This window comes from Sporosarcina sp. ACRSM (assembly GCF_022346545.1).
GTDB lineage: Bacteria > Bacillota > Bacilli > Bacillales_A > Planococcaceae > Sporosarcina.
Map to the genome: position 1 here is coordinate 1 of NZ_JAKRNU010000014.1, position 57,671 is coordinate 57,671.

Here is a 57,671-nt window from a genome sequence, read left to right on the forward strand (position 1 = left end):
CCATTACGCAAGTAAGTAAGATCCCTCAAAGAAGATGAGGTTGATAGGTCTGGGGTGGAAGCGCGGCGACGTGTGGAGCTGACAGATACTAATCGATCGAGGACTTAACCTTGATTAAAAAAGGGCATGGTTGTCCCTGATTTTGTGAAACCGATGTTGGTTTTATCCGGTTTTGAGCGAACAAGCTCAAAGAGTCTGGTGCCGATGGCGAAGAGGTCACACCCGTTCCCATCCCGAACACGGAAGTTAAGCTCTTCAGCGCCGATGGTAGTCGGGGGTTTCCCCTGCGAGAGTAGGACGTCGCCAGGCTCATCTATATTTTATAGATTTTATTGGTCCCGTGGTGTAGCGGTTAACATGCCTGCCTGTCACGCAGGAGATCGCCGGTTCGATCCCGGTCGGGACCGCCATTTATCTAAATTTATAACCGATTCCGGGTAGTTCATCTGGAATCGGTTTTTTGTGTATTTTACATTCAAATGAAACAAACAATATTTCGATAAAAAAGAAAGCGATGTCCCGGAAAGATGAGGCAATGCTTTCTGACATCTGAAAATTCGGCTGTAAGTATCTATGCTTTCCGATAGCGTTTATTTTCGGTACACTAGAGCAAAGCAGTAGAAAGGAAATTCGATATGATAAAGGAATTTGAAGTCCATTCCGTTGAGGAAACAGAAAAGCTGGCTATAAAATTATCAACACTTCTAACACCGCCCGATGTCATTACGCTAGAGGGCGACCTTGGGGCGGGGAAGACGACGTTTACAAAGGCGCTTGCCAAAGGATTAGGTATTACACGAACAGTCAATAGTCCGACATTTACGATTGTGAAACAGTATGAAGGGACATACCCTTTTAACCATCTTGATGTGTACCGTTTAGCAGAAAGTGAGGAAGATCTTGGATGGGACGAGCTGTTTTACGGCGATGCGATATCTGTTATTGAATGGGCACATTTAATAGAAGAAGACTTACCTCCGGAACGTTTGGAAATCCGGATTGTTCATGAAGGTGATGATCGCCGAAAAATCACATTTAGACCATTCGGAAAGCGATATGAAATGATTTGTGAGGGGATAGACTTATGATCTGGCTTGGAATAGATACAGCCAATACGCCGCTTTCAGTGGCTATCGTGAAGGATGGGCAACTGTTAGCGGAAGAGAATGCTGCCATGGCCATCAATCACTCGTTACGCGCTATGCCGGCTATCGAGGAGCTGTTTAACAAAGTGGACATGAGCCCTGCTGATGTAGATGCGATTGCGGTTTCAGAAGGTCCAGGATCTTATACGGGTGTCCGAATTGGTGTAACGATAGCGAAGACGCTTGCATGGACGCTTCAAAAGCCGCTCTACGGCCTTTCAAGTTTACAGGTGCTCGCCGGCAATGCCATTTATTTTAATGGCTTAATTTGCCCAATCATGGATGCTAGAAGAGGAAATGTCTATAGCGCTGCGTATCGCTATCAAGACGGATTGTTAACTGCAGTCATTGAAGAAGGCCATTATGCGCTGGAAGAATTGATCCGTCTGTTGGAACAGGACGAACCCATCTTATTTATCGGAAAAGATACAGCGATACATGAAAAGCAACTAGTTGGGCAATTGGGCGATCGTGCGGTAATCGCACCGCTTCATCTGAACTTGCCCCGGGCATCTTCATTGATCCATCTGGTGCAGCAGAAGCAAGAATCGGATATCCATACGTTCGTTCCAGAGTACCGCCGACTTGCGGAAGCGGAAGCGAATTGGTTGAAAGAGCAGGGAAAGGAACAAGTGCGTGATTCAAATGATTGAATATCGAAAAATGGGAAGAGACGATATCACATCTGTTGTAGCCATTGAAGAGGAATCATTTGCCACGCCTTGGACCCATGACATTTTTGAGCATGAGATGACGGGAAATGCTTATGCCCATTATGTTGTTGCAGTTCAAGAGGGTGAAGTGATTGGCCATTGCGGAATGTGGATTGTGTTGGACGAATGCCATATTACGAACGTCGCGGTGCGTAAGCGATGGCGAGGCAATGGAATCGGGGAAGGTTTGATGAGGCAAGCGATTGCGCTTTGCAAAGAGATGAATGTTCGATTGATGACACTGGAAGTGCGGGTGACCAATCACACCGCACAAAATTTGTACCGTAAGCTAGGGTTTCAGGACGGTGGCATACGGAAAAACTATTATGCGGACGACCATGAAGATGCGCTCGTCATGTGGGTGGAATTGTAATGGAAAATGATATCTATATATTAGGAATTGAAACAAGCTGTGATGAAACAGCAGCATCCGTTGTGAAAAATGGTGAAGAAATTGTTTCCAATGTGGTAGCATCGCAAATTATGAGTCAAAAAAGATTCGGTGGCGTTGTGCCAGAGATTGCCTCAAGACATCATGTTGAACAAATTACAATCGTCATGGAAGAGGCACTTGCCGTTGCGGGCTTAACACCGAAGGACCTTGATGCAGTCGCGGTTACAGAGGGTCCTGGGCTTGTTGGAGCGCTCCTCATCGGCATCAATGCGGCGAAAGCATTTGCTTTTGCCAATGGCCTGCCGATTATTGGCGTGCATCACATTGCCGGGCATATTTATGCGAATACGTTAATGCAACCGATGGAGTTCCCCCTGCTGGCGCTTATCGTGTCAGGTGGGCATACAGAGCTTGTGTTGATGGAGAATCATGGCTCTTTCAGACTGATTGGAGAAACGCGCGATGACGCTGCTGGTGAGGCGTATGACAAAGTGGCTCGCGTCCTCGGTCTTCCATACCCAGGCGGTCCGCAAATCGATAAGTTGGCGGCTGAAAGTGATGGACATGTTGAATTCCCGAGGGCCTGGTTGGAACCCGACTCGTATGACTTCAGTTTTAGCGGTCTGAAATCCTCGGTCATTAACTACAAACATAATCTTGAACAGCGTGGCGGGAAAGTCAATCCCGCACATATCGCTGCCGGTTTTCAAGCCAGTGTCGTTGAAGTACTAACAACGAAGGCATTGAAAGCAGCCAAGGAATTTAAAGTGAAACAAGTGATTGCAGCAGGTGGAGTGGCTGCAAATAAGGGCCTTCGCGCATCACTTGAAGAAGCATTTCATCATGAAGAAATTCCTTTTTACGTACCGCCGATTTCACTTTGTACGGATAATGCGGCGATGATTGCGGCAGCTGGATCAGCGATGTTCTTGGACGGCATACGCGGAAATCTGGCGATGAACGGTAAACCCGGCATGCCGCTCGCTTCTTGGAAATCCGAAAAATGAAAAAGCACGAATGTTGTCAACAATCGACAGCGTTCGTCTTTTTTTGTCCTGAAAAAATTTTGTTTGTCAATAGAGAACGTTCGTACTTATGCACAATTTGTGGACAAGTTGTGCATAAGTACGCTGAATTGTAATTTAATAACAGCACATTTAGGATAACTATGTGGATATAAAAATGAATTTCTGTGGATAATGTGGAAAACTATGTTCATATGTGATTAAATCGGCATGTTTCATGTTGATAAGATTGTGGAAATGATGGCCTGTGTATAGTGTTGTAATTCACCAATAATATACGCCGTAGTCTTCGAAACGACAAAACGTCGCATTGAATAGTTTCTTTCCATTCAATGCGACGAATGTTTATCATATCCATTTATAAGGCTTCCAATTCCTCTTGTAAGGAAAGCCATTCATCGGACTTGTGATCGTGCTCTTCTTGCCGTTCGTCGATCTGCGCTTGCAGTTCCATTAACTTTACATGGTCATCTGCAAATTCAGGTAAGGATAATTCGGTTTGAAGTGCTGCGATTTCCTCTTCCAATTGGGACATCCTTTCCTCCAAGTCGGCAATGGCCCTTGTCAGTCTTCTTTCCTGCCTACGCAATTCTTTATCCTGATCATTCGAACGGTTGGATGAAGGCGGTCTTTCAGTCTTAACTGTAGGTGATTCCGCATTCAATTCCTCTTGTTCCAGCTTCTTCTCGACAAAATAGTCATAATCCCCGAGATATTCCATAGCTCCATTTGTACTGAGGTCAATCACTTTAGTTGCCAGACGATTAATGAAGTATCGGTCATGCGAGACGAAAAGCAGTGTACCTGGGAAATCATCGAGCGCATTTTCAAGGACTTCTTTGCTATCGAGGTCCAGATGGTTCGTCGGTTCGTCTAAAATGAGGGTATTCGATTTTTGCAGCATCAGTTTTGCGAGGGATAAACGTGCTTTTTCTCCTCCGGATAAAGACTGGACGGGCTTTTCGACATCTTCGCCTGTGAAGAGGAAACTTCCAAGTAATGAACGGACATCCTTCTCGTTCATCATAGGCCAGTCATCCCAAATTTCCTGCAGGACAGTTCCTGTTCCAATAAGCGTTGCTTGTTCCTGGTCATAGTAACCAAATTGGACGTTCGTCCCATACTTGATCGATCCTGCTATGGGTACTTCTTTTTTAACGATCGTTTTCAATAACGTTGATTTTCCGACGCCATTTGGTCCGATAATGGCAATACGGTCATGCTTGTACACCCGGAAATCGATGTTCGTGGAAAGGGGTGTTTCATTATAGCCAATTGCTAAATTCTCTACATTTAAGACATCATTACCACTTGGTCGATCGATTGAAAAAGAAAAGCTGGCGGATTTTTCGTTCCCATCAGGTGCATCCATCCATTCAGTCCGTTCCAACAGTTTGCGACGGCTCTTTGCCATTTTCGAAGTGGAGGCACGGGCGATATTCCGCTGGATGAAGTCTTCGAGTTTTGCTTTCTCCGATAAATCCTTTTCATATAGATTGCGATCCCGTTCATAGTTTTTGGCTTTTTCATCGAGATAAGCACTGTAGTTCCCTGTGTATTTCGTCACTTTTTTTCGGGATACTTCATAAACGATTGTTACGATTTCATCGAGGAAGTAGCGGTCATGGGAAACAATCAGAATGGCGCCTTCGTAGGAAACGAGGTATTTTTCCAGCCAGCCTAACGTTTCGATATCCAAGTGGTTGGTCGGTTCGTCCAAGATGAGAAGGTCAGGTTTACTCAAGAGCATTTTAGCGAGGGCCAGTCTCGTTTTCTGGCCTCCGGATAGAAGGTTTACGCTCTTATCGAAGTCTTCGGGAAAGAAGCGCATGCCATGTAACACGGAGCGCGTATCCGATTCGTATTGATAGCCACCGGAGTCTTTGAATTCGATTTGCAATGCGTCGTATTCTTTCATGACTTTATTGTACTCCAATGCGTTCTCATAGACGGCTGGGTCGGCCATCTGCCCTTCAAGTGTGCGCAATCGCCTTTCGATGGCATGGAGCGGTTCGAATACGGTCATCATTTCTTCCCAAATCGAGAGTGGGGAATCGATGCCGCTATGCTGTTCGAGATAGCCGATCCGAATGTCTTTTGGGACGATGATATCGCCCGAATCTGCTGTCATTTCACCCGCAATCACTTTGAGCAAGGTGGACTTGCCCGCACCGTTCCGGCCAACAAGGGCGACACGGTCACGATGTTGCACCTCGAGCCGTACATTGGTCAATATATCTGTTCCTGAAAATGATTTTGTCAATCCATTCACTTGTAAAACAATCATCGTAAGCACCTCAATTCTCCTTTAGTTTATCATAATTCGGGAGATATTCCCTACTGCTATCGGCAGAATCATCATGGCGAATCGGGGACGAAGAGAGGGCGTCTAGCGGTTGATGACCGACTTTACAACATCCGACTTCTACTGTACGATAGAATCGGCTAAAAGTACCGTACAGGAGGTCCCACATGAGAGAGGAAACGCCAAAAATTCCACAGGCGACATCAAAGCGATTGCCTCTTTACTATAGATTTCTTCAAAATATCGCTAATTCAGGGAAAAAGCGTGTATCGTCTAGTGAATTAAGTGAAGTGATGAAAATCGATGCAGCGACAATCCGTCGTGATTTTTCTCATTTCGGTGCGCTTGGTAGAAAAGGGTATGGTTATGATGTGCATTATCTTGTCGATTTTTTCCGAAAGACACTTGATGAGGACGCGGAGACCGATGTTGCATTAATTGGAGTTGGCAGTTTGGGGAATGCTTTTTTAAAATATAATTTCCAGAAAAACCATAATACACGTATCGTCGTCGCATTCGATCCAAAAGCGGCAATGGACGGTACAGAGATGAGTGGCATTCCGGTTTTCCATCCCGATACATTACAGGAAAAAATCAAGGAATTGAAAATTGAACATGTCATTTTGACAGTCCCTTCTCGGATTGCACAAGAAGTGACCGACCAACTTGTACAAGCGGGTGTCAAAGGTATTTTGAATTTCGCACCGGTTCGCTTATCCGTACCTGAAACAGTTCGTGTGCATACGATCGATTTATCCGTGGAATTGCAAACGCTCATATACTTTATAAAAAATGACGTAAAACAGTCACATCTGTGATGGTCCGTCAATGGTATTCCACGCGGTTTTCGTGTAAAATAGACATATTACGAGGGAGGTGTCCGGGATGCCAGGTCCAGGGAGTTTAATTATTATCGCAATTATTGCATTGCTCGTATTCGGTCCGAAGAAATTGCCGGAAATCGGGAAGGCGTTCGGTTCTTCATTGCGTGAATTCAAAAACGCCACAAAAGGTTTAGCGGATGACGATGACGTGAAAAAAGTGGAAGTTCAGAAAGTGGAAGACAAAAAAGAAGAAGTGAAGTAAGTTAGTTAGGATGTCTGTCCAATGAAAGAAAAAAATTTAACGATCGTTGAGCATATAGATGAGATTAGAAAACGGCTGATGGTAATCGTCGTTTTCTTTGTTATAGCGGTGGCAGGCAGCTTTTTTGTAGCAAAGCCGGTCATTCAGTTTTTACAGTTGCAGTATACGGGGGAAATTGAGCCGATGTTGTCGGGGGAAGTCGAAGAAAGCCCCTTGCATTCATTTGCTGTTTTAGATCCGATTATGATTTATATGAAAGTGATCATCTTCATTTCCTTCGTCGTCATCTCACCGGTTATTATGTATCAGCTATGGGCATTTATCACGCCAGGGTTACATGAGAAGGAGCGGCGCGCGACACGGAATTATATCCCGTTCACATTTCTTCTTTTTGTAGCAGGTGTATCGTTTTCTTATTTTGTCCTGTTGCCTTATGTCATGAAGTTCATGATTACTTTATCCGGAGAACTCGGGATTACACAAACCATTGGCATCAATGAGTACTTCACGTTTTTATTTCAAATTCTGATTCCATTTGGTGTTGTGTTCCAGTTGCCGGTCGTCTTGCTATTTCTGACAAGGCTCGGTCTCGTCAGTCCGACTAGGCTTGTGAAAATTAGAAAATATGCTTATTTTACGCTTTTTGTCATCGCGGCATTTATTACACCACCAGATTTGATGTCCCATTTACTTGTTACAGTTCCGATGTTCGCGCTTTATGAATTAAGTATTTTTATCTCGCGTTTCGGTTATCGGAAATATTTAAAAGCGGAGCAACAGCGTCAATTGGACGAGGTAAAGGCGGAGCAACAACGTCAAATTGACGAAGTGATGGGTCGCTAAATAGATTGAAAAAAGCCTTCCAATCGGTTAACTTAAATCGATTGGAAGGCTTTTTTTACGTCCAGACTCCGGGCGCCAGACGCTCGGGGTATAAGCCGTTTTGGCTGTGAGGAAAAAAACACCTCTTGGGCCCACAGGATGTGGGTCATGCAGTCGTTGCCAATCGAACAGCGGAGGGTTCGATTGGCCATATTTCTGCGTCCTTTGCAGAAATTAAGGCACTTTCTTTCAGGACGCGGCGAATTTAGACTGCCTTCCTAAGTCCGTCTTATGCCTGTCGCGTCTAAGCAGGCGCCCTGCGCTTTTGTTTATTGAATAAAAATAATCACCGCTTGTTTGACCTTTTCCATTTCTTCAATATACCTCTGAAGCTTATCATAGTTTAGCTGAACGACTACGACAAAGCCGTTCATCAGTCCATGGGCAATCATCGGTGTCAGGATGGATTTGGTTCGGTAATACAAATAAGCGAAGACCAATGCCGGCATCGTATAGATGAGTAGATGTTCAAGTTCATTGTGGACGGCGGCAAAGACCACTGCACTCACAAGAGTAGCAATCCAGAAATTTGTTTTCATATAAATTCCGCCGAAAATCACTCTTCTAAATACGAGTTCTTCCAATAAGGGTGCAAATAGCACCATTGAAATGATGACAATCGGTGAAGTTTTGGCAATATCTGTCAGTAACGCGGTATTGTCGGATCCTGGCGTAACACCGAACATCGACTCGATAGATGCAGCGAGCATTTGTCCACCCATTGCGAGGAAGAAACCGATAACCCCCCAAAGGATGATACTGCCGACAGAGGCTTTTTTCCCTTTGAAAACTTGCATGAATTTCTTATTTCGTGCGATCAATACGAGGAAAATGATCGCTGCAATCGTGTTGACAATAAAGAGTGACCAAGCGAATCCGTGATAAGTGGCTTGGAGCTCTTGCAAACCAGGTTTGCTTTTCATATAACCGATCAATAACTCAGCTAAATAGATACTCCCGACTTGCATAGCAATATACGTCAGTAGCAAATAGATATACATTTTCCAATTTTTCAACGTATCCACTCCTTCATATGTGGCTGACGTTCATTTTATCTTTTTCCAGTTCGATAAGCAAAGAGAAATGTCTAGAGTTTTTGCTTGCAATTAATTTGAATCTTCTTTATGATAGAAAATGTGTTAGCACTCCAGTAGGTCGAGTGCTAAAATCCAAGAAAATATTTTGAGGAGGTTGTTTCACTTGTTGAAACCATTAGGTGACCGTATCGTAATCGAACTAATCGAGGCAGAAGAAAAAACTTCAAGTGGTATTGTACTACCGGATTCTGCGAAAGAGAAACCGCAAGAAGGGAAAGTTGTAGCAGCAGGTACCGGACGCGTTCTAGAGAATGGCCAGCGCATCGAACTGGAAGTAAAAGAAGGCGATCGGATCATCTTCTCTAAATATTCCGGAACTGAAGTGAAATATGAAGGTAATGAATTTCTAATCCTGCGTGAAAGCGACATTTTAGCAATCATCGGCTAATGGGCCGTTTGAGAATTCATAAATGAAAACACGAAAATCAGGAGGGAACTTATAAATGGCTAAAGAAATTAAATTTAACGAAGATGCACGTGGTGCAATGCTCCGCGGTGTAGATACATTAGCAGATGCTGTAAAAGTAACGCTTGGACCAAAAGGACGCAACGTCGTTCTTGAGAAAAAATTTGGTTCACCGCTTATTACAAACGACGGTGTGACAATCGCTCGTGAAATCGAACTAGAAGATGCATTCGAAAACATGGGTGCAAAACTAGTAGCAGAAGTGGCTTCCAAAACAAACGAAATCGCTGGAGACGGTACGACAACTGCAACGGTTCTTGCGCAAGCGATGATCCGTGAAGGTTTGAAAAACGTTACAGCGGGTGCAAACCCAGTAGGTATCCGTAAAGGAATCGAACAAGCAGTTGCAACAGCTGTGGAAGGTTTACAGTCTATTTCCGATGAAATCGAAAGCAAACAAGAAATTGCACAAGTTGCTGCGATCTCTTCAGGAGATGAAGAAGTCGGCGAACTGATCGCTGAAGCGATGGAGCGCGTTGGTAACGATGGCGTTATCACAATCGAAGAGTCAAAAGGATTCACAACTGAACTTGACGTTGTAGAAGGTATGCAGTTCGACCGTGGTTATGCATCAGCTTACATGGCAACAGATACAGATAAAATGGAAGCGGTTCTTGACAACCCTTACATTCTGATCACAGATAAAAAGATTACAAACATCCAAGAAATCCTTCCTGTACTTGAGCAAGTCGTACAACAAGGTAAACCGCTTCTAATGATCGCTGAAGACGTAGAAGGTGAAGCACTTGCAACACTTGTTGTCAACAAACTTCGCGGCACATTCAACGCAGTTGCGGTTAAAGCACCAGGCTTCGGGGATCGACGTAAAGCAATGCTTGAAGACATCGCAACATTGACAGGCGGAGAAGTGATTACAGAAGATCTAGGTCTTGACTTGAAATCAGCGGACATCACGCAACTTGGACGGGCTGCAAAAGTCGTTGTGACAAAAGACAACACAACAATCGTTGAAGGAAGCGGCGACTCAGCTAAAATTGAAGGCCGTGTGAACCAAATCCGTGTTCAATTGGAAGAAACAACTTCTGAGTTCGATAAAGAAAAACTACAAGAGCGTCTTGCGAAATTGGCAGGCGGCGTAGCAGTTATCAAAGTCGGCGCAGCTACTGAAACAGAATTGAAAGAACGCAAACTTCGTATCGAAGACGCATTGAACTCAACGCGTGCAGCGGTTGAAGAAGGAATCGTTTCCGGTGGTGGAACAGCGCTCGTAAACGTCTATAACAAAGTGGAAACTCTACTAGAATCAACAGCAGGTGACGTTGCAACAGGCGTGAAAATCGTTCTTCGTGCACTGGAAGAGCCTGTACGTCAAATCGCAAACAACGCTGGCCTTGAAGGTTCAATCGTTGTCGATCGTCTAAAACGCGAAGAAGTCGGCACTGGCTTCAACGCAGCAGATGGCGAGTGGGTGAACATGATGCAAGCAGGTATCGTTGACCCGACTAAAGTTACTCGTTCAGCGCTACAAAACGCAGCATCCGTTGCAGCAATGTTCTTGACTACAGAAGCGGTTATCGCAGACAAGCCAGAACCAAACGCACCTGCAATGCCTGACATGGGCGGTATGGGTGGAATGGGCGGCATGATGTAATAAGTCAGCCCAAAAGGTTGATATATCTACGTTCAGCAGAAGACTCCCACCTCTATAGGTGGCGAGATGAATGTGGTTTTGTTTTCCTGTTTAGCGGGTGTCCAGACGCCCGCTGAACGAAGATAAAGCCTCCGGCGGATGTCACAGATTTTTTAGAGGAGCTTTTCGAGCGAGCTCGAAAAAAATCTGGACGCAATCACGCCGAGGCGCGATTGATCAAGGCTTTACCCACTACAACTTGTCTGAAACACCAAAAAATAACAGAAACATAACATTTGCATAAGAAATGTGAGCGAGTTATGTTTTCGGGGATGTGTCCGTAGAGATTATTGATCTTAACGGATGCATCCTTTTTCATTTTAATTGTAACGTGCGTGTAAACTTTCATCGTCGTTTCGATATCCTCGTGACCAACGCTCTCCATGATTGTTGCAATGTCCATTCCTGCTTCAGTCAGCATGCTAATGTGAGTGTGTCTAAAAATATGCGAAGTCGCCTTTTTCTTTATAGACGTTTTTTCCATTAGGCGATTCATTCTTTTCAAGATATTGCTCGGGACAAAAGGATATCTGTTAACTCGGCATGATGTGATCACCTCATACTGAATAAAAAAGAAACTTCTCACAAGTTCAATGAACTTTTGAGAAGCTTTTTGTGCATCTCTTACAAAACGTTAGCCAAAGTGAACAAGTTCTGCTATAATTACATAGCACTCAGAGCGGTTTAGAACGGCTTTTTCGGTGCATACTTTGGTTAGTAAATATTTATCAAGAAGGGAAATCGTATTATGAGCAACTATAACGCAGTATCAGCAAAAAATACGGAAAATGCTCCAAATGGTAACGGTCTATATTCACAATCTGTAGCTTTCTCTCATTACAATAATCTTTCAGCTCAATTACCTATCGATCCTAAAACGGGTAAATTGGTCGCTGGTGGTATAAAAGAGCAAGCCGAACAGTGTTTTAACAATATCAAGGCAATTGTAGACAGCATCGATCATGTGATGAGCGATATTGTTAGAATTACGGTATTTGTTAAGGACATCAAAGATGTTGACGCTGTAGACGAAGTTTATAAAACATTCTTCCCAACTTATGTTCCTTCACGGACAACAGTTGCAGTTGCAGCTTTGCCTATGGATGCTTTAGTGCAAGTTGAAGCACTTGTTTCACACGGTGAAGGTACAATTCCAAACGCTCCACAAGCAGGCGACCTCATCAAACTTACAAATAACACAGCAAATGCACCAACAAGCCCTCTATCTACACAAACTGTATCTTTCTCTCATTACAATAATCTTTCAGCTCAATTGCCGATCGATCCAAAAACGGGCAGATTGGTAACTGGCGGAGTAAAAGAGCAAGCTGGACAGTGCTTGAAAAATATCAAAGCAATTTTAGAAAGTATCGACGTTCCTTTTGACGATATTGTTAAAATCAATATCTTCCTTAAAGACCTCGCGGATACGGATGCTGTAAATGAAGTTTATTCAACATTCTTCCCAGACTCCGCTATTGCTAGAGCCGTAGCCTATGTTCCGGCACGGACGGTAGTCGCTGCTTCAGCTTTACCTATGGATGCTTCAGTACAAATCGAAGCAGTGGTATCACACGGAGATGGTACACCTCCACAGGCTATTGAAGACAGACATGGTATCGTTATCTGGGCAAACAACACTGAAAACGCGCCAAAGAGCTCTTTATCCACACAAACTGTAGCGTTCTCTCATTACAATCACCTTTCAGCTCAATTACCTTTAGATCCAAAAACAGGTCAATTGGTAGCTGGCGGCGTAAAAGAGCAAGCTGAACAGTGCTTGAAAAATATCAAGGCAATTGTAGAAAGTATCGACCATGTTATGGAAGATATCGTTAAAGTAAATATCTTCGTTAAAAATATCGCGGATATGGATGCTGTAGACGAAGCTTACAAAACATTCTTCCCAGGTGGTACTCCTGCACGAAGAACAGTTGGCGTATCAGCTTTACCTAATGATGCTTTAATCCAAATCGATGCAATTGTCTCAAATGCTGAAGGAACACCTCCAAAAGCATAACAGGCATTTGTTTGTAAAACAGGAATGATAGGCGTTACTTGTACATGTTGATGATGACATGTACAAGTCATAAGAGGCTGTCTCAAATGAAAATTGAGACAGCCTCCTTCTTACGGTACAAAGGGAATAGCATCGAGATTTTAGCTGATTATGGTTGAAATCTTAATGGTTAGATGGATAGAAAATTTCTTTCAAAATATACACTCTTCAATTTGTTTCAATAAGTCTCCAGCTCTCTCCTGACTGCCATCATCCGTTTTATACTCAACATTGGTTAGTATAATGATTGTATAATCCGTTTCTGGATAACGACTTAGCATGGTTGAATAGCCCGGCCAACCTCCGCTGTGTGATACCCTTTTACCGGCTGATTCTAAGTGATCGATAAACCAGCCGAATCCGCAATGTGTCTTCTGACCATCCTTTGTTCTAAATGTTGATAGCGACAATTCTAGCGATGGGTTACTAAGTAAAATTCCTTCTTTTAGCGCACGATCAAGGGAAAGCAAATCCATAATTGTTGAATGGATCATTCCGTCTCCTTGAATGCCATCTAAATAGTTCACATAATCATATTCTGGGAGCTCATCTGGTAAAAAGAAATCTTTATCGTTTGTATTTTTTATGAATCCATAGGCAAAATCATCAACAGTTTCAGGCTTAAATCTACGGTTCATGACCCTCGTACGGTGCATGCCTGCTGGGATAAATACATGATGGAGCATGAACGAAGAATAGGACATTCCCGATACAACTTCAATCACAGTAGCTAAACAAACATAGCCTGTATTACTATATTCGCATTTATCTTCTGGATTAAAGTAAGGGTGCGGTTTATATGTTGCTAACAAACGGAATACATCCGTATTGGTTGCAATTTCGGTGCGATCCCAATACGTTTCGAATAGTTCCATGTAATCCGGAAGCCCTGATGTATGTGTTAAAACATGTCGCAAGGTAACAGTAGGGTAGGGGAAATCATGAATCCACTTACTGATAGGATCGTCATAATGAAGCTCGGATTGTTCTGCTAAAATCATAATTCCGATTGCTGTCATTGGTTTCGTTACGGAAGCAAGCTCAAATAAGGAGTCGATTGTAAGAGTACTATTTCGACGATAATCTGAGAGTCCGAATGTGCCTGTGTAAATAGATACTCCACCCTTTGCTACCAGTATATTTCCTGAAAACTTACCTTCTTTCCACTTACTAATAAATAGTTGATCAATCTTCTTAGCCACTTCCATATGATTCCCCCTGACCCGATGTAAGGATGATTATTATTTTAACGTTTCCATTGCAGCCTCTAAAATACGAATTCTTCCGTTTACAGTTCCACCACCCATTACTAATGGATCGACTGCGTTTACAAATACTTGATTGTTTTTCACTGCATTTAATCCCTTCCAAACTTCACTCTTTTCGAGGTCTTCTAGAATGTTTTCTTTATCTGCATTTTCGTAAGAATCATACTGTACAAAGATATAATCTGGATTGGCTGCATAAAGACCTTCTAAAGAAAGAACAGTTTGTTCTGTAGTATTTTTAATAATCTCAGGTACTGTAAGACCTAATTCACCATAAAGCACATCGTTAAGGAATACGTCTTTAGGGTAGACCATCATTTCGCCCCCTCTAATCCGTATTGCTATAACATCCTTCTCCTTGAATGAGCTGAGGTAATCGATTGCTTCCTGCTTATCCTGGTTATATTTATCAATGATCCCTTTTGCCATATCTGTTTTCCCTGTAATCTCGGCAAGGAGTTCAAGATTGGATTGCCAATCGGGTCCATAATGTGATGTTGGAATGACTGGCGCAATCTTCTCTAGTTGTGTTAATACTGCCGGCGTTTCCATGTCGGTACTGATGATTAAGTCAGGAGCCAAATCCAAAATATATTCTAAACTTTCGTCACTTGTCCCTAAAAGAGGGATTGTATTAGCTGTTATATCACGAAAAAAGCTTGGGAAAGGTTCTTCGTCACTACCAATTGCACTAGCAGCAAAAGGCTCTACCTCAAGCACGACAGCATCCTCAATCAATTCAAAAGCATTTAGAAATATTATTTTTTCTGATTTGACTGGAACAGTATAGCTATTACCTAAATAAGTAATGGTTTTTGTTTGTTCATCGCTTGGATTACTTTGTGAACTAGAGGATACCTTATCCTCTTCCTTATCCCCGCATGCCGATAAAGTAAATACGAGTAGCACAACTCCTAATAGGAAAAATGTTTTTTTCATTAATAAATCCTCCCTTTACTCCACATCATGATGAGAATGAGTATTATTATCAATGATAAACAAGAGTTCTTCTAGGTTCCATGTAGAAAAGGAGGTTTTTATGATGTACTATCCTCGGTTAGAAGCTTTAGAACCTCTTTCACAATTAATAAATGGGGAAGCGCAGCATAGTCACGCCATGGAAAATGATTAAGTGTATAAACTTGCTCGTTTCGAACTGACTTCAATTCCAACCAAGTCTCATCTAATTGAAGTGCGTTCCATTTCTGCAACGTTTCCTCATCTTCATAGACAAGAGTCAGGATGTAATCTGAATTGATTTCAGCTAATTGCTCAACCGTAATCGATTGTTTATAGTCAGGCATAAAAGCTGTTGCAGGCGTTAACTTCAAATCTTCAAATAAAACCTCATTAATACTTCTATCATGGTACAAATAACAGTCATCACCCATGATTAATAAAAATAAAAAAGTTTGCTTATGTTTATCGTTTTTTAAATAAGTGGAGACTTCTTGTACTGTTCGTTCGTATTCATCAAGCCATCGCCTTGCTTCAACATTTGCATCTAATAACTTTGCTACTTCTAGCAGTTGTTCACGCCAAGGTAGTTTGCTCCATGCAAGCTGATGAACATGACCAAGTGACTTTAATTTTGTAAGTTGTTTTTCATTCACATTATCTAGGCATAAAATCAAATCGTATTTGGTGTTTTGTTGTAGAAGTAACTCAATATTATCGTTTAATATAGTAGGACTTCTACCAATGGAAAGTTGAACGGGCACCCGATCACCAAATAATTTAAAATAATAGAATCTCCATGTTGGATGAATCGGTGCTGCAGATGGGATAAAGTGTAACGGAAACAATATGCCAAAAAATGAACTATCTAAAACGGCTATTTTTTTCATCCGTCTTTTCATAAATAACGAGGGAGGGATTCCTATTACCTCTTTGAAACGACGACTGAAATAAAATTCGTCCTTATATCCCGTTTTCTTTGCAATTTCTTTAAGTGTTTTTCCACCGCTTAATAACAGGTTCTTAGATGCTTCAATCCTTATTTCGGATAAATACTGAATTGCACTTATCCCATATCGTTTGCGGAATAGCTCCATGTAATATTTAGGGCTTATATGCATCATCTTCGCCAAGTCTTTTATTTGAATCTGTTCTCGAAAATGAACTTGCATATAATGCTTTGTTTTTTCCAGCATCTTTTGCTGGTCTCTAGTTGCAGGTACTTGGGTTGTGATCAAGGCGTGAATGAGCATATAAAATTGAGCCTGTATAATTAACTTATTTTCCGGTATTGGGCTTTTGGATAAAGCGTAAATACTACTAGTTAGATTGGCGATTTCTTCTGTTAATTTAACCTGTATTTCCTCGACTCGTTTAGCAAGAATGGAATGATTTTGCTCTAGATGCACTTGATGCTTGTAAATACTATCAAATAGAATGAGATAAACTGTTGTCGTATTTTCTCTATCTAACTTAACAGTAATTGATTCTTGAGGAGGGCATATATAAATCTGTTCTTTTTGTAATTTATATGTATGGTCTATGATTGTCAGATTGCCTGTGCCTTTTGCGGCGAAGATAAGACAATAACTATCATGCCTTTTTTGATAAGTACGCTTAGAGAGATTCGTTAAAACTTTTATGTCTAGAAATTGAAATAGAAGCTGAGCCATTTGACCGATCAATCAAAACACCTCCATATAGTAAACTTTTTTAAGTATATCATCACTTAGACGATTTTCATTGTGTAGATAATGCGCGTTTGTGTAAATAGCAAGCCAAAATAGCTAAAGGCAGTCATATGATATTTTATCAGCATCTCCTGCGTCATATCCGTTGTAAAATAAATTTAGTTGCTATTTAAAAAACTCTCTTGTATGATAAACAAATGAATAAATCGTAATGATTACGTTTAAGTGGCGCGAAGGAGGAATAAGTACGAGAGTGAATATTACATTGGCCTGTACAGAAACAGGAGACCGCGATTACACAACAACAAAAAACAAACGCAATATTCCTGGGCGGATTGAATTAAAGAAATACAGCTCGAGTTTGAAAAGAGTTACATTGCATAGAGAAACAAAGAAAAAATATTTACCTGTTTTTAAATCGTAATTATCACTAATTAAGGAGTGGAAATAGAATGGCGAAGACATCCAAGGTGGCGAAAGATAAAAGGCAACGGGAGTTGGTTGCTCGTTATGCGGCACTTCGTAAAGAATTGAAGGAGAAAGGTGACTATGAAGCTTTAAATAAGCTACCTAAGAACTCTTCCCCGACACGATTAAAAAATCGATGTGAAATTACGGGAAGGCCAAGAGGATATATGCGGAAATTTAACATGTCACGTATTGCTTTTCGGGAGCTTGCACATAAAGGGCAACTACCAGGTGTTAAAAAAGCCAGTTGGTAAAGGGGATTCAACCATTCTTTATAAGAACGAATGGTTGATTTTTTCCAATGAACATGATGTGAGGTGAGGAGAATGAATGAGTGGCTAAGGGCGTCTTTGTTAAGAAGCGAGGTTAAAAAGCTATCGGAAGGCAAAAGGCGGCTGTATCAGTTTGTCATCGAGCTAGAAGATGCTTTGGTCGAAAGTGCGAAAACAGCTGATCATTTTCTTGGTCTTCTAGAAGAAAAATCTCCGTATGAACGTGCGAGCCAGCATTTTGGTTTGCCAGTAATAAAGGTAATTCGTCTGATAAATGATATAGAAGTCGAACTAAACGAAAAAGTGGAAAGAAGATATGAAAGGACTAAATGGATTGACTATACAGACCACCTACAGCAAATAGACGCTGTAGGTGGTGAAAAACAGCTTTTTTTGTTTATTAGTTAGAAGAATCAATAAGAAATCGCCCCGGCATTCAATCATTGCCAGTTTGTTATCCTTCTTTTGAACCAGGAAAACAAATGATAACGAGCATCTTATGTGTCATTGTGCTTTCACTTCTTTTATCAATATGAAAATAAAGCTCTAGGCAATGGAGTATTGTTAATTTTTTAAGCTTACATTGGATGTTGGTGTCAATTGTTGTCTTATTCATAATTAATGCGAACAGGAATAACCACCTCTCAGAAAATTGGAGAGGTGGTTATTTTTTTGTTTTTAATTACAATCGATCGGATTCAAAGTTTGTACTTTACTTCTATTGCTTTCTCGCTAATGTAGGCTGGATAGTCTTCCTTGAAGAGGATGGGATCATGATCACTATTGAGGGGTAATCACAGTTATTGTGAATACATAATTGTCGCTAGGGTTTGAACAGATTGCGGTAAAGAAAACATTCATCAATTTTGCAGCTAAGCTTCTTGTAACAGAAATTTTTGATACGCTTGAAAATAATTATGTAAAGAAAAATAATTATGTAAGAAACTTCTCCTCAAAGCAGGTAAAATAGCCTTAATAATGATAAACGGCTGACGATAATAAGAATAAAGAACCTTGGTCTAAATTACGGTCAACCATTATGGAAGCACGATTTATTTTCAGAATTATGTAAATAGTAAATTGATTATTAGAGGAGAGTAGATGATAAAATAATATGAAAAATAAAGTATTGCTATACATACCGTTCCTACTTATAATCATTGCTGCATTTCTATTTAATTTGCTTGCCCCCCTAACAACAAATGCAAAGGATGATTCCAAGTCAATCAACTTGGGAACATATTATGAGTTTTATCGTGATTCGACGAACAAACTGACGATAGAAAATATGTTGTCTGATGAATTCGAAGGGGAATTTGCCCGGAGTCAGCAGAAGTACCTTTTTTTTTGGCACACAGATGATACGATTTGGTTGAGGCTTGATGCAGCTGAAATTATCCGTGATCCAGAAGAAAGCTATTGGTTGGAAGCGACTGATAAACTGAATAGTATTGAGGTTTATTTAGTCAGGGACGATGATACATATGACATACAAAAAGGCGGAATGTCAAATATAAAAAATCAAGAAATTGATTACCGCTCTAATTTATTTTATATTGAAGACCCCTCTATTGAGGCGATTTATGTGAAATTAGATGGCGTCATGCCGCTCAATTTGATTTCTTTTTTCTATACAACAAAAGATTTTATTGAAAAGGTCATTGCCTATAAATTTTACACCGGTATTTTTTATGGCTTTATGATTTCGTTATTAATCTATAATTTGTTTTTGTTTTTTTCATTGAAGGAAAAAGCCTATTTATATTATGTCTTTTATATGTTGTGTTTCATCTTCTATCAAGCAGCTATGAATTCATTGGATTTGGAGTTACTGGGACCCTTCTTTTCGGAACATTTTTTTACAAGAACCATACCTTTGGTCGGAAATATACTATTTATCTTTATGATTTTATTCGGCAAGGAATTTCTGGATTTAAAAAGGAATTTACCTCAGTTCAATCAGGTGGCTAATGGTTTATTAGGGGTAACGGTGATATTCCTCTTCTTCATTTATTTCACTGAAAATATAACAATTACCGATTATATGTCACTCATCATGGCGATTGTAGTGCCGTCTTTTCTTTGGCTTTCCGGTTTGCTTGTATTGCTCAAAGGGCATAAAATGGCCCGGTATTATATGATTGGCTGGACGGTTTTACTCGGTTCCATCATGGTGCAGGCCTTGGGGTTTTTAAGTGTGATTCCATTCCACCCTCGCATTTATGAGGAAGTTCCTGCAATCGGTGCCGCCTTTGAAGCGATCTTTTTGTCATTGGCTTTAGGCGATAAAATCAACATTATGAAAAAAGAGCACCAAGCATCACAGGAAAAATTAAACGAAAAGCTGGAGCATCTAGTAGCTGAGCGTACACAACAATTGGAGAGGGTCAATGCAGAACTTGAAGTCTTGGCACATACCGATCAGTTAACACAATTACCCAATCGTTTTCAGTTAGACCGATTGCTGAAAGAGGGATCTGAACATGCACAAAACAAGGACGTGCCCCTGTCGCTTATTTTATTGGATATCGACCAGTTTAAGGCGGTAAACGATAATTATGGTCACCAGGTGGGAGATCTTGTTTTACAGGAAGTAGCTATGCAATTAAAAGAGTCTGTGCTAAGAGAAGGGACGATCGGACGTTGGGGCGGCGAGGAATTTTTAATCATTTGTCCCCAGTCTGCTATAGGGACCGCTATCGATCTTGCTGAAAAAACCCGAAGGCAAATCGAAGAGCATACATTTCCAGTTGTGGTCCATAAGACTGTCAGCTTCGGAGTAACCTCTTATGTTCCTGGTGATACTTTACATTCTATGCTATCAAGATGTGATAAAGCGTTGTATCATGCCAAAAATAACGGACGAAACCGTGTTGAATACTTGTTAGCGAATGACTAACATTGATGGATGACTTAACTATCTAATTGGGTAAAAATAGGCTTTGATGTACTTCCATTGGGCAATAAAACTCCTTATTTATAATGATTATTATTTAGTATTGATTATTAAGTAGTATCTGTTATAATAAATATAAGATCATTTGAGGAGGAATTGTTCAATGGAAAAATTACATACAGCATTAAATGTTCAAATCGCAAACTGGAGTGTCCTTTACACGAAGCTTCATCGTTACCATTGGTTTGTGAAAGGGCCGCAATTCTTCACCCTTCACGAAAAGTTCGAGGAATTATATAATGAGTCAGCTACTGTTGTCGATGAGGTAGCGGAAAGACTTCTTGCAAGTGGTGGAACGCCAGTTGCGACGATGAAGGAATACTTGAACCTTGCGACTTTGGAAGAGACAAAAGGAGAAAGCAGTGCCAATGAAATGGTTGCAAGCCTTGTCGAGGATTACAAGCATCTGAAACAAGAGCTGAAGGCATTAGCCGAACTCTCAGCCCAACAAGAAGACGATGTCATCAATGATCTCGCTGTCGGCTTATTGGTGAAAGTGGATACACATATCTGGATGCTATCCGCTTATCTAGGTGAATAAGGGAACTTGAGGAAGAGACTGACTAATAAGTCCCGACATAAAACAGATGGAGAAAAACGAATCGTCTTTCTTCATCTGTTTTTGTGTTATTCCGACCTATCAAGAACCTGGTACTGTTATCTGTATAAGTCGAATGCCGAACGGGAATCCTTCAACTAGCTAAGAATTGAATGGAGGATTAATTGTGACTGAATATGGAAAGTTGCCAGAGCACCCAGAGTCGTACTGGAGGACAGCTATTGAATTTCCGGAGTTTCCAAGTTTAGAGGAGGATATTCAAGCCGATGTCATTATTGTAGGGGCTGGTATCGCGGGGATTACATCCGCTTACCTGTTGGTGAATGAAGGCTTGAAGGTCGCTGTAATTGAAGCGGGAGAAGTGTTGAATGGGACGACCGGCCATACGACTGCCAAAATTACTGCACAACATGATCTCATATACGATGAATTCATCCATAATATCGGAAGAAGCAATGCACGTTTATACTATGAAGCGAATATGGAAGCACTTCGCTTTATTAGGGAAACGGTGGACCGACATAAAATTGACTGTGATTTTAGTCAGCAAGATGCGTACATATACGCTACAACTGAGAAATATGCACGAAAGATTGAAAAAGAGGCGGAAGCCTATGAAAAGATCGGGATTGAGGGGGGCTTGGTTGAAAGTATCCCTTTTGACATCGCGATCCAAAATGCGCTTGTCATGAAAAACCAAGCGCAATTCCACCCGACCAAATATTTAGTCCATCTCCTTCAAATCATCAAGGAAAAAGGCGGTCTCGTCTTTGAGAACACCACAGCGGTCAATATTGAAACTAGTGAGCAACCTGTTGTACTTACCAAAGAGGGCGCGCGTATCACCGCCAATCACGTCCTCATATGTACGCACTTTCCATTTTACGAGGGGGCCGGATTTTATTCGACGAGGATGTATGCAGATCGGTCTTATGCCCTTGCGGTGAAAGCAAACAAGCAATACCCGGGTGGAATCTATATCAGTGCTGATGAACCGACACGTTCCCTTCGATCTGTAACCATTAATGGTGAGGAAATGGTACTGATTGTCGGAGAAAACCATAAGACAGGGCAAGGAATCGAGGCGATGGAACATTATAAGGCGCTGGAACAGTTTGGCGAGGAAGTTTTTGGACTGAAAGAAGTGGTCTATCGGTGGTCGGCCCAGGATCTGACTACACTAGACAAATTGCCTTATATCGGTGAGCTGACCTCCGGGCAACCGAATATCTTGATTGCGACCGGTTTCCGCAAATGGGGAATGACCAATGGAACTGCAGCTGCACTGTTGTTCCGGGATCTCATCATGGGCTATGAGAACAACTATGAAAAGTTATATACACCTTCACGTTTCTATGCACATCCAAGTTTGAAAAACTTCTTTAAGGAAAATGCTAACGTTGTCGGTCAATTGATAAAAGGAAAGCTTGATTCACCAAAAACCAAACCTGAAGATCTGTCCAAAGGAGAAGGTGCGGTTATTACATTGGACGGGCATAGAAAAGGCGCCTATAAAGATGACGAAGGAAAATTGCATATCGTGGATACGACCTGTACCCATATCGGATGTGAAGTCGAATGGAACAACGGCGAACGTACTTGGGATTGTCCTTGCCACGGTTCCAGATTTTCATTTACCGGAGAAGTGATTGAAGGTCCCGCCGAAAAACCATTACAGAAATATAACTATACGATGTTGGATAACCTGACATCTGAGGACTCAGGTTATTGATACGAAACATCCTACAGCAGAGACGTGCTCCTGCTGTTTTTTTATTAAGAATGCTTGAGTGACGGCTAAGTTCAGGAACTATTTGAGACTATCCGAGCAGCAAGAAAAAGAGAATGATCAAAAGTGGAAAGCACCAGGTTCCGAAACAGGCAGTGCTTGTTATTGGAACCTGGTTTATTTATGTTTGGGATAGAGAAAAATAGTTTATTAAAAATATAAAAAATGAAAACTGGGTATTGACAATTTTGAATAGACGTTATAATCTGAAATCCATCTTGTATGGTACATGCAAGATGAGGTGGGCAAGTGAAATATGTTGAAAGCGTTTCCAGATAAGTAGGAGGGGTGAACTGATTAGTATGTAAGGGGGATTGGCAAATAGCAATTTAGGGAATGGCGGTCGGATGTGGAAATGTAAATGGGAATGGTTCAAAGAAATGATCAAGGGGAGGAAGTCAAATGACCAAAAATTATTGGCATCATATTAGGGAAAAAGTGGACTGGCCGGTATTTCTCTGGAGTGGCGGGGCACTTGTGGCATTCGTGCTTTTGTCGTTTTTTCAGGTAGATATGGTAAGTAAATACGTCAATATCGGTTTTGATCTGTCAATCCGTTACTTTGGAGCTTACTGGCAATTACTGATGCTGGCTACCTTCGGAGTGGGAGCAGTGCTAGCCGTTTCAAAGTACGGGAAAGTCCGACTTGGGAATACGAATAAACCGGAAATGAGCTATTTTAAATGGGTGGCGGTCATCATTACGACAGGGCTCGGGGCCGGTGGTGTATTCTGGGCTGCCGGAGAGCCGATGTATTACTTTTTGGAAGTGCCGCCGATGCATAAAGGGATTATAGCCGGTACACAGGAGGCTATCGGCCCTGCACTCGCACAAAGTTATATGTCTTGGGGATTCACGGCATGGTCTGTATATGGGGCGATTAGTGCAATTATCTTGATTTATGCACATAACCATAAAGGAATGCCATTAAAGCCGCGGACGTTGTTATATCCGATTTTAGGCAAGAAAATTTTGACAAGCAAGTGGGGAACGGCCGCGGATGCATTTTGCATTATCGGGGCGGCAGCGGGAACAATCGGACCAATTGGTTTTCTTGGTTTGCAAGTGAGCTACGGTGTCAATTCGGTATTTGGCGTTCCTGATATATTCAGCACACAAGTCCTCATCATCGCCGGACTGACTGCGGTTGTTTTAGTGTCGACCTTGACCGGAATCGATAAGGGGATACAGTGGTTAAGTAAACTTAATGTGAACATGGTCGTCGTCATTGCGGTATTTCTGTTGATTTTCGGTCCTGGTTTGTTCATTATCGATTCTTTCATGTCCTCATTCGGAACGTATATGAGTGAGTTCATCAATATCAGTACATTCCGTGGTGATGAGGAGTGGCTTGGTTATTGGATGCTCTTTTTCTTTGGTTGGTTTATTGGATTCGGTCCGCTTGTTGCGTTGTTTGTCGCCCGGATTTCAAAAGGTCGTAAAATCAGGGAAATATTCCTCGTTGTAGCAATCATTGCCCCGATTACGACGAACTTTTGGTTTACGGTTTTAGGGGGCACAGGCATTTTTTATGAACTGGGGAATGCGGGATCCGTTAGTGGTCCGTTGTTGGACGGTGGACTACCGAGCGCAATTATCGCTATCGCAAGTCAAATGCCACTTGGTGCGATCATGCCAACTGTCTTTCTTGTGTTAACGACTCTTTTCGTTGTGACAACTGTCGATTCAATGTCTTACTCCATTTCGATGGGTGTCACTGGAGATGGAAATCCACCCAAAACGATTCGTGTATTTTGGGCGGTGATTATGGCTGTCATCGCAACGATTTTAATTAAAATCGGGGGCGGGGGCATTGGAGCCTTACAATCATTCATCGTTGTCGCAGCAGTCCCAATCTCCATTTTGATGTTGCCGATACTCTGGCATGCGCCGAAAATTGCAAAGCAGCTAGCGATTGAACAGGGCATTGTGGAAGAAAAGATAGATTCGGATACGTCAGCTATCGGGGAGACAACCGCGTTAGCTAAAATGAAAAAAACAAGATGACGATTTGTAACTTTCTAAATATTTATTGACATCTGAAAGTAAAGATATTATACTGCCAATAGACCTTGCATGGTACATGGTACGGAATAGACTATGACTCTTTTGTAGGTAGAAAGAGAATTTCTTGAGCAGGAATACAAGAGGTCTTACTTCATTACACATTTATGTACCATGGTACATGGCACATAATTAAGAAAAGGGGTGTTCACCATTGCTAGCATTTTGACTACAAGCATTACCACCCAAGTGACCGATGCTATTCGTGCAGCAATTATTACGGGAGAATATGAACCTGGGAAACAACTATCCGAGGCCGCTTTATCACAGTTTTATAAAGTGAGCCGAACGCCGGTCAGGGAAGCGTTAAAACAATTGGAACGAGAAGGATTAGTGGAGATTATCCCACGGGTCGGAACATGTGTATTAAAACCGACTGAAAGGGACTTGGATGAATTATTTACCGTAAAGGAAGCGATGGAAGGGCTTGCGGCCGGGATTCTCGCGGAAAACGGCAGCATGGAAGCAATCGAAAAAGTCCGTCAAGCTGTCGCTTCGATGGAAGTGGCCGTAGAGAAGAAGGATCATAATCTGTTTGTGGAAGCCAATAACCATTTTCACCAAGCAATCTTGGACGGTGCCGATAATTCCAAGTTAAGCTATGTACTCAATCTACTGCTCAATCAAATACCATATAATCGCTACGTTTACCTAAGTATAGACGTTCCCAATCGCCTTGAAGTATCTCTGAAGGAACATCAAAATATTTTAGATGCTATTTTAAGCAAGGATCGGGAGACGGCTGAAAAAGCGATGCGAAATCACGTAAGAGCAAGTGCAATGGGATTAAAAAAGGGAATCGCTGAAAGACTTTACCAACAAACAGCCAAATAAGGGGGAAAACAAATATGAAGTTCGGAATTTTTGCTAACTTAGCTGGGCCAGGTCGACATGGGGAGTACGACAAAGTATTGGATGAAGCAAGGGAGCAAGCGATTTATTGTGATGAAAACGGTTACGATTCGATTTGGTATACAGAACACCACTTCGGTCACGAAGGCAATGAATTGATTTCGAATCCACTGATGATCGGGGCGGATATCGCTGCGCGTACGAAGAATATCCGGATCGGTCAGGCTGCAAACGTTGCGACATTCTGGCATCCGCTTCGTTTGGCGGAGGATATCGCCATGCTGGATCAGTTGAGCAAAGGGCGAGTGGAAGTTGGTTTGGCCCGAGGATTATACGGTCGCGAAGCAGCAAATTTGAATACGCTTGCAGACCCGACCAATCAAGCCCAAAACCGGGCGCTATTTGAAGAAACAGTGGAAGTGATGAAAAAAGCGTGGTCCAACCGTTTCTTCTCACATGACGGGGATATCTATAAGTTTCCACCTGAAGGGCTGAAGTGGAGTCATCCAATGAGTCCGCATTCCCCGGAATTCATGGACATGGAAAAAGGCGAAATTAATAAAATTTCAATTATGCCTGGTACATACCAAGGGCGGATGCCGAACTTATGGCAAACGATCGATTCTCCGCGTTCCATTGAAATTGCTGCCGAAACCGGCATCAATGCAATGTTCTGGATGCCGACGGTGAAAGAGTTGAAAGGCCGTTTTGAACTCTATCGTGAAAAAGCTTCGAAAGCGCGTGGTTACGAAGTGCCTCTTGGGGAAGGAATTGCGCTTGTCCGCGATGTATATGTAGCGGAAACGATGGAACAAGCCCGTGAAGACGCGGCTGAAGCAGTACTGAACACATACCGCTGGATTTGCCATTGGAGAGGGCTTGGCAATCTGATGGATCCAGGTGAAGAAGTGAAAGCTGGACAGGAGTTAACGTATGACTTCTTGCATCCTCGGAACCTATTGTTCGGTACGCCAGAATATGTGACGGAAAAAATAAAAGAATTACAAGAAGAACTGAATGTACAAAATCTATTACTCTGGGTAAATCATAGTCATTTACCACATGAGAAGATGATGAAGAGCTTGAAGCTATTCACAGAAGAAGTCATGCCAAATTTCACGAAAACTAAACAGGGGGTACTATAAACATGTTAGAAATCCGTAAAGTATATACAGCGATTGAGGAAACACGAATTGAAGGCGGAAAGAATCTTGAAAATCCGATCAAGATGATCACAACGATGTTAGTGATGAAAAATCCTTGGGTCGAAAGAGGATTTGTTGAAGATTTAATGCCGGAAATCAACGAATATGCGCCACAAATTGGTGAGTTATTGGTTTCAGAACTATTCAAGCATATTGACTCAGCAGACGATGTGGAAGCATTCGGGAAAGCTGCTGTAGTCGGTGTGGACGGAGAAATGGAACATGCCTCCGCATTCATTCATACATTGAAATTTGGTAACAAATTCAGGGATGCAGTGGAAGGTAAAAGCATCTTGCCGTTCACGAATAAACGTGGCGGTGCAGGTTCAGCGGTACTTATTCCGATGGTCCACAAAAACGAAGATTCAAAACGCTCACATTTCCTAACATTTGAAGCAACAATTCCAGATGCGCCTAGAGCTGATGAAATCGTTGTTGCAATTAGCGTATCGACAGGTGGACGTCCGCACCCTAGAACGGGAGATCGTCACCAAGATATGGTTGAAATGGGTCTTGTCTAATGTCAAAGATTACGTATGATCAAGGGACCATTCATTATCAAGAAAAAGGAACGGGTGAACCGCTCGTTTTCATACATGGAGTCGGCTTGGATCATGCAATGTGGGAGCAACAGGTGAATCGTTTGTCTGAACAGTATCGCGTAATTGTGTACGACATGATAGGACATGGGGGATCTTCGCATCCTCCTGGTCCTTATTCACTTTCTCAGTATGTTGAACAACTTGCCTCACTTGTGGATGGGCTAAGGCTTGAAAAAATCCACCTCGTCGGATTTTCGATGGGAGGAATGGTTGCGCAAGGGTTTGCATTGACGCACCCGGAGAAAATGAAAACGCTCACAATTATGAACGCAGTTGCGAATCGGACGGAAATGCAACGCCAAGCGATCCTGGCTCGTGTGGAAGAAGTGAGAACAAACGGACCGCAATCTACAATAGAACCAGCGATTCAACGATGGTTTACCTCCGATTATCTTGAGGGACAGGGGGAAGTTGTGAATGGAATCCGTACCCGACTTCAGACAAACAATCCTGCTTCTTATATAGCGGCGTATACATTGTTTGCAACGGCCGATCAGGAACTTTGGGATAAACTGGACCGAATTACAGTACCGACACTCGTCATCACTGGAGAAGAGGATGTCGGTTCTACACCAGAAATGGCACAGCAAATACATGAGAAAATTACCGATTCCGAATTGCTGATTGTTCCTGCGATGAGACATATGCTGCCAGTTGAAAGGCCTGATATTGTCAACGAAGCAATTCATTCATTTATCGAAAGAACCGTGTTTGTTAGATAAAGGAGATGAAGATTTGACTGAATTAGTAACAGAGCTAAAAACGTACGATATGTATATAAATGGCGAGTGGACGGCATCCTCAAGCGGGGAGTACTTTCCAAGCTATAATCCGGCAACGGGAGAGGTTTGGTGTCGTGTAGCAAAAGGTACGGCTGAAGATGTGGATCGGGCGGTGCAAGCTGCACACCAAGCGTTTGCGAATTCTGAGTGGACCCATATGACCTATACCGAGCGAGGGAAGCTTGTCAGGAAATTGGGAGAGCTCATTGCTCAAAATGTCGAAGAACTTGCGCAGTACGAAACGCTTGATAACGGGAAGTTGATTCGTGAAATGCGTGGGCAATTAAGCTACTTACCTGAATTCTACTATTATTATGCGGGCCTTGCCGATAAGATCCACGGCCAGACGCTGCCGATGGATAAACGGGATATGTTCGCTTTTACCACGAGAGAACCGCTTGGTGTTGTCGCCGCCATCACACCGTGGAATTCACCGCTTTATTTGACGACGTTGAAACTGGCACCTGCACTTGTGGCTGGTAATACAATTGTCATTAAGCCATCTGAAATGACATCGGCTTCTTTACTTGAACTGATGAAACTTGTGGAAGAAGCAGGATTTCCTTCGGGAGTGGTCAATGTGGTGACTGGATACGGAATGCCGGTAGGTGACACGTTGACAGCTCATCCACTTGTTAGAAGGGTTGCTTTTACGGGAGGTCCAGAGTCCGCCCGACATGTTGTCCGGAATACGGCTGAGAACTTCGCGCAAGTGTCACTCGAACTTGGCGGGAAATCGCCGAATATCGTTTTTGAGGATGCAAACCCTGATAATGCAGCGATGGGCATCATTGCCGGGATATTCGGTGCGACGGGACAAAGCTGTGTTGCCGGATCAAGAGCCTTTTTACACGTAGACATCTATGACCAAGTGATGGAGAGACTTGTTGACCGTGTTTCCAAAATTACGATTGGTGATCCGCTCTCTGATTGTACTGAAATGGGGCCGCTTGCAACAGAAGCACAGTTGAAGCGGGTGGAAGAATACGTCTCCATCGGGAAAGCGGAAGGTGGAAAAATTGTTATCGGTGGCAAAAAGCCGGAGCACTTGGAAAAAGGATGGTATTTTGAACCGACGATTTTCGAACATACGGATAACCAAGCACGTATTACAAAGGAAGAAATTTTCGGTCCTGTATTAAGTGTCATTCCATTTAAAGAGGAAGCTGAAGTCATCGAGTTGGCAAACAGTACAGATTATGCATTGGCGGCTGGCATTTGGGCGAGCGATATTGCAAAAGCACACCGCGTGGCTAAGGCGGTTCGGGCAGGTATTGTTTGGGTGAATACCTACCGGAGCATCTCACCAATTGCACCAATCGGTGGTTCCGGTCTAAGTGGACATGGTCGAGAAAGCGGGTTTGATGCAATTTACGAATATACACAAAGTAAAGTTGTTTGGGTGAATACATCATCCGAATCGATACCTGATCCATTCATCATGCGCTAAACAACGTTTATCTTTATGAAGAAGGGAGAAATCGACATGCCTATCGACAAAATGATTCATTTGCCGGATTTGTCTTTCATCCGTCTATGCAACGAAGAGTATGGCATAAACAGAGGACTCTATAATACGATTGATCTGTTTTTTTACGAACGTGGCTTCGAACGAATAGTAGATAGAAGAAGAAATATACTCTACTTTCTTGAACATATTCAAAAAAATACAGATTTTAAAAATAATCGTGCTAAATTCGGAAGTGGTGGATTAAAGATAAAAATCGAAGAATATCTCGTTGAACTCAAGAAGAATAGAGTAGCAATCTAATAGAGGAAGAAGGTTATCTTAATCATGACGGAGTCGATCACAAGTGTAAAGAAGCAACATCTTCTTATTAACGGTGAATGGGTGGAAGCGGGGGAATACAGTCGGCTTCGCTCTCCTTATTCAGGTGAAATCATTGCAGAGGTACCGATGGCGACAGGGGCAGAAACAGAGTTGGCAATCGAAGCAGCTGTGAACGCACGACAAGTGATGGCGAAAATGCCGGCTCATAGACGTGCAGAGATTTTGGAAAATTTAGTCCACTCTTTGCGAGAAAGAGCCGAAGAAGCAGCTGAAATCATAGCGTTGGAAGCGGCAAAACCGATTGCGACAGCAAGAGGCGAAGTGGGCCGTACGATTGAAACATATAAGTTTGCCGCTGAGGAAGCGAAACGTATCCATGGCGAAACACTTCCCCTGGATGCCGCTCGTGGCGGGGAAAATCGCCTCGCTTATACAGTGCGTGAACCGATTGGTGTCATTGGCGCGATTACACCTTTCAATTTTCCAATGAATTTAGTTGCGCATAAAGTCGGACCGGCAATCGCAAGCGGCAATACGATTGTCTTAAAGCCGGCGTCGCAAACACCGCTCTCCTCGTTCTTTATCGCGGAACTTCTTCTAGAAGCGGGATTGCCGAAAGGGGCGCTTAACGTTGTGACGGGAAGCGGCAGAGTGACCGGTGATAAGCTCGTGACGGACGATCGAGTCAGTATGATCACATTTACAGGAAGCCCGGCGGTCGGAATCGGTATACGAAGCAAGGCAGGCTTGAAGAGAGTCACATTAGAGCTTGGTTCCAATGCGGCAGTGATTGTCGATAAGGACGTTGACCTTGATAAAATCATTCCACGTTGTGTAACCGGCGCTTTCGCTTTTCAAGGCCAAGTATGTATTGCTTTGCAACGTGCATATGTCCATGAAGATGTCTACGAAGAGTTCGTTGGAAAACTTGTAGAAGAAACGAAAAAGCTCGTCATCGGGAATCCATTTGACGAACAAACGGATGTATCCGCGCTTATTTCAGCCGGGGATGTAGAACGGACACTCGGCTGGATAGAAGAAGCGAAAAACCATGGAGCAAAAGTTGTAGCAGGTGGCCATGCAGAAGGAAATATTCTTTATCCTACGATTATCCTTGAGGCGGATGAAGCATTAAAAGTGTCTTGCAACGAAGTATTTGCTCCAATTGTTGTCGTCAATAAAGTGAAAAATGTGGCACAAGCGATTGAACAAGTAAATGACTCGCGCTACGGGTTACAAGCGGGAATTTACACAAATGATGTAACGACAGCTTTGAATGCAGCAGATCAGTTATTTGTCGGCGGCGTGATGATCAACGATATTCCGACATTCCGGGTGGATAACATGCCATACGGTGGCGTGAAGGAAAGTGGCACAGGCCGTGAAGGATTGAAATATGCAATAGAAGAAATGACTGAAATGAAACTGGTTGTTTGGAACCGGAATTAGGAGGCAAAAGTATGGCGTATTATGCGGCATTGTTGCACATGGTGAATCCTGAGAAAAATGCTCAGGTTCTTCCCCGTCATATTGCTTATTTGGAAGAGTTGGAAGCGCAAGGAAAAATTTTTGCGAGAGGTCCCTTTACGGATGGAACTGGCGGCCTCGTCGTCTATATTGCAGACACCTATGAAGAAGCTGTTGAAATGGCAGAAGCAGATCCGCATGTCGTGGAGGAAGTGCGTCGGTTGGAGATAAAGGAATGGAAAGCTATTTCATTGTTTCAACGCCAAGGAAGTTAACTGATTATCGTTGAAAGAGTTTTTAATATGTTTTAAAAGGAGTGTTTCATCATGCAAAAAGCAGAACACCAAGAGTTATTTAAACAAATTATGGGGAATTACCCAACAGGCGTAACCATTGTCACAACAACGGATGAGAACGGAAAGCCTGTCGGGTTGACAGTGAATTCATTTGCTTCCGTATCCTTGGATCCGCTTATGTTGCTTTGGTCTATCGATCATCGCGTGTCATCATTAAAAGCGTTTACGGAAGGCGGGAAATTCGCTGTACACGTCCTATCCGGTGAACAACAAGAGCTTTGTAAAACGTTTGCGAGTAAAGTTGAGGATCGATTTAGCGGTTGTGAGTGGAGCCTTTCCGAAAATGGTTTACCAATCCTTGCCGGCGCATTCGGAGTCTTTGAATGTAAAACATTTAAAGCGATTGAGGCGGGAGATCATACGGTTTTGATTGGAGAAGTCATCGATCTTCAAGTTATTGCAGAAAAAGATCCGATGCTTTATCACCGCAGAGTTTTTGGACCAATACCGGAGGAATTCTACACGCCGAAACAACCTGTCTCATAAGCTCAAATCACAGAGAACTAAAACCCTTGGAAACTTCATCAGTAGGAAGTTCCAAGGGTTTTAAAGTTTCTCAATTTGAGCAACCATAAGTGATAGGGTTCAGGCAGGGAATACTAGTATGCCCTGTTAAGTGTTTAATTTAATTGTTTTGTTATTTTATTTTTTCAACGTGCTGAATAAAGTACTATATGCAGTAACAGCTTGTTGGTAATAACCGACTAACTTGTCCCATACTGTTGTTTGGGCTGGAGCGTCAGCTTCTTCGTCCAGAGCAGGCTCTTCAGTAGTCTCATCACCTTCAGCCGGAACATCAGTCTCCTCTTCGTCTAGTGCAGGCTCTTCAGTAGTCTCATCACCTTCAGCCGGAACATCAGTCTCCTCTTCGTCTAGTGCAGGCTCTTCAGTAGTCTCATCACCTTCAGCCGGAGCGTCAGTCTCCTCTTCATCTAGTGCAGGCTCTTCAGTAGTCTCATCACCTTCAGCTGGAGCATCATTTTCCTCTTCGTCTAGTGCAGGCTCTTCAGCTGTCTCATCACCGTCAGCCGGAGCGTCATTTTCTTCTTCGTCCAGAGCGGGTTCCTCAGCCGTGTCGTCACCTTCAGCTGGAGCATCAGTTACCTCTTCGTCAAGAATAGGTTCTTCTGCAGCTTCCTCATCCACTGGTAATATCAGACCAAGATAATCTTGGATAAGGAAATCGTAGTAATCAATTAAACTTCCGTAACTTTGTAGAATAGATCTATATTCATTTACTAGTTCATCTGTTATAATAACGCTATCGTTGGATTGGTCAGTTGATGTCGTATCTTCATTGATACTATCGTCAGCTGGCCTTTCTGTTTCCTTTTCTTCATTTGTACCTTCTTCACCAGCAGGATCTTCTTCAACCTCAGTTTCGTCTGCAGCTTCGTCTTCGTTAACAGGTGCATCTGTTGTGTCTTCATCGACTCCAGGAAGCTCAATAGTCTCCTCTTCATCAACAGGATTCTCTGTCGTATCTTCGTTTTCATCAACAGGAACATCTGTTGTATCTACGTCGACTGGAGCATCCGTATCTTCGTCTTCGTCAACAGGAACCTCTGTCGTGTCTTCGTCGACCGGAGCATCCGTAGCCTCGTCTTCGTCAACAGGATTCTCTGTCGTGTCTTCATCGACCGGAACATCTGCAGCCTCGTCTTCGTCAACAGGAACCTCTGTCGTGTCTTCATCGACCGGAACATCTGCAGCCTCGTCTTCGTCAACAGGAACCTCTGTCGTGTCTTCGTCGACCGGAGCATCCGTAGCCTCGTCTTCGTCGACAGGAACATCTGTCGTATCTTCATCGACTGGAGCATCCGTAGCTTCGTCTTCGTCGACAGGAACATCTGTCGTATCTTCATCGACCGGAACATCTGCAGCCTCGTCTTCATCAACAGGAACGTCAGTTGTGTCTTCGTCGACCGGAACATCTGTAACTTCATCTTCATCAACAGGATTCTCTGTTGTATCTTCATCGATCGGAGCATCTGTATCTTCGTCTTCATCAACAGGATTCTCTGTTGTATCTTCATCGACCGGAACATCTGTAACTTCGTCTTCATCAACAGGATTCTCTGTTGTATCTTCATCGATCGGAGCATCTGTTGTATCGTCTTCATCCACTACTGGAGTTTCATTCGTATCTTCTTCGTCAGCAGGAGCATCTGCTGCATCGTCCTCATCAACTGGTATATCCGTTGCATCATCATCCGAAGTATCATCATTCGGTGTCGCTGCCAGCCAATTTTTACTTGCAATCGTACGCATGATTTTTCCTTTTTCAGGTGAACCCGGAAGGCTAGTGGCATAAGATGAAACCTCTGCACCATGATTTTTAAACGCTGTGGCTTCTTCTTTTTCAGCCGCGAAAGCTGATCCGCCTGCTCCGAAAATAGCAGCAGTTAGCATTGAGGTAGACATGACAAACGGCAAAATCTTCTTGTTTGTGTTTTTCTCTTTAGAATTCGTTTCTTTAACCAAGAATCATCAAACTCCCTTTTTTTGCATATTTTTTTTAGTCTCAACTGCTCAACTATGAAACTGACACTCATTTTCTCAAGTCGTTATGTACACCTACCTCCTTTACACGCAATGGATTAAATCAGGGTCAGTTTTTTGATAACCGTCTGACGTTTGTCAAACGAATCATGTGCAGTGCCCCGTCTGCTTGATAACAACATTAACAAAAGAAAATAACGAGAGGGTAACAATCAAGTAACAACTTTCCATGGGAATATTAACCTTTGTCATAATGAAAAAAATATTCCGAGAGTCCTAGATACTGTATGAAAAAAGGCTGAAAAGGAGGTCCATTCTAATAGACTCACACCCTTTACTCCAGTTTCTTCCTTCTGGGGAAGTCCTCGCAAAAGGCTATGCCAAAGCATTGTGTTACTTTTTCGATAACTCTGTTAGGTGGTCTAAACGATCCATCGTTATTCGGGTTTAAATATTACAGACCTAAATTTATGTTTAATGTTTGAGATAGAGTGAATTATAAAGATGTTAATAAACTAATAAAGGGAGCGTGTGAAAATGAAAAAGTGGTTCTTTACAATGTCTACAATTGTTCTTGTCTTGGGTCTTGGAGCGTGCAACGATGAAACAGATGACGCGGCACCGGCTACGGGAGTGGATGAATTGAAGGAAGAGGAGAACTTGGAAACAGGCGATGTTGATAATCCGAATCTGTCTGATGTGAACGAGACGGGGGAGGAAGAGCTTTCATCCAAGACTGTTGACTTGATAGATACAAGTGGAAACTCGGTCGGTGTTGCGGAATTGACTGAGGAAGAAGATGGTGTACGCGTGAATGTGAATGTAACCGGCTTACCTGAAGGGTTGCATGGTTTTCATTTCCACGAGATCGGGAAATGTGAAGCTCCGGATTTTGAGTCGGCTGGCAGTCATTTCAATCCGACTGGCGCCAATCATGGATTAGAGAGCGAAAATGGTCCACATGCAGGTGATCTGCCGAATCTTGAAGTGGGGGCAGACGGGGCTGTGGATGAGGAGTTTTTAGCGGAACTTGTCACGCTGACAAGTGGACAAGATAACTCATTATTGCGCGAAGGCGGGACAGCGCTTGTCATTCATGCTGAAGCGGACGATGACAAAACGCAGCCATCCGGAAATTCCGGTGATCGTATTGCGTGTGGGGTTGTACAATAATTATAAGTTATAAAACGGGGAACACCTTCATTACGAAGAAAATCTGTAATGAAGGTGTTTTTTTAGCTATGAAAAAGTCTTTGATCTATCTCTACTTTGGAAAATAGAAAAAACTCTTCTATATTACTTTATTTTTAAAACGAGTAGATCGGCATCTTCCACAGATTCCAAGCTATGCTTTTCAAATGGATTCATCTGAAGAATATTTTCGCTGGACAATTCGACCTTTTCTTCTTCGACTGTGAATAAAACGGTCCCCCTACGTACAATGATCAGGACATCACAATCTGCATGATGCGTTGGAATCTTTTCTCCTTTTTTTAATTGGATATTCATGACCTCATAATTTGACTCGCTTACAATCTTTCCGACATGCTTGTTCTTTTCTTCAACTACATAAGGCGTTTGAATGATCTGCATAATTATTCCTCCCTCATATAATGTACGGAAAATCTAACGTGTTCCATAATAATAGTATAAGTGAGTTCATAAATAAATAATTATCCCTCCGTTCTTAATCGTGCCGTTACAAATAGAGAAAGAACAGAAAAAGCGACAATGGCCACAACGACCCCGATCCAATCGAAGTGGTGATAAAATGTCCCGCTTGCAGTACCTCCGATACTTCCACCTAAATAGTAGAAAAACAAATACAATGCAGCGGCTTGCGCCCGATCCCGTTTCCCCAATTCGCCGACCCAACTACTGGCGATGGAATGTCCGGCGAAAAAGCCGAAAGTAAAGATTGCGATTCCGATAATTTTAATCCATAGATTGAACTGTAAAGTGATGCAAACCCCGATGAGTAATATGAGGAGCGCTAACAATAAAATTTTCCGTTTGCCATGTAGGTCCGCTAACATCCCCATCCAAGTCGAACTGAATGTACCGACAATATAGACGATGAAAATAAATCCGACCAAGGTCTGGCTAAGTGAATAAGGCGGTTGAATAAGTTCGAAGCCGATGTAGTTATATAAAGAAACAAATCCGGCTTGCAATAAAAACCCGATTAAAAAAAGATACGGAAGGCCGGGTGTTTTAAAAGGGCTTAATAATGTCGTTGTGAAGTGTTTAAGTTGTAATTTATGTGCCGTGAAGTGTGCTGAAGGAGGAAGGAACAACCAGAAAATGATTGTGGCCAATAAACTGACGATCCCGATTCCCATTAAGGCAATATGCCAATTGAAGTAATCGGTTAAAAACCCATTGATAATACGACCTGCCATTCCACCAACTGAATTTCCACTAATGTATAAGCCCATTGCGAAGCCTAAACTTTTTCGTTCAACCTCTTCACCTAAATAAGCCATTGCGACTGCTGGAAGCCCGGCTAACGTGATACCTTGCAATATACGACATAAAATCAACAAAGGGAAAGTAGGGGCGAATCCTGTTAAGATGGCCAGAAAGGCTGAGGCTACTAAAGAAATCGCCATGATGTTTTTTCGGCCATATTGATCTGACAAAGAACCGATGAATAAAAGACTGATTGCCAACGTGATAGTCGTAGTTGTTAAACTCAAACTGGCCATTGCGGGTGTTAGTTGGAATTCTTTTGCGATATCAGGAAGTAAAGGCTGAGTTCCCCAAAGTATGGCAAACGTGCAGAATCCACCGGCAAATAAAGCGAGGTTTACTTTTTTAAACTCGGTTGTGCCACGTTGAATATAGGTCATAGATGCAAATACTCCTTTGGTTGTTGATAAAAACTGAATTGAATAACACTTATCATACGCTTCATTATACAGGACTTCCAATGGATAATTTGCATCAATGCCATGCTTTTGGAGCATGAATCAATTTTACATAGTTGCTGATGGAAACAAAGAATGGGCATCTACTTTGTCCATCCTTTTAAGAAACAAATGAATTCCTATTATATAATTTTAGAAATCTTTACTCACAAAATGTTATACCTTCGAAGTTTATCATATAATGTGGATCTTGAGATTCCTAGTTTTTCCGCGGTTAGACTTTTATTTCCGTTTGTTTGTTCTAGCATTTTCGCAATGAGCTCATACTCATTCTCCTGTAATAAATTGCCTCTATACATATTTCCATATAATCGTTTCGTTTGTCTTTCTTTGAGTAAGCGATCGGGAAGATGTTCCCATTCAATGCGGTCCTCGGCCAGTAAATAGCAGCGTTCCATTACATTTTCCAGTTCCCTAATATTGCCTGTCCAAGAATATGTTTGTAGCACGTTCATTATTTCCGGAGAAATAGAAGGAGCAGATTTATTTCTTTTTCGGGCAATTTTTTCAAGCATGTTATGGGCAAGTACATTTATATCCTCAGGTCTATCTCTAAGAGGGGGAACAGTTAAGTGCAATACATTCAGTCTGTAAAACAAATCAAGGCGAAAGTTTCCATCGTTCACTTCCTGTTCCAAGTTACGATTTGTGGCTGCGATGACACGAAAATCAATAGGAATCTCGTCTGTTCCTCCGACTCTCATAATTGTTCTACTTTGGATAACGCGCAATAATTTTGCCTGTAGTTCGAGTGGCAACTCACCAATCTCATCCAAAAAGACAGTACCTTCATTGGCAAGCTCGAATTTTCCAAGCTTCCCACCTTTACGTGCTCCGGTGAAGGCGCCTTCTACATAACCAAATAATTCACTCTCGGCTAAATCACGCGGGATAGATGAACAATCAATTACAATGAATGGATTTTGCTTCCGGTTACTATGACTATGAATTGCTTGGGCTAAAAGTTCTTTTCCAGTTCCGCTTTCCCCTTCAATTAAAATACTAGACTCCGTTATTGCTGCAGCTTTAGACAGTTGAATCAAATTCTCCATTTTCTTGCTCGTATATAAAATATCCGCAAACTGAAACAACCCTTTTTTACCGACATAATCTGCAACCATATTGCGCAGTGTTTTCATCTCCCGGAACGGGAAGATTGCACCTACTAATCGTTTTCGATCGTCGATAATTGGAATAGCAGAAAGAATAAGATGACGTTGCATTTTACCTTTTGAAGAGATAAAGAACTCTTTGTCAATCCATCCTTTGCCTGTCTGAATTACGGAAAATAGTTGCTCGTGGAAATCTATCATCGTAGAAAGAGGTGTTCCTTCTACCTCACTAGGATCTTTAATGCCTAAAATTTTTGCGCCAAATGTGTTGAGGTACATCACTTCCCCGTATTGATTGATCGTAAAATAACCTTCTTTTACTACGTCTGAAATTTGTTGTTGATATTCACTTTTTAAAAATACATCTTCTGCCTTTCGTTGTGAAACAATTTTAAAGCTGAGCAACTTCGAAAGTAAGTTAAGGACTTGCAATAGGGATGAATGATCAGGTTCATCAAAAGAACAGACGAGGTGATAGCACAGTTTTTCATTATAAAAAATAGGTGCTGAGTAGATAAATGTTTTAATTGGTCTATTGTGTTTCTTATGGAGTTTATATGACGGGTCTTGGTAGGACGTTGTCTGATGTTCCAATTGAAATTGGCGAATCCAATCCGAACATTGTTTTGGATTGAGAGTGAGTTTTCCAGCAGTGGAATTGAACATACAAACGAAAGAATAATCCGGTTTAAAGATATACATATCTGAAAGAAACTTGTCGAACCGTTGAAAATCCTCACACATCGTCTCCTGGAAGTTTGAAATTATATAATGATCCTGAATGGCTACCCCCATAGCGAATCTCCCCCTTTATCACACTCTAAACTACCCATCTATTAGAACAAAAGACTCTATCAACTTCATTTCATTATATTATAGATTATTCAGTGTTTTTTGACAAACCGTCTTTTTATTGTACTGATTCAAGTCAATTTTAGATTTGTTGTGCGAATTCCGTACAATTTTCAATGTATCAGTAGATTGTCTACACAATAGGTGACATGCACAAAACTAGATAGAATCAACGTTTAAACAAAATTTTATAAATTTAAATTAATTGGCATGGATTGTGCATTTAATAAAAGGTGAAGGGAGGAAGGGAAAAAGAAGTAGTCGCGAAAATACCACTTCGCCTCATCATAATAAAATTAAAATTTTCGGGGGTAGGACAAATTGACAAAACGTAATCATTTTATTTCTCAATTGGCTCATGTGGAAATTTACACACCTAATTTGGAGGAAACAGTAAGGTTCTATACAGAAACGATTGGACTGCTCGAATCGGAAAGACAGGGAAAATCAGTCTATCTTCGCGCGTGGGGAGAGTTTTTTCACCATAGTTTAAAGATTACCGAGGCTCCTGAAAAAGGTCTTGGTCATATTGGATGGCGTGCCCAAAGCGAAGATGACCTGCTTGAAGCAGTGCGTTTTATTGAAGCAATGGGTTGCGGTGAAGGGTGGATTGAAGGAGATCTAGGGCATGGCAGAGCATATCGTTTTCGTTCTCCAGATGGTCATTTAGAAGAGATTTTCTGGGAAGTAGAAAAAATAATAGTTCCAAAAGATTTGAAAAGTCGTTGGAGAAGCCGACCGCACAAACAGCCAGGGCATGGTTTTTCTACTAGACGTCTAGACCATGTGACACTTTGGACAAGCGATGTTAAACGTCACCGTGAATTTTATCAAAAGTTAGGTTTTAAACATAATGAAATGATTTTACTTGATGAACCAGTGAGTACAGAAGTTGGTGGTCTTTTGGCGGTTACGAGTCTTTCGCATGAAGTCGCTTTGTTTAGTCTTCCGCCAAACCATCCAAATGAGAGTAATTTAAACCATGTTTGTTACGCCGTCGAAAATCGTGAACAAGTGTTGGATGCAGCTGATTTTATTAAAGAACATGGGTATCACTTGGAGATGAGACCTTCCAAGCATGCGGTTGCGGAAGCCTTTTATTTGTATGCCATTGATCCGGGAGGGAATCGTTTGGAAATTTATTCGGGATCGCCACTCTATTTTGCACCAGATTACGGACCGATTGAGTGGAGAGTTTCGGAAAATCCGAATGATGCTTGGTCCAATGAAAATATTTTAGTTGGTAATATGCCGAGGTGAATTTGGACGTATTCATTAGCGTTAGCCAGATAATAGTTACTTTGAAATTGACATAGATCGGAGAGAGACAATTGTTCCATTATTTTAATGATAACTACATGTGGTCCTATCAAGTCGTACGAATTATGAGCCAAGCGCATTTTGGCGGTGGGGAAGTTAATGAGATTTTAGAGACAGCCAGTCGGATCAAAGTGGGTGATTATGAAAGCTTTTATGAAGAGTGGTTGAGAACGGGGAGTCGGAGTTTAGCAGCTGCTGGAGAAGCACTTGATCAAGAAAAGATTGAAACTGCTCGATCTGCATATCTGCGGGCTTCCAATTATATACGAACTGCGGAGTTTTTCTTGCAACCGGATGATCCAAGATTAGTAGAAACCTATTTAAAAGGGGTTAACGCGTTTAGAACAGGAGCAGACATGCTAGATAACCCACCGCAAACGATTCAAATTCCGTTTGAAGACTCTCATTTGCCAGGATACTTCTTTCCAGCTCCTGGAGTAAAAGAGGGACCCGCAGTCATTATGTTCGGCGGTCTGGATTCTACAGCTGAAGAATTGTACTACGGTCATGCCCAACTGTTGAATGAACGAGGGATTTCATTTGTGGCTGTGGACGGACCAGGTCAGGGTGGAGCGCTGCGCTTAAATAACATCCATTCCCGTTTCGATTATGAGGTTGCTGGCACTGCAGCATACGAATGGGTGATTAAAAATCTTGATGTAGACTCAGCTCGAATTGGAATTATGGCCATTTCGATGGGGGGATATATGGCTGCGAGAATGGCAGCTTTTGAGCCACGTTTTAAAGCTTGTGCAATCTGGGGAGCGGTTTATGATTATAATTCTGTCTGGGCTAGGCGTCCGGATAATCATCCCCTGGCAAGAATACTTCAGCATGTCATCGGAGCGGAAAGTATGGACGTGGCACGAGAAAAGTTAAACAGCTTTAATTTACGAGGAGTCGCCGAGAAAATCAGCATGCCGACCTATATTATTCATGGTGAAGATGACCGACAAGTTTCGATAGAAAATGCTTATCACACCTATAACGACCTAACATGTCCAAGATGGCTAAAAATTGTTCCGACGAGCCGTTCTGGATCGGCGCACTGCCAAGTCGATAATATCACTGAAGCCTATTCGCTACTTGACTGGCTGAAAGAACAATTGAGCAAGTAAGGTAAAGCGCTTATTCAAAAGATGAAGAGGCCTCACCAATGGCTTCTTCACCTAAGGCTTAGATGAATTCATAAAAAAATGGGGGATTCAGATGATAAACCATGTTCGAAAAGTATTGATTGTCGGTGGGGGAATTGGCGGATTATCCGCAGGCATCGCCCTGCGTAAAATTAGTATTGAAGTAGAAATTGCAGAAATTCAAAAGGAATGGAACGTTTACGGTGTAGGTATTATCCAGCCAGCCAATGCACTAAGGGCTTTAGATAATCTTGGTGTACTGGAGGCGTGTTTGCAACATGGATTTTCCTACCCAGGATTTTCATATCACACAGGACAAGGTCATAAATTCGCCAAACCAGAATCACCAAGGATAGAAGGATATCCGGGGGTGAACGGTCTTTCCCGTCGGAAACTACACAACATTCTTCTCGACGCTGCTACTATAGCAGGTACAGAAATCCGGATGGGGATTACTGTGCAAACCATTGAGAATAAGGATGATCATGTATTTGTTGAGTTTACGGATGGGACATCGGCAATGTACGATTTGGTGATCGGAGCAGATGGTACAAATTCCAGGGTCCGTGATTTATTGTTTGGAGAAGTGAATCAGGAGTATGTTGGGCAAGCAGTTTGGAGGTATACGTTACCGCGTCCCGAGGAGGTCAATACGGGCATCTTTTACTTTGGTCAAAAAGGAAAGGCCGGATTGGTCCCGATGTCCAAAGAGGAGATGTACCTTCTTTTAACGACCCACGAACTGGATAATCCAAAAATGCCGGTGGATCAACTGGATCAATTATTAAGGGAAAGATTGCAGGAATTTGGAGGAATTATTGCACAAGTTCGCAATCAAATTACAGATGCTTCCTCAGTGGTTTACCGTCCAATATTCAGCTATCTGATGAGGGCTCCTTGGCATCGTGGACGAGTTATCCTTATTGGAGATGCCGCTCATAGTACGACACCACATCTTGGACAGGGTGCTTCCTTGGCGATTGAAGATGCTGTTGTTTTGGCTGAACTCCTTGAGCAAGGAGACGATATCCAACAAAATTTAAGCGCTTTCACAGAGCGGCGTTTTGAACGATGCCGAATAGTCGTAGACAATTCGCGGCAGTTAGTTCAGTGGGAATTAATGGAGTGGGAAGGTCGAATGCCAAAAGACGTAAATATTGCGGAGTTTACAAAAAATACGTTAGTTAAAATGAACGAACCGATTTTGCAGCCGCATATACATCTGGAAAGGAGAGTTGGTCTTTGAAATTTACAACCTTTTTAGATCCAGAAGGTAAGCTATGTGCTGGGTGGGTAAGCGGAGATGGAGTTGTAGATATGAATTTGGTGAGCGAGGGGAGCTTACCAGGAAGTATAAGGGAACTGATTGAAAAATTTGAGGAATATGAGCAAATTATTCAAAGGTATAAAAATGAAAGTCCTACTTATTTAAAAAAGGATATTACACGAATTGCTCCGTTGCCTAACCCTAGCAGTTTCCGTGACTTTGTAGCTTTTGAAACCCATGTTAAAAATGCAACTGCAAGATCAGGAGATCCGATGGCGCAGGAATGGTACGAGATGCCAATTTTTTATTTCTCAAATCACCATGTGATGAAAGGACCCGATGAACAAATTCCTCGTCCACAGCAATGTGTGAAGTTGGACTATGAATTGGAAATGGCTTGTGTGATCGGGAAGAAAGGTGAAAATATAAAAGCGGATGAAGCTGAAGATTATATTTTCGGCTATACGATATTAAATGATTGGTCCGCCCGTGATTTTCAGGCAAAGGAAATGAAGGTGCATTTAGGACCCGCAAAAGGAAAGGATTTTGCGACATCCATTGGACCGTATCTCGTAACGAAAGAAGAGTTAGTAGCTTATCGACAAGGGGACAAGTTTAATCTTGAAATGACCGCGACTGTCAATGGAAAAGTCTTATCAAGAGGGAATTTTAAAGACATTTATTACAGTTTCGGCCAGATGATTGAACGGGCATCAGAAGGTGTCACTCTTTTTCCGGGAGATATTATTGGTTCAGGCACAGTTGGTTTTGGATGTATTTTGGAGTTAGGTACCGATATTCACAGATGGCTTGAGCCTGGTGACGAAGTGGAATTAGAAATTAGGGGCTTAGGACAGTTACGCAATAAGGTTGTATAGAGAGGGGTTCAATTAAAGTGGAGAAAAAAAAGCCGAGAATTATCGATTTAAGCGTTGCAATAGAAGAAGATTTAAAAGATCCCCTGCCGTTTGGAATCCGTTATGAATCACATGAGGAAGGTGCCCAATTGGGTGCAAAGCTATTTGGGGTATTGCCGGAAGACTTTCCGGAAGGAAAAGGATTGGCTGGTGAACAGTTGACATTAACAGGGCATGCCGGCACACACGTGGATGCACCTTGGCATTATTGGCCAACTTCAGAAGGAAAGCCGGCAAGAACAATTGATGAAATGCCATTGGACTGGTTTTTTAATGATGGGGTCGTTTTGGATTTTACTGATAAACCCCCTGCTTATGAAGTGTCAATAAAAGATTTGCAGCAAAAATTATTGGAAATTAATTATACATTGAAGCCGTATGACATTGTTATGATTCGCAGCGATGCTGATAAGAAAAGATATGAAAAGAATTATGCTGATATTCATGTCGGAGTATCTGCAGAGGCTACTTTTTGGTTGATTGAGCAGGGAATAAAGGTAATGGGAACGGATGGCTGGGGATGGGATACTCCTTTGAAAGTACAGGCAGCCGACTTTGCAAATAATCCACGTCCCGATGTTTTATGGGCTGCCCACTATGTTGGGAAGGAAAAGGAATATTGCCAAATAGAGAAACTGGCAAATTTAGATCAGCTTCCTCCATTCGGATTTAAGGTGTCTGTCTTCCCGGTCAAAATTAAAGGTGGCAGCGGAGGCTGGACACGGGCTGTTGCAATTGTGAATTGACAAGTTTTTATACAATTGTTGGATCGATAGCGTCAAGCTGATTCGAGGAGGAATTCTATATCAGAATCAATTGTGCTCGGCGTAATTGCGTCCAGGCTTTGAATTGCTGTATTTCTGTATTTTCACAGAAATTAAGGCACTTTCAGAACGTGGCGACCTTAGCCTGAGTTCCTCTAATCAGCAAAGCTTTTGTACTGAAAGCGAAGCGTCAGCTACAGGGGGGGGACTCCCTCTGATTGAAATGCATTCTGGCATTCATCCCGCTACTTGTAGAAGTGGGGGACTTCTGCTGAATCAAGTTAAAATAAGAGGGGAGAAATAATATGAATGTGAAGAAACAGCCATTTATCAAATATGAAAATGGTATCATCATTATAATGTTTATGGTATTTGGTCTTCTTTTTATGGACCGGCTAAGTATCATTTATCTGTTTCCATTTATAGCTCCGGAATTAGGTCTGAATAACACACAATTGGGAATGCTCGTTGGAGCAACGTCAATTACTTGGGGAATTTCTACATTGATATTTGCCAGTCTCTCAGACTTTATCGGAAAAAAGAAAAATATACTCATCACCTTCATTATTATTTTTTCACTTGCTACATTTACGTCAGGTTTAGTAGGCGGTCTCATTTCGTTATTACTCGTTAGATTGTTAATGGGTGCAGCTGAAGGGCCTGTGGTCCCATTAGTCCAATCTACGATAATGGTAGAGTCTACACCTAGTAGAAGAGGGATGAATATGGGATTTATTCAGAGTGCGGCCCCACTCATGGGTAATGCACTTGCGCCGATCATCGTCATTGCGATTGCCGTTTCGTTTAATTGGCGATATTCATTGTATGCTTTGGCGATTCCTGGCATCATTCTTGCCTTAGTTTTAATATTTTACATGCGGGAGCCTATCGTAAAAGCGGCAAAGGGGGCGGAAGAAAGGACATCCAAACTTACTTTCGATGACTATAAAAGTGTATTTAAAACAAGAAATGTGTGGATTAGTATGCTGATCGCCATTTTTTACATGATGTATTTACTCATTTTCTCAAGTTTTATGCCAACATTTTTAACAGGGGTCTCCAATTATACCGAACAACAATATGGAATAATCATGGTCGTATTTGGAGTCGGTATGTTCTTTTGGCAGTTGGTCATCCCGTTTTTATCCGATAAGATTGGGAGAAAGACTGTCATGATTCCTTGTACATTTATAGCGATATTATTGCCTTTGGCTGTCGCTAATTTTCATTCCAATATGGTTTTGCTTGCAGTTTTAATCTTTCTATTAACGATAGGTTTCGGATGTCAACCGCTTTATCTAGCTGTTATTCCTTCCGAATCTGTGAAAATTGCCTTTGCCGCAACCGCCATCTCATCCGTTGTTTTGACAGGCGAAATCATCGGAGGTACATTAGGACCGGTCCTTGCGGGTGTTCTGGCAGATAAATATAGTTTATATGCACCTTTATGGTTATCCAGTGCTACAGCGGTACTATTCTTTCTATTGGTGTTCGCTTTGAAAGAATCGGCTCCGGTCAAGTTAAAGAAAAGGGGAGAAGCAAATCTAGTCCCGGAAGAAAGGATTGAATTTTCTTGAAATATTAGAAAGCAAGGTGCTGGATTTCAAAACAACGTAATATTGTTTTGGAATCCAGCACCTTTTTAGTTTTCTTCTATTTCTTTACGGTTTTTCTTGAACAGTTTCGATAGGATTTCGTAGACGATCGGCACGACAATCAATGTCAATAATGTCGAGCTGACCAATCCGCCAATGACGGTAATGGCCAAACCTTTCGAGATCAGCCCACCGCCGGCACCTGATTCGACTGCCAATGGAATGAGCGCACCGATTGTGGCGATGGCTGTCATTAGGATTGGACGCAACCGCGTTTTACCAGCTTCTAAGACGGCTTCTCGCATCATCATACCATCGCGTTCCATCCGAACGATGCGGTCCACGAGTACAATCGCATTTGTGACAACAATCCCGATGAGCATTAAGAGCCCCATCATGACGGATACTGAAATCGTTTCATCTGCGATCCATAAACCGGCAAATGAGCCGATCACTGCAAATGGTAACGAGAATAGGATCGCGAATGGTGCGACACCTTCACGGAACGTGACAACCAAGATGAAATACACGATGGCGATTGCTGCAAGCATGGCTACAATCAATTGCGTAAAGGTTTCTTGCATATCAGCCGCTGCGCCGGCAACTCCGATTGTTACGCCTTTCGGCAAATTCAGTTGCTCAATTGCTTGGTCGACTTCAGCTGTCGCTTTCGAAATATCTGCCCCGATCACGGTGCCGGAAACCGTAGCGTAGTATTCACCTTTACTGCGTGTCAGCGTATTTAATGTCGTTCCTTCCTCGACGGTGACAAGCTCGGAAAGCTTCATCGTCGTACCGAGAGCTGTCGGGACTTCCGTTGCTAATAAATCGTCAATCGATTTCGGTTGTGCAGCTTGTTCTTGTTGCACGATCACCTGTAAGGTGTTTCCGTCTTTTTCAACAGTCGTTAGAACGTCTTCGGATTGCATCGGGTTGAGCATCATGACGATTTGACCAGTAGTTAAGCCGTACTGTAGAAGCTCATCTTGTTCAACGTTGAACGTGTACTCGACATAGGCATCCTCTGAAGTGGAAGACACTTTTTCCAAACCGGCATTTTCTTGCATGATGCCTTCGACCATTTTGACTGCTTCATTTAGCTTGTCTAAGTCCTCACTATAAAAAGTGTAGCTCACTTCATTTGTAGGCATGGACATGGAAGTGAAATTCTGGCTCTTCCATTCGCCTGATTGACCAATATTGAACACATAGTCTTCAATTTCGGCGCGCGCTTCCGGAAACTCCTTCATGTCCGGGTCAAAGATCAAGTACATGAGCGCGCCCCCTGCACCGCCACCCATCATGGCTGACATGGTATCGCCGTTCTCCGTTATGGACAATTGGACGATATCGATATCATCACGTTTTAATAAATTTTCTTCCACTACTTCGATATTTGCTAATGTCTCTTCTTTCAATTCGCCTGCTTCTGGTGTGTATGTCAAGTACATCACTTTTTCCTCATCGCTGCCCATGAAGCTGAAACCGATCAATGGCGTTAACGCCACACTTCCTGCTAACAGGACAACAGCAACGAGCGAGGTGATGATCTTATGGTTAAGCGTCCAGTTTAGAATCCGCTTATATCCATTGGCTAATTTCCCGGCTTCTTTATGGTTGCTTTCTGCTTTCTCCCCATATAATTTCTTTTTAAATAAGAAGTGGGACAATGCAGGGACGATTGTAATCGCAACGAGTAACGATGCGGCAAGCGCAAATGTCATCGTCAATGCGAATGGCATAAACAACTCACCGACCATCCCGCCCACGAAAACGAGTGGTGCGAATACGGCAATTGTCACAATAGTTGAAGACATGATAGGCTTGAACATTTCAATCGTTGCCTCACGAATGAGTGCCCGTCCTGACAGTTTTTCTGTTTTCAAATGCAAACGTCGGTAAATGTTCTCCACCACGACGATGGAGTCATCGATGACCCGGCCGATGGCGACGGTAATCGCACCGAGTGTCATCATATTCAATGTGATATCCATCCAGTTCAAGAGTAACAAAGCCATGAAAATGGACACAGGGATGGAAACGATTGAAATGATTGTCGATTTGAAATCCCGTAAGAAGAGAAGGATGATCAGAACGGCAATCAATCCACCGAATAGCGCTTTTTCAATCATTGTGCCAATCGATGCTTCAATAGGCGCACCTTGGTCGAGGGTGACATCGATGACCAGGCCATCGATTTTTGCCTGTTCTTCTTGGATTAGATCTTTTACATCGTTGACGACATCGACCGTATTGGCTTGTTGTCCTTTGATGATTTGAATGGCAATCGCATCTTCACCATTCGTACGTGATACGGATTGTACTTTACCGACTACTTCGATTGTGGCGATGTCTTCGAGTTTCACAAATGGAGACGGAGTGGTGGCAGTCGGTGTAATCGGGATGAGCATTTCTTTCAGTTCATCCGCCGTCATGAACTTCCCGTCGATCGCGACTGCTTGCTCACCTTCTTCAAATTCGTATAAGCCCAATGAGACAGCTAGGTCGTTTGCTTGGATCATTTGTTTGACGGTCTCTTCGGTGATGCCAAGTTCAGCCATTTTTGCGTCGTTGTATGTCAGTTGGACTTCTTCGATATGCTGACCCGAAATGGTAGCCGAAGCGACACCGTCGATTTTCTCGATTTTCGGTAGCAACCCTTCTTCAACGGTCGCTGTCAAATCTACAATATCCTCTGTAGAACTACTGACACTCAATGCGACAACGGGCATCATGTTCATGCTGATGGCTGTAATGTTCGACGCTTCTGCCTCTTCAGGCAAAGTCACCCCATCGAGCGCGGACGCCAATTCACGTTTCGCCTCATCCATGTCGACCCCATATTCATACTCCACTTGGATGTTTGCCATATTGGAATAGGAGTTGGAGTAAACGGCTTTGACGTTTTCCAGGTTTTCAATCGTTTTCTCTAACGGAATGGACACCTCTTCCATTACTTGTTCAGGAGTTGCCCCTGGATAGACATCCATGACCATCAAGTATGGAATTGAAATATCAGGAATGGTCTCTGTTTTCATCTGAGTTCCTGCGTATATGCCTGATGCGGTAATGATGATGGTTAGCAACCATACCGCCAATTTATTGTTTAGCACGAAGTTGACTAAATTCTTCACGTTTACACCTACCTCAAATTGACTTGGATCATGCAGTTATTTATACTAATGACTGAATGGTCAATTGTCAATGAATACACGGGGAAGTAGGGTAGGTAAAATGATGAAACGACAGCTAATATTGGAAAAGGCATTGGAGCTTTTTGCGGAAAAAGGCTTTGAAGCAACTTCTGTGCAGCAAATAACTGAGCGTTGTGGGATTTCTAAAGGGGCTTTTTATTTATCGTTTAAATCGAAAGATGAACTGATCTTAGAAATGATCGACTTTTTTATGTCACAATTAATCTTCGATATTGACCAGGTAGTCAAAGAGGCTGAGTATGAAAATGAACGATTATATAAATTCTACTACACCGCATTTCATTCTTTCTATAAACGATCCGATTTTACAAAGATTTTTATGAAAGAGCAACTCCACTCGTTTAACAAAGAGCTGATCATGAAAATACATAGCTATGATCAATTGATGGAGAACATCATCTTATCTATGGTGGAGCAATTATATGGGGAAGAAATTGAACTGATCAAATTTGATTTGGTTTATATCATTAAAGGTTTCCTGAAGACCTACTCGGAGTTTTTCATCTTCTATCAATACCCATTGGATTTGGATTTACTCGCTCAATCACTTGTTGAAAAAACCAATTTGCTTGCCAGACGGACAACAATCCCGTTTATCTCACAGGAAATCATGCAGGTGCTGAAGAGACCTGCAAACGAAGTGGCGTCAAAGGACGACATTTTAGAGATGTTAGAACAGAAAATTAAAGAAATGGAAGAGTCTGTTGAAAAAGAGTCCTTAATCTTATTAAAGCAACAAGTGCTGGAGGAAACTTACAGCTATGCAATTGTAAAAGGATTATTGGAGAACATACGGCAACATCCACATTGTAAATGGGTTTCTTATGTACTTCAAAATTATTTTGAAAGGGAAGGCGACATGCGATAAATATGTCGTCCCAGCCTGTTGACAAACGCTCGCATCCGTTGTTGCTCGTCTCGCTCGTCCGCTCATGAACTTCAGTTCTATTCGCGTCTTCGCTCGACTTCGCGCCTAGGCTGACAAGCGTTTTCAATCAGGCTGAGGGAAGTATTAATTGACAGCATATACTTCAAAAAAGAGTGTAGACAAAGTAAAAACAACTTTGTCTACACTCTAAGGTGACATACAATAAATATGTCGTCTTTTTTAATTTAATTCCGAATATTACCCTTTTTTTAATTGTTTAAGTATGATAATATTCAGATAATGGGATGTGCTTCCATAATTAGAAATATTGATGGACAATTTTTAGGGGGAGGGAATGGGATGTTAAACGTTACAGAGAAAAGTGCGTTTTCAAAATATCCACAGCAGCCTCATGGCGGCAAATTGGTCGATAAAGTGGTGGTCGGTCAAGAACGGGAGGAAGAACTGATCCGGGCAAAACAGCTTCCGACAATCATGGTGGATATGGAAGCTGTCATTACACTTGAAATGATTGCAACGGGGGTTTTGTCTCCGAATGAAGGTTTTATGAACGAAGCCGATTATAATTCCGTTCTGACGAAAGGCCGGCTTACAAATGGGCTGATCTGGCCGGCACCGCTTAGCTTTGCTCCAATCGGGAATCGGAACAAAGAAATCATCGAGTCACTTTCAATTGGGGATGAAGTGACGTTGGCTGATGAAAATAATGAGCCGGTTGCCATTCTGACACTTGAAGATATTTTTAAATATGATAAAGCACACCGTGCCCAAAGTCTTTTTGGTACGACTGACCGCAATCACCCGGGAGTCGATTCAATTTACCGAAGGATGGGAGATGTCTCGTTAGGAGGTCCGATCAAGCTATTGCAGCGTGTCGATTGGGGACCATTCGAAAAGCTACGCTTGGAACCGAAAGATACGTGGCATACCTTTTATGAAGAAAAGAAATTCCGGTCTGCTGCAGGATTCATCACGGGTGCGAATCCATTGCATAGAGGCCATGAATATATCCATAAGAATGCATTGGAAGAAATCGATGGCCTATTGCTTCAACCGTTGGTGGAGATGGCGAAACGGGAATATACACGCCATGAATTCCGCATGTTGTCATATCGGAGTGTGCTAGATACGTATTATCCAAAAGGCCGTTCCATTCTAGCTCCATTGCGCGTAACTTATATTTTTGCAGGACCAAGGGAAACGGTTTTACATGCGTTAATCATGAAAAACTATGGCTGTACACACGCGCTCATTGGGCGGGACCATGCGGGAATCGGAGACTATTATGATAAGTATGCAAGCCATAGCATCTTCGATGAATTCAAGCCGGAAGAGTTAGGGATCGATATCCGCCTATTCCATGAAGTGTTTTACTGCACTCGTTGCGATAGTCCGGCTACTGTTCAGTCCTGTCCGCATGATGAGCGGTTCCGCATCAATATTTCAGGCACGGGGATCCGGGAAATGCTTCGTCACGGAATCATGCCGCCGAAGGAAATTGTGCGTCCTGAATCTGCTCGCATTGCAATCCAGGGCGTGCAACCGAAAGGGCTCGATGAGGCTGGACGGGCTATTTCGCCGGTTGGAAAAACGTTGAAAAGCATATTCCCTTACTATTTGGAAAGAGCGAGACTCGGGGGACCGAAACGCCTTCAACCATTGACGGTAGAAGAGTTGACGAATCTCGATTTGGAAATGGCCAACTTGGATGTCCGCACAAATGCTGACCGGATTTACCATGATATTTTCGAAGAATATAGCAGTGTCGGCGATACGAATCGTAGCTTGCAGCCTGAATGGGTGGCAGATGCTCGTGAAGCATTGCGCGGCCAACAACAAATGGTCATTCAGGATTTGGAGCAGAAAGTGGCCATGGCTCCAATCACTGCATCCGATGAGTTCATGTACCAGGATAAGGAAGAGGCGCAGCGCGAATTGGAAGTGGCGAAACAGATCTTGTCGGATATTCCGAAAGTGCTCACGGAGGAAGAACTGCAATATCGCACATGGAATCTTCTGCCGTACAATCGTTATCGCGGTAGCGATGAACCGGAAGCGCAACAAGATGACACCGAAAAGTGAATCACTCCATTTGAACAGCATCCGCCGATTGGCTCTCCAGTCGGCGGATGTTTACACGTTTTTTTCGATAATTGAGGTATATTCTTGTCCATGTCGCCATATAGTCTATACGGTGGTTTACATTTCCAAAATTTGTTGTAATATTAAGAGAAAGAGAATCTAGGAGGGATATTTTGGATAGGTTTAAGAAAGTTGGAATTCTATTAGGCTCTTCTGTTTTATCACTAGGTATGTTTTCATCGGTTGCCGGTGCTTCAACGCCGATGGATGGACAACCAGAAAGGGTACAGATTCAAGTCGCTGCTACAGACACGGTTTTTACGAAAGAGGATTTAATTAAGAAATTTCGTGAGTTATTCCCAAAGCAGTTTGATTTCTTAACGGCTAATGATTTTCAAATGAGTAATGCCCACGTTTATCCCAATGATGATACGTTGCGCCATGATTTGTATTTCTCCAAAACGGTGAATGGCAAAGACGTTTACGGGAATGTTGGTTTTGTTGGAAAAGACTTAGACATTGAGTATTTTCATTATCAACCTGCCGATATAACAGAGGCTTTGTTCCCAGCGAAAGTTTCCAAAGAAGAGGCGCAGAAAAAAGCCGAGAGTTTTGTGAATAACTTTTTGGGCGGCAAGGGCTATAAACTCGAAACAGACATGTATAACTATTATCCGAAACAGGTCTTAACGGAACCGATTCGATACTCCTTTTCTTTCGCCCGTACGGAAAATGACGTTTCCATTGATGATCAAAGAATGGAAGTATCTGTTCTCGGGAATGGAGAAATCGTTAGCTTCTACAAAATGTCAAGCGAGTCGAAATCGTCTACTTTTGACGATGTCAAACAAATAAAAGAAAACGATGAAATGCTAGCAAAAGTAAAGGAACAACTTTCAGCAGAGTTGAATTATCAAATAAACTATGATTACGCAACGGGTGATCGCAAAGTCCAGCTCGTATATCAGCCGACATCAAAATTACAAGGCGTTCACGCGATTTCAGGTAAATGGTTAACGCCAAGCGGCTATGTAGAGGATTTTCCAGAGAAGTCAAAAATTGAAATGTTGGCCGAAAATCCACTGCCGCCAAGACAAGATAGCATTACGGTAGACGAAGCGAAGAAAATTGCCGAAAAGTTACTTGCTGTGGATTCCGATAAGGTGAAGTTAAATATCAACTCTATCCATGAAATGGAGAATTATGATGGACGAGAAGTAATCAGTGTTCAATATATGTATGAATATGCGCGTGGCGGAAGCGGCACGAATTTAGACATTGATAAGCAGACAGGTGAAGTCATTCAATATAGCGATATAAAAAACCATCTGTTAGATGAACTTGGAGAAAAAACTAAAAACGAAAAGGCGATTTCCCAGCAAGATGCGATTGCCAAAGCTGTCAGCTATGCAAAGGAATGGGTTCCATCCTATCTACACGATTATGCGATGCCTATAGATGAACCTTATGTTGACGAATGGCAAGGTGGGTATTACGTTACCTTCCCGAGAATCGTCAATGGCATTGTTGTGATTGGGGATTCCATTAGTGTGGGCGTCGCTGCTGATGGCTCTTTAAATAGCCTAAATGTCAATTATCAAGAGACAGAAAACTGGCCTTCTAGCGACCAAGTGATCTCTGAAGAAGAAGCGAAAGCGAAATTGGAAGAGGCACTCAGCCTCAAACTAACGTATATGAAACATGCGAAAAACGAAGACAAGGATCATTATAATCTCGTCTATGTGCCTGTATTTAACGGAGATTCATATAGTTATTTAGATGCCAATACAGGAGAATGGAATAATTTCTTGGATGATCAAAATTCAGTTTCCATTTCACATCCTTGGGCGGAAGATGAACTAAATTATCTCATTAGCGCTAAAATTTTAGATGTAAAAGATCCTGAAAACTTTAATGCAGATGCTTCGATTACAAAAGGGGAAGCATTGAAAATCGTTATGAATTCACTCACTTATATCTATGACGGGCCATATTATTATGGCAGAGAAAACCAAAAACAAACGTTTGACAATATCGATCCGAAACACCCATTGTATAATGTGGTTGAACGTGCGGTTGGTGCAGGAATCATTCAAACGAACAGCAAGAAGTTCGATGTCGATTCGTCAATCACAAGAGAAGAATTAGCGGTTTGGTCTATCCGCGCGCTAGGCTTAGAGCAAGCGGCTAAAAAGAGCAGCATCTATAAACTCGATTTTAAGGATGCCGATAAAGTTCAAACGGCATACACGGGGTATGTTGCCCTAGCAAGTTCCTTGGGAATCATCGAAGCAGATCAAGATCAGTTTAATCCAACGCGAGAAGTAACATACGCAGAGTTGGCTGTGTCAACGGTTCGTCTGGCGCATGAAATCGCTGAAAATGGAAGAGGTTTACGTTACTAAGAGCTTTTGAACAAAGCCATTGAAATGAAGGAACACCATTATCCCCCTCCATCGTATGAGCACCTACACGATGGAGGGGGAGTTTGTCTAATTAACATGCATTCATGAAAGCTATTAATCCTATTTTTTGTCAGAAGAATAGACCTTTACCTATGAGGAAATGTTTTTTATTTCTACTTGGTATAGTGTATGCAATTTTAGACTCGTCTCACTGTTTACAATTGCAGTTTCCTTCACGGATAGCATTTCTGGAGAAATTTTAAACAAGGTTTCCATGTTGGTAGAGAGAGCTTGGTGAGGGACAGAGATTTCGGGTATCGTTCCTATGAACTTGTTTTGTGTCGCTAAATGAAACCCCCATAAACCAAAAGAAGGTACAGTGACTGTGTATGGCAAAGTATTTAGACCGGCGCTCGTTATGGTTTTAGCAATACTCCAAAACACTTGTGGCGTGTCCTCTGGTGAGTTGGATTGGCAAACTATTGCGCCATCAACGACTAAATGCTTGGCAATTTTGCCGAATAATTCTTTGGTATAGAGTGAACTCAGGATGGGGTCTACAGGGTCTGGAAAATCGATGATAATCACATCATAAGGTTGTAAATCTCTCTCTATATATATTTTTGAATCCTCGGAGTGAACAGTTAATCTATCATCCAACAATGAACGATTGTTCTGAGCTACTAATGCAGGTTCACTTTTAGCGAGTTCGACAATCATTGGATCAATGTCGACGAGATCAACATGTTTAACATTTGGATACTTCAGAACTTCTCGCAAAGCAAGACCGTCTCCTCCACCTAAAATGAGAATTCGTTCATGCGAACCTGCAACCTCCATTGCCGGATAAACCAATGCTTCATGATAATGTCTTTCATCCAAGGAACAAAACTGTAGCTCTTGGTTTAAATACAAACGAAGATCATTTGCCTCAACCAATAAAATGTCTTGATATTGACTTTCCCCATGAAAAAGAATATTGTGTTTACCTGACGCAATCTCCTTCAATTGTATCAAGTCCCAATCATTCCCACGATCCTCTTGTAAAGGAAATAATGCACGGGAATCTACTTTTTCATCCAACAATATATTGGATGAAAGATTTAGTGTTCTCATGGTGGGTTTCGTGTGGGGTTCTTCTCCTCGATTGAGCTCGAACACAGCTGTTCGCTTAGCTTGTATTTTAGTAAGGATTCCTTCCAATGCTGGCCATATATCCTGATTTCCACAAGTATATAAATCCAACGCTACATAACCATATTCTGGCCATGTATGAATTGAAATATGTGAAGTGGAAATACCAATAACTCCTGTCACTCCTTGAGGCGTGAAGGAATGAAAATGAGATGATAAGATTTCCATTCCTAACTGCTTTATTGCTTTCGTTAGCAATTCCTCTAATACTGTTGCATCATTAAGAATTTCTCTCTGACAATCAAATGCATCGATTACGAGATGTTGCCCATTCGTATCCATCAAATCACTGCTTTCCGTTATTGTGAATGAGTTGTCATAGTGGTTTGAGTTTCCATGCTTATCCAACTATTCTACAGTTAATGTATGTACAAGTTATAAGAAGGCCTGTGCACCTTCCTTAATTTAGTGAAGTGAGTCGGAGAAAATGCTAGTTTGCACTTAATTGGACAACTGTCTGCGCGCAATCACTTTCAACTACATATAGTAAGAAAAAGTAGGAGAGGCGTTAAAATGAAAGACAACCATACAGTGATTACCATTCTGGGGAGTAGTGGAGGAGTAGCAAAGTCAATACTTTCTATTTTGAATAAATCAGTCCGTGACAATAAGGATCCCATCCATCACGTTATTACGAATAGTACAATCCATTTAATCGATAATAAGCAAAAAGAAAAAGAATACTACTCTAATTTGTTTTCTAATTTGCAAAAACATATTACATTACACCAATTTGACCTCCAAGATAAAAAGAAATTTGTTAACCACCTGAAACAGACGAAAACCTCACTTGTTGTTGACGTTTCTTGGGCAGATACGGTTGAGATGCTGCAATGCTGTGATCAACTGGGCGTTAACTACGTCAATACTGCTTTGGAAAATACGATGGTCGATGAGAACGAAGAGTTATATGAGGGATTTGGTTTAATAGAGAGACTGAAGCATGTGGAAAAACATAAGGACAAGATCTTGAATACATCTGCCATAATTGGCTCTGGTATGAATCCAGGTGTCGTTCAATGGATGGCGATCGAACTCTTGAAGACACATTCATCGGACGAGCTTCCGCTTGGGTGTTATATTGTAGAGCATGATACGTCCTTTTATAGGGATAAGAAAATGGTAGAAGAGAATGTTGTTTATACAACTTGGTCGCCAGAATGTTTTCTAGACGAAGCTATTTTAAGCTATCCAATGTTTATGAAGAACCATATTCCACTCTTCCTATACGAAAAGGTTTATGATGTGGAATTTAAAGTGACGTTAGGGGACAAACAATTTTATGGATGCTTAATGCCACATGAAGAAGTCTATACTTTAGGCAAATTGTACGACATGGAAGGTGGATTTTTATACAAAATCAATGATCATACAACAGAGATAATCCGTTCAAATATTGATGACTTAGATAAATTATGGGACTTTGAAATGAAGGTTCTCGATCCGCTTGATGCGCCATTGGAAGGTGAGGATTTAGCGGGAGTACTCCTCGTTTACCAGGACAAGGAACGATATATGTACAATGTGTTAAATAACGATTCCATCTTTACTAAATACAAAACAAATGCGACCTACTTTCAAGTGGCTT

48 protein-coding genes, 1 tRNA gene, 2 rRNA genes and 1 pseudogene (1 of these 52 running past the window's edge) are annotated in these 57,671 nt (G+C 42.1%); 40 read left to right on the top strand and 12 right to left on the bottom strand.

Annotated elements, in window-relative coordinates:
• From MHZ95_RS18125 to tsaD, 7 genes are all read left to right on the top strand, one after another.
• Positions 1-112, top strand: a 23S ribosomal RNA gene (locus MHZ95_RS18125); the annotation flags it as partial.
• A gap of 82 nt (positions 113-194) precedes the next feature.
• Positions 195-309: ribosomal RNA gene (gene rrf / locus MHZ95_RS18130) — 5S ribosomal RNA — on the top strand.
• Positions 310-334: 25 nt separating this feature from the next.
• Positions 335-410 (top strand) — tRNA-Asp (locus MHZ95_RS18135).
• A 225-nt stretch (positions 411-635) separates the two neighbouring features.
• On the top strand, positions 636-1,088 hold the full coding sequence (gene tsaE, locus MHZ95_RS18140) for a tRNA (adenosine(37)-N6)-threonylcarbamoyltransferase complex ATPase subunit type 1 TsaE (RefSeq protein ID WP_239392206.1): 453 nt from the start codon (positions 636-638) through the stop codon (positions 1,086-1,088).
• Positions 1,085-1,798 carry a tRNA (adenosine(37)-N6)-threonylcarbamoyltransferase complex dimerization subunit type 1 TsaB gene (gene tsaB / locus MHZ95_RS18145; protein ID WP_239392207.1) on the top strand — a complete coding sequence of 238 codons (714 nt, stop codon included), beginning with the start codon at positions 1,085-1,087 and terminating at the stop codon, positions 1,796-1,798. Before tsaE ends, tsaB begins: the two co-directional genes overlap by 4 nt.
• Positions 1,791-2,231, top strand: a complete 441-nt coding sequence (gene rimI / locus MHZ95_RS18150; RefSeq protein ID WP_239392208.1) for a ribosomal protein S18-alanine N-acetyltransferase — start codon at positions 1,791-1,793, stop codon at positions 2,229-2,231. Before tsaB ends, rimI begins: the two co-directional genes overlap by 8 nt.
• Complete coding sequence (gene tsaD, locus MHZ95_RS18155; protein WP_239392209.1) at positions 2,231-3,259, top strand: tRNA (adenosine(37)-N6)-threonylcarbamoyltransferase complex transferase subunit TsaD; 1,029 nt, start codon at positions 2,231-2,233, stop codon at positions 3,257-3,259. The genes rimI and tsaD overlap by 1 nt, the downstream gene beginning before the upstream one ends.
• 376 nt (positions 3,260-3,635) lie before the next feature.
• Here tsaD and MHZ95_RS18160 read toward each other — a convergent pair whose 3' ends face one another.
• Positions 3,636-5,564 carry an ABC-F family ATP-binding cassette domain-containing protein gene (locus MHZ95_RS18160; protein ID WP_239392297.1) on the bottom strand — a complete coding sequence of 643 codons (1,929 nt, stop codon included), beginning with the start codon at positions 5,562-5,564 and terminating at the stop codon, positions 3,636-3,638.
• Between the two features lie 185 nt (positions 5,565-5,749).
• Between MHZ95_RS18160 and MHZ95_RS18165 the strand changes: the two genes are divergently transcribed.
• From MHZ95_RS18165 to tatC, 3 genes are all read left to right on the top strand, one after another.
• Positions 5,750-6,400, top strand: coding sequence for a redox-sensing transcriptional repressor Rex (locus MHZ95_RS18165; RefSeq protein ID WP_239392210.1), 651 nt, complete (start codon positions 5,750-5,752; stop codon positions 6,398-6,400).
• A gap of 67 nt (positions 6,401-6,467) precedes the next feature.
• Positions 6,468-6,668, top strand: coding sequence for a twin-arginine translocase TatA/TatE family subunit (tatA, locus tag MHZ95_RS18170; protein WP_239392211.1), 201 nt, complete (start codon positions 6,468-6,470; stop codon positions 6,666-6,668).
• Between the two features lie 21 nt (positions 6,669-6,689).
• Positions 6,690-7,511, top strand: coding sequence for a twin-arginine translocase subunit TatC (gene tatC, locus MHZ95_RS18175; protein WP_239392212.1), 822 nt, complete (start codon positions 6,690-6,692; stop codon positions 7,509-7,511).
• A 308-nt stretch (positions 7,512-7,819) separates the two neighbouring features.
• Here tatC and MHZ95_RS18180 read toward each other — a convergent pair whose 3' ends face one another.
• On the bottom strand, positions 7,820-8,566 hold the full coding sequence (locus tag MHZ95_RS18180) for a CPBP family intramembrane glutamic endopeptidase (protein ID WP_239392213.1): 747 nt from the start codon (positions 8,564-8,566) through the stop codon (positions 7,820-7,822).
• 184 nt (positions 8,567-8,750) lie between these two features.
• Between MHZ95_RS18180 and groES the strand changes: the two genes are divergently transcribed.
• Positions 8,751-9,035, top strand: a complete 285-nt coding sequence (groES, locus tag MHZ95_RS18185; protein WP_239392214.1) for a co-chaperone GroES — start codon at positions 8,751-8,753, stop codon at positions 9,033-9,035.
• Between the two features lie 55 nt (positions 9,036-9,090).
• On the top strand, positions 9,091-10,725 hold the full coding sequence (groL, locus tag MHZ95_RS18190) for a chaperonin GroEL (protein ID WP_239392215.1): 1,635 nt from the start codon (positions 9,091-9,093) through the stop codon (positions 10,723-10,725).
• A 310-nt stretch (positions 10,726-11,035) separates the two neighbouring features.
• On the opposite strand, the pseudogene MHZ95_RS21060 reads toward groL, so the two are convergent.
• Positions 11,036-11,308: pseudogene (locus tag MHZ95_RS21060) on the bottom strand (tyrosine-type recombinase/integrase); the annotation flags it as partial.
• A gap of 204 nt (positions 11,309-11,512) precedes the next feature.
• Here MHZ95_RS21060 and MHZ95_RS18200 point away from each other — a divergent pair.
• Entirely contained in the window at positions 11,513-12,784 is a 1,272-nt protein-coding gene (locus MHZ95_RS18200) for a RidA family protein (RefSeq protein WP_239392216.1), read from the top strand.
• A gap of 191 nt (positions 12,785-12,975) precedes the next feature.
• Here the strand turns inward: MHZ95_RS18200 and MHZ95_RS18205 are convergent, their stop codons facing one another.
• From MHZ95_RS18205 to MHZ95_RS18215, 3 genes are all read right to left on the bottom strand, one after another.
• A complete protein-coding gene (locus MHZ95_RS18205; RefSeq protein ID WP_239392217.1) occupies positions 12,976-14,031 on the bottom strand; it encodes a serine hydrolase domain-containing protein in 1,056 nt (351 codons plus the stop codon).
• A gap of 33 nt (positions 14,032-14,064) precedes the next feature.
• The gene (locus MHZ95_RS18210; protein ID WP_239392218.1) at positions 14,065-15,030 is read right to left on the bottom strand and encodes an ABC transporter substrate-binding protein; all 966 of its coding nucleotides are present in this window, start codon (positions 15,028-15,030) and stop codon (positions 14,065-14,067) included.
• Positions 15,031-15,128: 98 nt separating this feature from the next.
• Positions 15,129-16,733 (bottom strand): helix-turn-helix domain-containing protein, encoded by a 1,605-nt coding sequence (locus MHZ95_RS18215; RefSeq protein WP_239392219.1) that lies wholly within the window; start codon positions 16,731-16,733, stop codon positions 15,129-15,131.
• Positions 16,734-16,980: 247 nt separating this feature from the next.
• Here MHZ95_RS18215 and rpmG point away from each other — a divergent pair, with 247 nt between their 5' ends.
• The 16 genes from rpmG to MHZ95_RS18295 all read left to right on the top strand — a co-directional run bounded on the left by rpmG (position 16,981) and on the right by MHZ95_RS18295 (position 32,389).
• Positions 16,981-17,163, top strand: a complete 183-nt coding sequence (gene rpmG, locus MHZ95_RS18220; protein WP_239392299.1) for a 50S ribosomal protein L33 — start codon at positions 16,981-16,983, stop codon at positions 17,161-17,163.
• 28 nt (positions 17,164-17,191) lie between these two features.
• Positions 17,192-17,461: a 30S ribosomal protein S14 gene (gene rpsN / locus MHZ95_RS18225; RefSeq protein ID WP_239392220.1), complete on the top strand. Its 270-nt coding sequence runs from the start codon at positions 17,192-17,194 to the stop codon at positions 17,459-17,461.
• Between the two features lie 72 nt (positions 17,462-17,533).
• Complete coding sequence (locus MHZ95_RS18230; RefSeq protein WP_239392221.1) at positions 17,534-17,887, top strand: hypothetical protein; 354 nt, start codon at positions 17,534-17,536, stop codon at positions 17,885-17,887.
• Between the two features lie 706 nt (positions 17,888-18,593).
• Positions 18,594-20,378, top strand: coding sequence for a sensor domain-containing diguanylate cyclase (locus MHZ95_RS18235; RefSeq protein ID WP_239392222.1), 1,785 nt, complete (start codon positions 18,594-18,596; stop codon positions 20,376-20,378).
• 160 nt (positions 20,379-20,538) lie between these two features.
• A complete protein-coding gene (locus tag MHZ95_RS18240; RefSeq protein ID WP_239392223.1) occupies positions 20,539-20,976 on the top strand; it encodes a Dps family protein in 438 nt (145 codons plus the stop codon).
• Between the two features lie 181 nt (positions 20,977-21,157).
• Entirely contained in the window at positions 21,158-22,726 is a 1,569-nt protein-coding gene (locus tag MHZ95_RS18245; RefSeq protein WP_239392300.1) for an FAD-dependent oxidoreductase, read from the top strand.
• Positions 22,727-23,185: 459 nt separating this feature from the next.
• Entirely contained in the window at positions 23,186-24,790 is a 1,605-nt protein-coding gene (locus MHZ95_RS18250; RefSeq protein WP_239392224.1) for a BCCT family transporter, read from the top strand.
• 246 nt (positions 24,791-25,036) lie between these two features.
• On the top strand, positions 25,037-25,681 hold the full coding sequence (locus tag MHZ95_RS18255; protein ID WP_239392225.1) for a GntR family transcriptional regulator: 645 nt from the start codon (positions 25,037-25,039) through the stop codon (positions 25,679-25,681).
• 14 nt (positions 25,682-25,695) lie between these two features.
• The gene (locus MHZ95_RS18260; protein ID WP_239392226.1) at positions 25,696-26,844 is read left to right on the top strand and encodes an LLM class flavin-dependent oxidoreductase; all 1,149 of its coding nucleotides are present in this window, start codon (positions 25,696-25,698) and stop codon (positions 26,842-26,844) included.
• Positions 26,845-26,846: 2 nt separating this feature from the next.
• Positions 26,847-27,425: an amino acid synthesis family protein gene (locus tag MHZ95_RS18265; RefSeq protein ID WP_239392227.1), complete on the top strand. Its 579-nt coding sequence runs from the start codon at positions 26,847-26,849 to the stop codon at positions 27,423-27,425.
• Positions 27,425-28,228 carry an alpha/beta fold hydrolase gene (locus tag MHZ95_RS18270; RefSeq protein WP_239392228.1) on the top strand — a complete coding sequence of 268 codons (804 nt, stop codon included), beginning with the start codon at positions 27,425-27,427 and terminating at the stop codon, positions 28,226-28,228. Before MHZ95_RS18265 ends, MHZ95_RS18270 begins: the two co-directional genes overlap by 1 nt.
• Positions 28,229-28,241: 13 nt before the next feature.
• Positions 28,242-29,738, top strand: coding sequence for an aldehyde dehydrogenase (locus MHZ95_RS18275; protein ID WP_239392229.1), 1,497 nt, complete (start codon positions 28,242-28,244; stop codon positions 29,736-29,738).
• Positions 29,739-29,774: 36 nt separating this feature from the next.
• A complete protein-coding gene (locus MHZ95_RS18280) occupies positions 29,775-30,059 on the top strand; it encodes a hypothetical protein (protein ID WP_239392230.1) in 285 nt (94 codons plus the stop codon).
• Between the two features lie 24 nt (positions 30,060-30,083).
• Positions 30,084-31,529, top strand: a complete 1,446-nt coding sequence (locus MHZ95_RS18285; protein ID WP_239392231.1) for an aldehyde dehydrogenase family protein — start codon at positions 30,084-30,086, stop codon at positions 31,527-31,529.
• An 11-nt stretch (positions 31,530-31,540) separates the two neighbouring features.
• Positions 31,541-31,822 (top strand): YciI family protein, encoded by a 282-nt coding sequence (locus MHZ95_RS18290; protein ID WP_239392232.1) that lies wholly within the window; start codon positions 31,541-31,543, stop codon positions 31,820-31,822.
• A gap of 51 nt (positions 31,823-31,873) precedes the next feature.
• The gene (locus MHZ95_RS18295; protein ID WP_239392233.1) at positions 31,874-32,389 is read left to right on the top strand and encodes a flavin reductase family protein; all 516 of its coding nucleotides are present in this window, start codon (positions 31,874-31,876) and stop codon (positions 32,387-32,389) included.
• 156 nt (positions 32,390-32,545) lie between these two features.
• On the opposite strand, the gene MHZ95_RS18300 is transcribed toward MHZ95_RS18295, so the two are convergent.
• Positions 32,546-34,387, bottom strand: coding sequence for a midas domain-containing protein (locus tag MHZ95_RS18300; RefSeq protein WP_239392234.1), 1,842 nt, complete (start codon positions 34,385-34,387; stop codon positions 32,546-32,548).
• Between the two features lie 555 nt (positions 34,388-34,942).
• On the opposite strand from MHZ95_RS18300, the gene MHZ95_RS18305 reads away from it, so the two are divergent.
• Positions 34,943-35,578, top strand: a complete 636-nt coding sequence (locus tag MHZ95_RS18305) for a superoxide dismutase family protein (protein WP_239392235.1) — start codon at positions 34,943-34,945, stop codon at positions 35,576-35,578.
• 123 nt (positions 35,579-35,701) lie between these two features.
• On the opposite strand, the gene MHZ95_RS18310 is transcribed toward MHZ95_RS18305, so the two are convergent.
• The 3 genes from MHZ95_RS18310 to MHZ95_RS18320 form a co-directional block, all read right to left on the bottom strand.
• Complete coding sequence (locus MHZ95_RS18310; RefSeq protein WP_239392236.1) at positions 35,702-35,998, bottom strand: cupin domain-containing protein; 297 nt, start codon at positions 35,996-35,998, stop codon at positions 35,702-35,704.
• An 80-nt stretch (positions 35,999-36,078) separates the two neighbouring features.
• Entirely contained in the window at positions 36,079-37,257 is a 1,179-nt protein-coding gene (locus tag MHZ95_RS18315; RefSeq protein ID WP_239392237.1) for an MFS transporter, read from the bottom strand.
• Between the two features lie 224 nt (positions 37,258-37,481).
• A complete protein-coding gene (locus tag MHZ95_RS18320) occupies positions 37,482-39,242 on the bottom strand; it encodes a sigma-54 interaction domain-containing protein (protein ID WP_239392238.1) in 1,761 nt (586 codons plus the stop codon).
• Between the two features lie 378 nt (positions 39,243-39,620).
• Here MHZ95_RS18320 and MHZ95_RS18325 point away from each other — a divergent pair, with 378 nt between their 5' ends.
• From MHZ95_RS18325 to MHZ95_RS18350, 6 genes are all read left to right on the top strand, one after another.
• Positions 39,621-40,559, top strand: coding sequence for a VOC family protein (locus MHZ95_RS18325; protein WP_239392239.1), 939 nt, complete (start codon positions 39,621-39,623; stop codon positions 40,557-40,559).
• A 71-nt stretch (positions 40,560-40,630) separates the two neighbouring features.
• Complete coding sequence (locus MHZ95_RS18330; protein ID WP_239392240.1) at positions 40,631-41,737, top strand: alpha/beta hydrolase family protein; 1,107 nt, start codon at positions 40,631-40,633, stop codon at positions 41,735-41,737.
• A 91-nt stretch (positions 41,738-41,828) separates the two neighbouring features.
• The gene (locus MHZ95_RS18335) at positions 41,829-43,001 is read left to right on the top strand and encodes an FAD-dependent oxidoreductase (RefSeq protein WP_239392241.1); all 1,173 of its coding nucleotides are present in this window, start codon (positions 41,829-41,831) and stop codon (positions 42,999-43,001) included.
• Positions 42,998-43,900, top strand: coding sequence for a fumarylacetoacetate hydrolase family protein (locus MHZ95_RS18340; protein WP_239392242.1), 903 nt, complete (start codon positions 42,998-43,000; stop codon positions 43,898-43,900). Before MHZ95_RS18335 ends, MHZ95_RS18340 begins: the two co-directional genes overlap by 4 nt.
• Before the next feature lie 17 nt (positions 43,901-43,917).
• Entirely contained in the window at positions 43,918-44,685 is a 768-nt protein-coding gene (locus MHZ95_RS18345; RefSeq protein ID WP_239392243.1) for a cyclase family protein, read from the top strand.
• Between the two features lie 323 nt (positions 44,686-45,008).
• Positions 45,009-46,280, top strand: coding sequence for an MFS transporter (locus MHZ95_RS18350; protein WP_239392244.1), 1,272 nt, complete (start codon positions 45,009-45,011; stop codon positions 46,278-46,280).
• A gap of 65 nt (positions 46,281-46,345) precedes the next feature.
• On the opposite strand, the gene MHZ95_RS18355 is transcribed toward MHZ95_RS18350, so the two are convergent.
• A complete protein-coding gene (locus tag MHZ95_RS18355; RefSeq protein ID WP_239392245.1) occupies positions 46,346-49,432 on the bottom strand; it encodes an efflux RND transporter permease subunit in 3,087 nt (1,028 codons plus the stop codon).
• Positions 49,433-49,535: 103 nt separating this feature from the next.
• On the opposite strand from MHZ95_RS18355, the gene MHZ95_RS18360 reads away from it, so the two are divergent.
• The 3 genes from MHZ95_RS18360 (at position 49,536) to MHZ95_RS18370 (ending at position 54,889) form a co-directional block, all read left to right on the top strand.
• A complete protein-coding gene (locus tag MHZ95_RS18360) occupies positions 49,536-50,381 on the top strand; it encodes a TetR/AcrR family transcriptional regulator (RefSeq protein WP_370643108.1) in 846 nt (281 codons plus the stop codon).
• A 360-nt stretch (positions 50,382-50,741) separates the two neighbouring features.
• Complete coding sequence (locus tag MHZ95_RS18365) at positions 50,742-52,484, top strand: sulfate adenylyltransferase (RefSeq protein ID WP_239392247.1); 1,743 nt, start codon at positions 50,742-50,744, stop codon at positions 52,482-52,484.
• Positions 52,485-52,657: 173 nt separating this feature from the next.
• Complete coding sequence (locus MHZ95_RS18370; protein ID WP_239392248.1) at positions 52,658-54,889, top strand: S-layer homology domain-containing protein; 2,232 nt, start codon at positions 52,658-52,660, stop codon at positions 54,887-54,889.
• Between the two features lie 150 nt (positions 54,890-55,039).
• Here MHZ95_RS18370 and speD read toward each other — a convergent pair whose 3' ends face one another.
• Positions 55,040-56,365, bottom strand: a complete 1,326-nt coding sequence (gene speD / locus MHZ95_RS18375) for an adenosylmethionine decarboxylase (RefSeq protein ID WP_239392249.1) — start codon at positions 56,363-56,365, stop codon at positions 55,040-55,042.
• A 231-nt stretch (positions 56,366-56,596) separates the two neighbouring features.
• Here speD and MHZ95_RS18380 point away from each other — a divergent pair, with 231 nt between their 5' ends.
• A protein-coding gene (locus tag MHZ95_RS18380) for a saccharopine dehydrogenase NADP-binding domain-containing protein (protein WP_239392250.1) crosses the window boundary here: on the top strand, positions 56,597-57,671 show its 5' portion. It continues 197 nt past the right edge of the window; the window shows 1,075 of its 1,272 coding nt (coding positions 1-1,075); its start codon is at positions 56,597-56,599; its stop codon lies beyond the right edge, outside the window.

What these genes read in the sequence shown, in the direction of transcription:
- tsaE (WP_239392206.1), top strand. Translation starts at nt 636, where the DNA reads ATGATAAAGGAATTTGAAGTCCATTCCGTTGAGGAAACAGAAAAGCTG.
- tsaB (WP_239392207.1), top strand. Translation starts at nt 1,085, where the DNA reads ATGATCTGGCTTGGAATAGATACAGCCAATACGCCGCTTTCAGTGGCT.
- rimI (WP_239392208.1), top strand. Translation starts at nt 1,791, where the DNA reads ATGATTGAATATCGAAAAATGGGAAGAGACGATATCACATCTGTTGTA.
- tsaD (WP_239392209.1), top strand. Translation starts at nt 2,231, where the DNA reads ATGGAAAATGATATCTATATATTAGGAATTGAAACAAGCTGTGATGAA.
- MHZ95_RS18160 (WP_239392297.1), bottom strand. Translation starts at nt 5,564, where the DNA reads ATGATTGTTTTACAAGTGAATGGATTGACAAAATCATTTTCAGGAACA.
- MHZ95_RS18165 (WP_239392210.1), top strand. Translation starts at nt 5,750, where the DNA reads ATGAGAGAGGAAACGCCAAAAATTCCACAGGCGACATCAAAGCGATTG.
- tatA (WP_239392211.1), top strand. Translation starts at nt 6,468, where the DNA reads ATGCCAGGTCCAGGGAGTTTAATTATTATCGCAATTATTGCATTGCTC.
- tatC (WP_239392212.1), top strand. Translation starts at nt 6,690, where the DNA reads ATGAAAGAAAAAAATTTAACGATCGTTGAGCATATAGATGAGATTAGA.
- groL (WP_239392215.1), top strand. Translation starts at nt 9,091, where the DNA reads ATGGCTAAAGAAATTAAATTTAACGAAGATGCACGTGGTGCAATGCTC.
- MHZ95_RS18200 (WP_239392216.1), top strand. Translation starts at nt 11,513, where the DNA reads ATGAGCAACTATAACGCAGTATCAGCAAAAAATACGGAAAATGCTCCA.
- MHZ95_RS18205 (WP_239392217.1), bottom strand. Translation starts at nt 14,031, where the DNA reads ATGGAAGTGGCTAAGAAGATTGATCAACTATTTATTAGTAAGTGGAAA.
- MHZ95_RS18210 (WP_239392218.1), bottom strand. Translation starts at nt 15,030, where the DNA reads ATGAAAAAAACATTTTTCCTATTAGGAGTTGTGCTACTCGTATTTACT.
- rpsN (WP_239392220.1), top strand. Translation starts at nt 17,192, where the DNA reads ATGGCGAAGACATCCAAGGTGGCGAAAGATAAAAGGCAACGGGAGTTG.
- MHZ95_RS18230 (WP_239392221.1), top strand. Translation starts at nt 17,534, where the DNA reads ATGAATGAGTGGCTAAGGGCGTCTTTGTTAAGAAGCGAGGTTAAAAAG.
- MHZ95_RS18235 (WP_239392222.1), top strand. Translation starts at nt 18,594, where the DNA reads ATGAAAAATAAAGTATTGCTATACATACCGTTCCTACTTATAATCATT.
- MHZ95_RS18240 (WP_239392223.1), top strand. Translation starts at nt 20,539, where the DNA reads ATGGAAAAATTACATACAGCATTAAATGTTCAAATCGCAAACTGGAGT.
- MHZ95_RS18250 (WP_239392224.1), top strand. Translation starts at nt 23,186, where the DNA reads ATGACCAAAAATTATTGGCATCATATTAGGGAAAAAGTGGACTGGCCG.
- MHZ95_RS18260 (WP_239392226.1), top strand. Translation starts at nt 25,696, where the DNA reads ATGAAGTTCGGAATTTTTGCTAACTTAGCTGGGCCAGGTCGACATGGG.
- MHZ95_RS18265 (WP_239392227.1), top strand. Translation starts at nt 26,847, where the DNA reads ATGTTAGAAATCCGTAAAGTATATACAGCGATTGAGGAAACACGAATT.
- MHZ95_RS18270 (WP_239392228.1), top strand. Translation starts at nt 27,425, where the DNA reads ATGTCAAAGATTACGTATGATCAAGGGACCATTCATTATCAAGAAAAA.
- MHZ95_RS18280 (WP_239392230.1), top strand. Translation starts at nt 29,775, where the DNA reads ATGCCTATCGACAAAATGATTCATTTGCCGGATTTGTCTTTCATCCGT.
- MHZ95_RS18285 (WP_239392231.1), top strand. Translation starts at nt 30,084, where the DNA reads ATGACGGAGTCGATCACAAGTGTAAAGAAGCAACATCTTCTTATTAAC.
- MHZ95_RS18290 (WP_239392232.1), top strand. Translation starts at nt 31,541, where the DNA reads ATGGCGTATTATGCGGCATTGTTGCACATGGTGAATCCTGAGAAAAAT.
- MHZ95_RS18295 (WP_239392233.1), top strand. Translation starts at nt 31,874, where the DNA reads ATGCAAAAAGCAGAACACCAAGAGTTATTTAAACAAATTATGGGGAAT.
- MHZ95_RS18305 (WP_239392235.1), top strand. Translation starts at nt 34,943, where the DNA reads ATGAAAAAGTGGTTCTTTACAATGTCTACAATTGTTCTTGTCTTGGGT.
- MHZ95_RS18310 (WP_239392236.1), bottom strand. Translation starts at nt 35,998, where the DNA reads ATGCAGATCATTCAAACGCCTTATGTAGTTGAAGAAAAGAACAAGCAT.
- MHZ95_RS18315 (WP_239392237.1), bottom strand. Translation starts at nt 37,257, where the DNA reads ATGACCTATATTCAACGTGGCACAACCGAGTTTAAAAAAGTAAACCTC.
- MHZ95_RS18320 (WP_239392238.1), bottom strand. Translation starts at nt 39,242, where the DNA reads ATGGGGGTAGCCATTCAGGATCATTATATAATTTCAAACTTCCAGGAG.
- MHZ95_RS18335 (WP_239392241.1), top strand. Translation starts at nt 41,829, where the DNA reads ATGATAAACCATGTTCGAAAAGTATTGATTGTCGGTGGGGGAATTGGC.
- MHZ95_RS18350 (WP_239392244.1), top strand. Translation starts at nt 45,009, where the DNA reads ATGAATGTGAAGAAACAGCCATTTATCAAATATGAAAATGGTATCATC.
- MHZ95_RS18360 (WP_370643108.1), top strand. Translation starts at nt 49,536, where the DNA reads ATGAAACGACAGCTAATATTGGAAAAGGCATTGGAGCTTTTTGCGGAA.
- MHZ95_RS18365 (WP_239392247.1), top strand. Translation starts at nt 50,742, where the DNA reads ATGTTAAACGTTACAGAGAAAAGTGCGTTTTCAAAATATCCACAGCAG.
- speD (WP_239392249.1), bottom strand. Translation starts at nt 56,365, where the DNA reads ATGGATACGAATGGGCAACATCTCGTAATCGATGCATTTGATTGTCAG.